We start from the raw sequence: 57105 nt of genomic DNA on the forward strand, positions 1-57105 counted from the left end.
CGGCTGCCGCAGGCGTCGCGCAGCCGCCGCTATACGGCGCGACCAGCACCGCGCCGGGTGCGACCGCCGCGACGATTCCGCCGCAGCCGCCCGCCGCCTCCAGCGACGCCGCGGCGGGCCCGAGCGCCGTGACATTTGCGTGGCCGGTGCGCGGTCCGCTGCTCAACACGTTTGACGATTCGAAAAACAAAGGTTTGAATATCGGCGGAAGCCTCGGCGAGCCAGTCAAGGCTTCCGCGGACGGCCGGGTCGTTTATGCCGGAAATGGGCTGCGCGGTTACGGCAATCTCATTATCATCAAGCATGACGCAACGTACCTTACCGCCTATGCACACAACAGTGCTTTGATGGTAAAAGAGGGTGACGCGGTGACGAAGGGGCAGAAGATCGCCGAGATGGGCAACAGCGATTCAGACCGTGTGATGTTGCATTTCGAAGTTCGCCGGCAGGGCAAACCTGTCGACCCAATGAAGTATTTGCCGCCGCAATAAGCGATTACGACCATGCCGAAATCGAAGCGCCGCCCGCCGCAAGCCGAGACTGAGACGATCAGCCGTGCCACGCAAGCATCGGTGGAGGAGGCTGGCGCTTCGGATGTCGACGACGACACCACCGACGATTTCGACAACACCGCGGCCGATTCCGACGATCGCCGCGCCGCCGACGATGGCGAAGGCAATGCGGAGGCGCGCGACGGCGCAAGCGAGGCCGCGCCGGATGCGGACGATTTCCGCGCGTTGCTGCAGGCCGAACTGACCGCGGACACGATCCAGCACTATCTGAACCGGATCAGCGTCAAGCCGCTGCTGACGGTCGAGGAAGAGCAGCGTTTTTCGCGGCTCGCGAAGGCGGGCGAGTTCGAGGCGCGCCAGGTGATGATCGAGCGCAACCTGCGGCTCGTGGTCAGCATCGCCAAGGGATACCTGAACCGCGGCGTGCCGCTGCTCGATCTGATCGAGGAAGGCAATCTCGGCCTGATGCACGCAATCGAGAAATTCGACCCGACGCGCGGCTTCCGTTTTTCGACCTACGCGACCTGGTGGATTCGCCAGAGCATTGAGCGCGCGATCATGAACCAGGCGCGCACGGTGCGGCTGCCGGTGCATGTGATCCGCGAACTGAATCAGGTGCTGCGCGCAAAGCGCCATCTGGAAAAGAATTCGATGAATTCGGGCGACGCGGCGGACCGTCGCGACGCCAGCATCGACGACATCGCCTACCTGACCGGCAAGACCAGCGACGAAGTCACCGACATCCTCGCGCTCAACGAACACACCGCCTCGCTCGACGCGCCGCTCGATCTGGATCCGGCGAGCAGCCTGCTCGACCTGCTGTCGGACGACCAGAGCCAGTCGCCGGATGCCGAAGTGCAGCATCGCGAACTGGAAACGCTGACGCGCGCGTGGCTCGCGCGCTTGTCCGACAAGCATCGCCATGTGATCGAACGGCGTTTCGGCCTGAACCATATCGAACCGGCCACGCTCGAGGAACTGGCCGACGAAATGGGCCTCACGCGCGAGCGGGTGCGGCAGATCCAGCAGGAGGCGCTGGTTCGTCTGAAGCGCTTTTTCGCATCCAATGGCGTGCGCAAGGACGCCGTTCTTTAATCTGATGACGCCGATTCTCGTATTCGACATCGAGACGATTCCCGATGTCGCCGGCATTCGCCGGCTTGAAGATTTGCCCGCCACGCTGTCCGATGCCGAAGTCGCCGAGTTCGCGTTCGCGGCGCGGCGCGAAAAGACCGGCGGCGATTTTCTGCCGCATCATTTGCAGCGCATCGCGGCCATCTCATGCGTGTTTCGCGACAACAACGGCTTTCGCGTGCGCTCGCTCGGCATGCCGGCCGACAGCGAAGCGGCGCTCGTCCAGTCGTTTTTTCGCGTGATCGAGAAGTACACGCCGCAACTGGTGTCGTGGAACGGCGGCGGCTTCGATTTGCCGGTACTGAACTACCGCGCGCTCGTCAACGGCGTGAGCGCAAGCCGCTACTGGGATCTCGGCGAGGACGACCGCGAATTCAAGTGGAACAACTACATCAGCCGCTATCATGCGCGCCACACGGACCTGATGGACGTGCTTGCGATGTATCAGGCGCGCGCGAACGCGCCGCTCGACGCGCTTGCGAAGCTGTGCGGCTTTCCGGGCAAGCTCGGCATGGACGGCGGCCAGGTGTGGCATGCGTTCCAGCAAGGGCGGATTGAAGAGATCCGCAACTATTGCGAAACGGACGTGGTCAATACCTATTTGCTGTATTGCCGGTTCCAGTTGATGCGCGGTGGTTTCTCGGCCGAAGAATATGCGGACGAAATCGCGTTCGTGAAGAACTCGCTCGTGCAGGATCCGGCGCCGCATTGGGCCGAGTATCTCGCGGCATTCGACAGCTAATCCCATCTTCCTGCCGCGCGTCGCTGCGGCTACCTGCACCGCAGCAACCGCGTGGCCTCTGCCGCTGGCATTGCATTCAATCGATCTCCAGCACGATCGGCTGATGATCCGACGCGCGCGTCGTGCCGTCGATCTCGCAACTGCGCAGCCGGCGGCGCAGATCGTCGGTGACGAACACGAAGTCGCAGGTGAGCGGCCCGTCCTGCCATTGCGCGGTGTCGTAGACGCCCGCGGTCGGCGGCGGCGCGGCGCCCGGATGCAGCGCCGTCCATGCGTCGATAAACGGCGGACTGCCGTCAAGCGGCGCGAGCATGCGCCGATAGGCATCGCTGTCATACGCACTGTTGAAATCGCCGCAGACAATCGCGGTTGCCGGGCGCGTGGTATCGACGAACGGCCCGATCGCGTTCTCAGCCGGCGCCGGGTTCGCCGCATGCGCGGCGGCTTCCTGCTGGATGCGGCGCAGCGCATCGACCTGGGCGAGCCGCTGCGGCTGCGAATAGAACTCGAGATGCGTGACGATCACGCGCAACGGCCCGCGAGGCGCGCGCAATACGGCCTCCAGCGCGACCCGCTGCATCGACGGCGCGTCCGCATCGGCGGGCCACGGCAGCGCATGACGGATCACGCGCTCGACCGGCAGCCGCGTCGCGAGCGCGTTACCGAACTGCCGGCGCGGCGCGCCCGGCCCGTCGAGCTTCAGCGGCGCGAGATCGGCGCCGATTGCGTCGAGCACCGTGAAGCCCGGCAGTTCGTCGGCCAGCTCGGCAAACTGGTCGTCGCCCGGGTGGCCGGCGAGCACGTTAAAGCCGCGCGTGACCTCCTGCAGGCAGAGCACGTCGAAGTCCGCGAGGCGCCGGGCCTCGCTCACCATGCGCGGCAAGCTCACCTCGCCGCTGGCGCCGCGTCCCCACTGGACATTCCAGCTGATCAGTCGCATCGTCAAATCTCCGTTCGAGGTTGCCGTTCGTCTACAATCTCGCCTTCACTTCACCGTCTGTCAGGAAGTTGCAGGTGTCTCAAACCGCTCCCCGCCAACCCGCGTCGCTCGCTGAAGCGCGGCCCCGGTCAAATCGCGCAGCGAAGCGCAAACCCGCTGCCCCGGGTGTGACCGCGCTGCCGGTGCCGTCCGCGCCGCTGCCGGTGCTCGACATCGAATCGCTCGATATGGAGGCGCGCGGCGTGGGCCGCACCGTCACCGAAGACGGCACGCCGGGCAAGGTCATCTTCGTCGAGGGTGCGCTGCCCGGCGAACGCGTCACCTATTCAAGTTATAGAAGGAAGCCGAGTTTCGAGCAGGCCATCGCTGTCGATATTTTGCGCGAAAGCGTGATTCGCACCCGGCCGCAGTGCCGCTTCTTCGGCACCTGCGGCGGTTGTTCGATGCAGCATCTGGATGTGCGCGCGCAGATTGCCGTCAAGCAGCGCGTGCTCGAAGACAATCTCGCGCATCTCGCGAAGCTGCGTGCCGAGACCATCTTCCGGCCCATCCACGGTCCATCGTGGGGTTACCGCTATCGTGCGCGTCTGACTGTGCGCCACGTCGTGAAAAAGGGCGGTGTGCTGGTCGGCTTCCATGAACGCAAGAGCAGCTATGTGGCCGACATGACGAGCTGCGAAGTGCTGCCGCCGCACGTGTCCGCGATGCTCGTGCCGCTGCGCCAGCTCGTCGATGGCCTGTCGATTCGCGATCGCATGCCGCAGATCGAGCTCGCGGTCGGCTCGACGGTGACCGCGCTGGTGCTGCGCGTGCTCGAACCGATCAACGCGGCGGATGAACAGCTGCTGCGCGACTTTGCCGATGCGCACAACGTGCAGTTCTGGCTGCAGCCGAAAGGGCCGGATTCGGTCGTGCCGTTCTATCCGCTCGACGCGCAGCTCGACTACACGCTGCCGGAGTTCGGCATCCGCATGCCGTTCCTGCCGACCGACTTCACGCAGGTGAATCACGCAATCAACCGCGTGCTGGTCGGCCGCGCGTTGCGGCTGCTCGCGCCGGCGAAGAGCGACCGGGTGCTCGACCTGTTCTGCGGCATCGGCAACTTCACGTTGCCGCTCGCGAGGCTCGCGCGCGAAGTGGTCGGCATCGAAGGCAGCGAAACGTTGACCGCGCGCGCATGGGCGAATGCGCAGGAAAACGGCGTCGACACGCATACGTCGTTTGCGTGCCGCAATCTGTTCGAAGTCACGGCCGACGACCTGCGCGCGCTAGGTCCGTTCGATAAATTCCTGATCGACCCGCCGCGCGAAGGCGCGCTCGCCCTGTCGAAGGCGCTCGCGGAGATCGCGCAAAGCGGCGCGGGACCGTTGCCGCAGCGGATCGTGTACGTGTCGTGCAATCCGGCGACGCTCGCACGCGATGCGGGGCTGCTGGTGCATGAAGCCGGTTATCGGTTGAAGGGCGCGGGGGTGGTGAACATGTTCCCGCATACGTCGCACGTCGAATCGATTGCGCTTTTCGAGCGCGACTGACGGATCGCGCGTCTCGCGCAGCGAGCTGCCATAACGAAAAACGCCACGGCATTGCCGTGGCGTTTTTCGTTGCAGCGACCGCATCAGCGGGGCTGGCTCAGAACTGCCACCACGATTTTTCCTTGCCGGGGCGCGCATGGCCCGTGATGTACGGGCTGTCCGGGAAGGTGCCGGCGAGCACGCGTTTCGTGTCGTCGGCGAGTTGCGGCTGGTCGAGCTTGTCGTACGACAGCCACATGATATGCAGCGCGTCCTCGATTGCCGGCGCGTTCTTGTACTCCTTGATCGCGAGCTGCGCGCGGTTGATGGCCGCCACATATGCGCCGCGACGGTAGTAATAGTCGGCCGCGTGCACCTCGTGCGACGCAAGCGCGTTCACGATATAGCGCATGCGCTGCGCGGCGTCCGGCGCGTATTTGCTCTGCGGATACTTGTCGACGACTACCTTGAACGCGTCATACGACTCGCGCAACGACTTCGGGTCGCGCTCGCTCATGTCCTGACCCGAGAAACGGCCGAACAGGCCGAGATCGTCGTTGAAGTGGATCATGCCCTTCAGGTAGTACGCGTACGCGATGTCGGGGTGATCCGGATGCAGCTGGATAAAGCGGTCGATCGCCTGATCGGCCGCGGCGGTTTCACTATCCTTCCAGTTGCAATACGCGACGTTGATCTGCGCCTGTTGCGCGAAGTGGCCGAACGGGTCGCGACCCTCGAGCGCTTCGAAATATTTCGCACACTTGCCCCAGTCGCCGCCGCTCAGGGCGTCTTGCGCCTCGTTATATAATTTATTGTTGGTCCACGTGGCCGTCTCATCGGTCTTCTCGGGCAGGCCGTGGCAGGCCGCGACCAGCGCAACGGCACACAGGCACGCGAGATATCGAACCGCACGCCGTGCAATGCGGTGCGCGGTGCTTGCTGCTGCGCTGTTGGCCCCGCTCTGGGCCGTTTGAGTAATCATATTCAAGGCTCGCATTGTCCAGTCAAGCTTCACGTCAAGCGCATTACGTCAGGTAACCAGTCTCGATGACCCGTTCTAAAACTCCGGGCGCCGCAACCGGCGCGCGGAATAGCGACAAAGATTATAGCCGATGCGAAGCACGCCCCGAAGCTGCGGCGTCCGAGTGTGCCGATGCGCTCGACGACGATCTCCCTGCGGATGACCTCCTCGATGCGGCAGCGGCGCCTCGCGCGCCTGAACCCGGCAGTGCGTCGGCCGGCGAAGCGCCGCGCGTCGTCAGCGTGCCGCCCGAGCTCGCGGGCGAGCGGCTCGACAAGGTGCTCGCGAAGCTATTTCCGGAATTCTCGCGCAGCCGGCTGCAAAGCTGGATCGAGGCGCAGCGCGTGCGGGTCGACGGACTGCCCGCGAAAGTGCGTCAACCGGTGCCGCTCGATGCGACCGTCGAGCTCGTGCCGGATCTGTTGCCCGAGCAGCTTGCGTTCACGCCTGAGCCGGTGCCGCTCGACATCGTCTATGAAGACGAGGCGATCGTCGTGATCAACAAGCCTGCCGGGCTTGTCGTGCATCCGGCAGCCGGCAACTGGAGCGGCACCGTGCTGAACGGCCTGTTGCATCGCTATGGCGCGGCGGCCGCCGGCCTGCCGCGCGCGGGTATCGTGCACCGGCTCGACAAGGAAACCTCGGGGCTGATGGTCGTCGCGCGTACGCTCGCTGCGCAGACCGACCTCGTGCGGCAGTTGCAGGCGCGCACGGTCAAGCGCCGCTATCTTGCGCTCGTGTGGGGCGGCATGCCGGAAGAAGGCACGATCGACGCGCCGATCGGGCGCGACCCGCGCGAGCGCACCCGGATGGCGGTCGTGACCGGCGCGTCGGGCAAGCCGGCGCGCACGCATTTCCGGCGCGTGGCGACGGTCGTGTGGGAGCGGCAGCCGGTGTCGGCCATTCACTGCGATCTCGAAACCGGGCGCACGCATCAGATTCGAGTGCATTGCGCGCATACCGGCCATCCGCTGCTCGGCGATCCGGTCTACGGGCGCGCGCGCGGCAAGCGATCGGTGACGCCGCTGCCCGGCGGCTTCGCACGCCAGGCGCTGCATGCATGGCGGCTGGGCCTGATTCATCCGCAGACGCGCCGCGCGATGCAATGGCGCGCCGACGCGCCCGACGATCTCTCGCAACTGTGCGCCGCGCTCGGCTTCGACCGCGAGGAAGAAGACGATTTCGACGATGCATACAGTGACGATGACGCGTACGATCCGCTTCCCGATGACGCCGCCGAGCCGGCGGACGACGGTGAGACGGACGACGGTGTCGACGGCGCGCACGCCGGCGATGACGACGAGTACGACGAAGACGACACGCAAGAGAACCGCGACGACGACCGTCGCGAAGACACGCTCGACACGCGCCACGAGAACAAGGACCGCCGCCGATGACGACCCATCCCGAGCTCACGCTTGCCGACGTGCTGCAACCCGACTGGCGCGTCTCGCCGCGCGTGCGCGCGTTCATCACGACCCGTAACGGCGGCGTGAGCCTGCCGCCGTACGGCCGTTGGCGCGATGGCAGCGATCAGCCGGGCGGCCTGAACCTCGGGCGGCGCGCGGGCGACGATCCGGCGCACGTCGACGCGAACCGCGCGCGCCTGCGCATGCTGGCGGGCATCGCGGAGCCGGCCTGGCTCGAACAGGTGCATGGCGCACAAGTCGTGAGTGCTGACGATGTGCTGGCGGGCGCGCGAGCGGGCGATGCGCCGGTGCGCGCCGATGCGAGCGTGACCGATCGGCCGGGCACGGTATCGGTCGTGATGATCGCGGACTGCATGCCGGTTCTGCTGTGCGACCCCGCCGGCCGCGCGGTCGGCGCCGCCCATGCGGGCTGGCGCGGCCTTGCGGCCGGTGTCGTCGAAAACACCGCGCGGCGTGTTGCCGCGTCGGCCGGTATTGAGCCCTCCGCGTTGCACGCGTATCTCGGCCCGTGCATCGGACCGTCCGCGTTCGAGGTGGGCGACGACGTGCGCGATGCATTTATCGACGCAGCCGGCGCCGCGCGACGCGACGCGCTCGCGCGCGCATTCGCGCCGCGCGCCGACACGCCGGGCAAATATCTCGCGGACCTGCCGGCGCTCGCGCGCGAGCGGCTCGTGCAGCAACTCGGCATCACGCAGATCACCGGCGGCGATCAGTGCACGTTCACGCAGCGCGAGCGGTATTACTCGTATCGGCGTGATCGCGTGACGGGGCGCATGGCCGCGCTGATCTGGCTTGCGCAATAAATGCCGGCAACGGCATGTGCTGTGCCGCCGTGTCATGTCGCGTCGTGTCGTGGGCGGCGTCGTCGGCCGTGTGGTCATACGGACCGTGCGGTCCAGCCGGAAAAGCGCCGTCCGGCGCGCGCGCCGCGGCTAGCCGCAACCCACATGACGATGCGCAAAATTGCTGCGCCGCGCAAACCCTTCAGTGCGACGCGCGAGTTGCCGGCGTCGTCCGGATGCGGCGCGTTGCATGACCCACGCCGCCCCCCTGAAAACCCTGATTCCATGGGCGCGTTGTCCGATTCGCGCAGCGCATGCAGCATGCCCGCGAAAGGGCATTCCCTTACATGGGGAAAACGATAATTAAAAAAATATCGCACTGCGGCAAAATCGGACTCAAGCATTGACATGCCTTGCAATGGGGCGCAAGAATGTTCCCCACCAATGGGACAGGGCGTAGGCGGCCGCGAGCATTTCGCCGCCCGCGCGTGAAGGCACCTGCCTCTCAACCGTCCGCGAGGACTCACCGGTCAAAAGCAGGTATGGTGGCAGCTCAACACTCCTCGACTTCCTCACGCACGCACACCTCATCCGATCGCACGCAACCGCAGGCGGGCGCGAATGCCGCCGGAGTTCAACAGTTATTCGACGCATGGTTGAACGCATGGCGTTCAATCGGCGCGCCGGCCGCGGTGCAGGGTAATCCGTTTACGGTGCCAGGCATGCCCGACTTCACTCAGGCATCGGCTGGCATGCCGCAATGGGCTGAACAGTTCGCCAAACAGATTGCTCAGCCTTTTACCCCATCCTTTGCGCCAGGCGCGCAAGCGCCATTCAATCCGGCGCTCGCCCAGCCGTTTGCGCAACCGTTCAACGCGTTCGCCGGCATGACGCTGCCGAGCGCGGCCATTCCGCCGGAACGTCTTCAGAAGCTGCAGTCCGATTATTCGCGCGACGCGATGCAGTTGTTCCAGCAGGCGACTCACGCGTCGTCGAGCGCGCCGGAACTGAAGGACCGGCGCTTCAGCGCGGACGCGTGGAAGACCACCCCGGTCTATGCGTATATGGCTGCGTGGTATCTGCTGAATGCGCGCTATCTGCAGGAACTGGTCGACGCGCTCGAAACCGATCCGAAGACCCGCGAGCGCATCCGTTTCGCGGTTCAGCAATGGACCGCGGCCGCCTCGCCCAGCAACTTCTTCGCGCTGAACCCCGAGGCGCAAAAGACGCTGCTCGACAGCCACGGCGAAAGCCTGCGCCAGGGGGTGATGAATCTGCTCGCCGACATGCAGCGCGGCAAGATCTCGCAGACCGATGAGTCGCGTTTCGTGGTCGGCAAGAATCTCGCAATGTCCGAAGGCTCGGTCGTGTTCGAGAACGAACTGATCCAGCTGATCCAGTACAAGCCGCGCGCCGCTTCGGTGCGCGAGCGGCCGCTGCTGATCGTGCCGCCGTGCATCAACAAGTTCTACATTCTCGATCTGCAGCCGGAGAACTCGCTCGTCGCGCATGCGCTCGAAGCGGGCCATCAGGTGTTTCTGATCTCCTGGCGCAATGCGGACGCATCGATTGCGCACAAGACGTGGGATGACTACGTCGATGAGGGCGTGCTCGACGCGATCGATACCGTGCGCCAGATCAGCGGACGCGAGCAGATCAATACGCTTGGCTTCTGCGTCGGCGGCACGATGCTCGCGACCGCGCTCGCGGTGGCCGCGGCGCGCGGCGAACACCCGGCTTCATCGATGACGCTGCTGACCGCGATGCTCGACTTCTGCGACACCGGCGTGCTCGACGTATTCGTCGACGAGGCGCATGTGCAGATGCGCGAGCAGACCATCGGCGGCAAGAACGGCACGCCGCCGGGGCTGATGCGCGGCCTCGAGTTCGCGAACACGTTCTCGTTTCTGCGGCCGAACGACCTCGTGTGGAACTACGTGGTCGACAACTATCTGAAGGGCCGCACGCCGGTGCCGTTCGATCTGCTGTACTGGAACAGCGATTCGACGAGCCTGCCGGGCCCGATGTACGTCTGGTATCTGCGCAACACCTACCTCGAGAACAGCCTGCGCGAGCCGGGCAAGCTGACCGTGTGCGGCGAGCCGGTGGACCTGTCGCGCATCGACGTGCCGACGTTTATCTACGGCTCGCGCGAAGACCATATCGTGCCGTGGCAGACCGCGTACGCGTCGGTGCCGCTGCTCACCGGTCCGTTGAAGTTCGTGCTCGGCGCGTCCGGTCATATCGCGGGCGTGATCAATCCGCCGGCGAAGAAAAAGCGCAGCTACTGGGTGGTGAATGGCGACGACAAGACCTTGCCCGCCGATGTCGACGAGTGGTTCGACCACGCGACCGAAACGCCGGGCAGCTGGTGGCCCGAATGGACCGCGTGGCTCGACCAGCACGCGGGCAAGAAAGTGAAGCCGCGCGCCGAGGCCGGTTCGGCCGAATTCCCGGTCATCGAACCGGCGCCGGGGCGCTACGTGCAGCAGCGCGAGTAGCGCAACGGGAGGGAATGCAGTAATGCCCGGACGCGTGCGCTGCGCGACGCCGGGCAACGGTAGCAGTGACGACTGAGCGGATCTTTAACTTGACGGGACAGCGTGGCGCAACCTGCCGCGGTACCGGAGGAAATCGAAATGACTGACGTAGTGATCGTATCGGCGGCCCGCACGGGCGTCGGCAAATTCGGCGGTTCGCTCGCCAGGATTCCCGCGCCTGAGCTCGGCGCCACGGTGATCCGCGCGGTGCTCGAACGCGCGGGCGTGAAGCCCGATCAGGTGAGCGAAGTCATCATGGGCCAGGTGCTCGCGGCCGGCTCCGGCCAGAACCCGGCGCGCCAGGCGTCGATCAAGGCCGGCCTGCCGGTCGCGGTGCCCGGCATGACGATCAACAAGGTGTGCGGCTCGGGCCTGAAGGCGGTGATGCTGGCGGCCAACGCGATCATCGCGGGCGACGCGGAGATCATCGTGGCGGGCGGCCAGGAGAACATGAGCGCGGCGCCGCATGTGCTGCCGAATTCGCGCGACGGTTTCCGTATGGGCGACGTGAAGCTGATCGACAGCATGATCTACGACGGCCTGTGGGACGTGTACAACCAGTACCACATGGGGATGACCGCCGAGAACGTTGCGAAGGAGTACGGCATTACGCGCGAGCAGCAGGACGCGTTTGCCGCGCTGTCGCAGAACAAGGCGGAAGCGGCCCAGAAGTCCGGCCGTTTCAACGACGAAATCGTGCCGATCCAGATTCCGCAGAAAAAGGGCGAGCCGCTGTCGTTCGCGACCGACGAGTTCGTGCGTCACGGCGTGACGGCTGAATCGCTCGCGGCGTTGAAGCCCGCATTCTCGAAGGAAGGCAGCGTGACGGCCGCGAACGCGTCCGGTATCAACGACGGCGCCGCGGCGGTTGTCGTGATGTCGGCGAAGAAGGCCGAAGCGCTCGGCCTCGCGCCGCTCGCGCGCATCAAGGCGTATGCGAATGCAGGCGTCGATCCGAAAGTGATGGGCATGGGCCCGGTGCCGGCCTCGCGCCGCTGCCTCGAGCGCGCGGGCTGGAGCGTGGGCGACCTCGACCTCGCGGAAATCAACGAGGCGTTTGCCGCGCAGGCGCTCGCCGTGCATAAGCAGATGGGCTGGGATACGTCGAAGATCAACGTGAACGGCGGTGCGATCGCGATCGGCCACCCGATCGGCGCATCCGGCTGCCGCGTGCTCGTCACGCTGCTGCATGAAATGATCAAGCGCGATGCGAAGCGCGGTCTTGCGTCGCTGTGCATCGGCGGCGGAATGGGTGTTGCGCTCGCGCTCGAGCGCCCGTGATGCAATGAGCGCCGGCGGCGCCACGCGATGCGTGGCCGCCGGCGCGGGTCGCCACCGGCTCTGGTCACCCGCGGGTCAGCCCGTTGGCATGCCGATGGCGAGCAGGGAGTGTGGCAATGAAGGAGGCGGCCGGCCGGCGCCTCCGCAAACGATAATGGAGTCAGATTTATGTCACAGCGAATTGCGTACGTAACAGGCGGCATGGGCGGCATCGGCACGGGAATCTGTCAGCGCCTCGTGAAGCAGGGCTTCAAGGTCATCGCAGGCTGTGGCCCGAACTCGCCGCGCCGCACGAAGTGGCTCGAAGACCAGAAGGCGCTCGGTTTCGAATTCGTTGCTTCGGAAGGCAACGTCGGCGACTGGGATTCGACGAAGGCCGCGTTCGACAAGGTCAAGGCCGAGTGCGGCGAGATCGACGTGCTGGTCAACAACGCGGGCATTACGCGCGACGTCGTGTTCCGCAAGATGACGCACGAAGACTGGACCGCCGTGATCGACACCAACCTGACGAGTCTCTTCAATGTCACGAAGCAGGTGATCGACGGGATGGTCGAGCGCGGCTGGGGCCGCATTATCAATATTTCGTCGGTGAATGGCCAGAAAGGTCAGTTCGGTCAAACGAACTATTCGACCGCCAAGGCCGGCATTCACGGCTTTACGATGTCGCTTGCGCAGGAAGTGGCCACCAAGGGCGTGACGGTGAATACCGTTTCGCCGGGCTACATCGGCACGGACATGGTGAAGTCGATTCGCCCCGACGTGCTGGAGAAGATCGTCGCGACGATTCCTGTGCGCCGGTTGGGCTCGCCGGATGAGATCGCGTCGATCGTCGCGTGGCTGGCTTCCGAAGAGTCTGGCTTCGCAACAGGCGCCGACTTCTCGTTGAACGGCGGCCTGCATATGGGCTGATCCACGCGGTCCGTCGCTCGCAGGAGCAGGGCCGCATGGTTCAGGTGTGTCCGGCGGCGTCTCGCGCTGGCAATCGGGCAGGCAATCTTGCGGGTATCCGCGCAGTAATGGGATTGCATGCCGAATTGCACTCGGGAGGCGCCGCGTCCGCGCTGCATTGGCGCTCAAAGGCGTTACATGACCACTACTACAAAGAAAACAGCCGAACGACTCATCAAGAAATATCCGAACCGTCGACTGTACGATACGGAGACCAGCACCTATATCACGCTGACTGACGTCAAGCAGCTGGTGCTGGACCAGGAGGAATTTAAGGTCATCGATGCCAAGAGCAACGAAGACCTGACGCGCAGCATTCTGTTGCAGATCATTCTCGAAGAGGAGAGCGGCGGCTTGCCGATGTTCTCGTCGCTGATGCTCTCGCAGATCATCCGCTTCTACGGCCACGCGATGCAGGGGATGATGGGCACGTATCTGGAAAAGAACATCCAGGCGTTCATCGACATCCAGAACAAGCTCGCGGATCAGTCGAAGGGTCTTTACGAAGGCAAGACGATGAACCCGGAGGTCTGGTCGCAGTTCATGAACATGCAGGCGCCGATGATGCAGGGCATGATGACGAGCTACATCGAGCAGTCGAAGAATATGTTCGTGCAGATGCAGGAGCAGATGCAGAACCAGGCGAAGACGATGTTCAGCACGTTTCCGTTCACGCAAGCCACGCCGAACCCGGAGCCGGAGAAGAAGTGATGGACCGTGGCCGCGTTGTGATGGACGAGGGCGCGGCCGCGCGTTGAGGGGTGCGCGGCGCCGGCATGGCTGCCGCGCGTCGTTCCTATGCGAACGAAATGATGAGCCGCTTGCCGCACGCGGCCGCGTACTTGCGCAGCGTCGCAAACGACGGCGAATGCTTTTCGCTGGTGAGCGACGCTTCGAGCCGCGACACAGCGGACGCGGTCGTGCCCATCCGTTCGGCGATTTGCGCCTGCGTGAGCCCTGCGTCCCGGCGCGCCGACAGCAGCACGCGCAGCGCCGAATATTCGTCGTCGAGCGCATCGTAGGCAGCCCGCACGCCGGGCTTCGCGAGCCGTTGCTCCGTGTCGGCCTTCGTGTGGGCGACGGGGGCGAACCCGTCGGCATTGCCGCTGCGCCGCGCGCTTGCGGCGGACGTGATCTTAGGCATTGCGTACCTCCTTCAAACGCTTGCGGGCCGTTTTCAGTTCGGCGTCGGGCGTTTCTTGCGTCTTCTTGACGAAAGAATGCAAAACGACGACCTGCCGGTCCCGATGCATGCAGTAAAACACGCGCCCGATGCCTTCCTGGCCACGCGGACGCAACTCGAACAGACCGTCGCCCATTGCACGCGAATGCGGCATGCGTAAATCCGCGCCGAACTCTTCCATGATGCCGACGAGCCGCAGATAACCTGCGAGGATGCCGTCAGGCAATTCGAAGACTTCACGTTTGACCCGGTCATTGAAATAAACGACGGTCCAGGTCATAGGCAGATATTAGCAAATTTGCTATCCCTATGCAAGCGGTCTTTTTCGCGCGAAAACGTGGGGCTGGTGAGAAAAGCAGACTGACTCATTTGAACTCTGTCCTTTCGCAGCGGCGGCTGCGGGTAAAATGCGGTCAGCCAGTCTATCTTCGGGGTGTTTTTTGCGCCCCTCGTCCGGAAGTACTAAGTTGAATACCACTTCACACCCCAGCAATAAGCCGTCGGCGTCGCCGAAGGTAGGATTCGTCTCACTCGGCTGTCCGAAAGCCCTGGTCGATTCCGAACAGATCATCACGCAGTTGCGCGCCGAAGGTTATGAGATCTCCGGCACCTATGACGGCGCCGACCTCGTGGTCGTCAACACCTGCGGTTTTATCGACGAAGCGGTGCAGGAAAGCCTCGATGCGATCGGCGAAGCGTTGACCGAAAACGGCAAGGTGATCGTCACCGGCTGTCTCGGCGCCAAGAAGAGCGCGAGCGGCTCCGGCCTCATCGAGGAAGTGCATCCGAAAGTGCTGGCGGTGACCGGTCCGCATGCGCTCGGCGAGGTGATGCAGGCGGTGCACAACCATTTGCCGAAGCCGCACGATCCATTCATCGATCTCGTGCCCGCCGCAGGCGTGAAGCTCACGCCGCGCCATTACGCGTACCTGAAGATCTCCGAGGGATGCAACCACCGCTGCACGTTCTGCATCATTCCGTCGATGCGCGGCGACCTCGTCTCGCGGCCGGTCGCGGAAGTGATGCTCGAAGCGGAGAATCTGTTCAAGTCCGGCGTCAAGGAACTGCTCGTCATTTCCCAGGACACGAGCGCGTACGGCGTCGACGTCAAATATCGCACCGGTTTCTGGAACGGCAAGCCGATCAAGACGCGCATGACCGACCTCGTCGCCGCGCTCGGCGAACTGGCCGCGCAGTACGGCGCCTGGGTGCGGCTGCACTACGTGTACCCGTACCCGAGCGTCGATGAAGTGATTCCGATGATGGCCGACGGTCCGTTCAAGGGCCACGTGCTGCCGTATCTCGATGTGCCGTTCCAGCACGCGCACCCCGACGTGCTCAAGCGGATGAAGCGGCCGGCCAATGCGGAGAAGGTGCTCGAGCGCGTGCGCGCATGGCGCGAAGTCTGCCCGGACCTGACCATCCGCAGCACCTTTATCGCGGGCTTTCCGGGCGAGACCGACGCGCAGTTCGAGACGCTGCTCGATTTCATCCGCGAGGCGGAGCTCGATCGCGTCGGCTGCTTCGCGTATTCGCCGGTCGAGGGCGCGAGTGCGAACGAACTCGACGGCGCGCTGCCCGACGAGGTGCGCGAAGCGCGCCGCGCGCGTTTCATGGAAGTGGCGGAAGCCGTGTCCGCGAAACGGATGGCACGCAAGGTCGGCAAGACACTGAAGGTGCTGGTCGACGAAATCAGCGCGGATGGCGGGGTCGGCCGCACCGCGGCGGATGCGCCGGAAATCGACGGCGTGGTGTATATCGCGCCGGCGACAAAAGCGTCGAAGCGCTACAAGGTCGGCGATTTCGTGTCGGTGAAGATCAGCGGCGCGGACGGTCACGACCTGTGGGGCGAGGTCTGAGGATGGCGAACCACGCGCACGCCGCCGCGCTGCCGGACATTCTCGCGCTCGGCGAGGCGATGGTCGAATTCAATCAGGCGCAGCCGGGTCAGCCGACCTGGCTGCAAGGCTTCGGCGGCGATACGTCGAACTTCTGCATTGCCGCCGCCCGCCAGCGCGCATCGGTCGGATTCGTGTCGGCGGTCGGCGGCGACCGGTTCGGCGAATGGCTGCTCGAATTGTGGCGGCGCGAGTGCGTCGATACGTCGTGCGTGCGGGTCGATGAACGTGCGCCGACTGGCGTGTATTTCGTGTCGCATGGGCCGGCGGGCCATCAGTTCGATTATTTGCGCGCGGCGTCGGCCGCGAGCCGCTATGCGCCGCACGACCTGCCGCTCGATGCGCTTGCCGCGGCCAAGGTCGTGCATCTGTCGGGCATCAGCCTCGCGATCAGCGTGACGGCCTGCGATGCCGCGTTTGCCGCGCTCGCGCATGCACGCGCGCATGGCGCGCGCGTCAGCTTCGATACGAACCTGCGCCTGAAGCTATGGCCGCTTGCACGGGCGCGCGCCGTGATGCTCGAAGCGATCCGTCAATGCGATATCTGCCTGCCGAGTTGGGACGACGTCACCGTGCTGACCGGCCTTGAGGAGCGCGATGCGATCGTCGATTTTCTGCTGGCGTTGGGGCCGCGTGTTGTCGCGCTGAAGCTCGGCCGCGAGGGCGCCTATGTGGCGACGCGCGACGAGCGGCGCGTCGTGCCCGCGCTCGACGTGAATGCGGTCGATGCGACCGGTGCGGGCGACTGTTTCGGCGGCGCCTTTATCGCGCGTCTGGTCGCCGGCGACGACCCGTTTGCCGCCGCGCGTTATGCGAACGCCGCAGCCGCGCTGTCGACGCTCGGCTACGGCGCGGTCGCACCGATTCCGGATCGCGCGGCGGTCGAGCAGCTGCTCGCCGGGTAGGCTGGGCGAGCATCGTCGCACGAGTGTGCGCGACGAAACCGCGACAAAAGGGAACAGCGGGACACTGCGGGAAACAGCGCGGCCGCGCGGAAGGGCGGTGCAGCGTCAGGCGTTGCAAAGGCATCACGGCCACGCGCAAACTACGCACAAATCAGGCACAAGCAAGGGAATCATCGAATGCAGCAAACCAAGCCGAACCGGCGCCGCGCACGAGCACGCGGCATGCTCCACGCGACGGCGGTCGCGCTGATGATGGCGGGCGCGTCCTTTTCGCTTGCCGCACACGCGCAAAGCGACGCGGTGAAGGCACTGGCGGCGCCGCCGCCGATCCAGTTGCCGCTGAAGCCGAGTCCCGAGTATGCGAAATTCCCGCGCTACGCGGGCATGCTCGGCACGCGCCAGATCGTGTTGCGGCTCGGACCGAAAACCGACGATCCGTCCGGCGTGCACGGCGAGTATCAGTTCACCGATACCGGCGAAGTGATCCTGATCGCCGGCGACCGCGCGGACGATACGCTCGAAGTCGAGGAATCGAACGACGGCACGCACATCACCGGCAACTGGGTCGGCAAGGTCGCAGCCGACGGCACGCTGTCGGGCGAGCGGATGAACGTCGACGATTCGAATCCTCTGGCGTTCGACCTGCGTCCGCTGGCGGCCGGGGCGCCTGTGCCGCCAGCGGGCGCACCGGCCACATTGCCGGACGACACGCCGCAGGCGGCTGCATCGGGACCCGGCGCCGGCCCGGCCGTACCGCCCGTACCGCCGCCTGCGGCCGCCGCACCTGCCGGTGAGCCGAACCATGCGCCATCCGGCGGCCAGTCGGTCAACGGTGTGAGCAACCTGCGCACCGGCGATTGACGATAGACCGCATCCGGGGGCCGCAGCGCGCTGCATGCGGTGCGGCAGCCCACACGCCATCTTTCAGGCTTTTCCGGACCGACAACAAAACGGGACAACCGATATGACCCAATCCCCTCCGAAACACGGTTTGCAGACGCGCATCGTTCATCCGCAGGACGACCTGACGCCCGGTTTCGAATCGTTCTCGGTGCCGGTCGCACGCGCGTCGACGGTGGTCTTTCCGGACCTCGCGACGATGCGCGCGCTCGACTGGCGCAACGACGCGCAATGGCGTTACGGCCTGCACGCGACGCCCACGCAGATCGTGCTCGCGCAGCGCCTCGCCGCGCTCGAAGGCGGTCATCACGCACTGCTGCAGCCGTCCGGACTGTCGTCCATTTCCAACGTGTTTTTCGGGTTCGCTAAATCAGGCGACGATGTGCTGATTCCGGACAACGTGTACTCGCCGACCCGCGATCACGGCGACTGGCTCGCCCGCGACTTCGGCGTGACCGCGCGCTACTACGACCCGATGATCGGCGCGCGGATCGCCGAACTGATCCAGCCGAATACGCGCCTGATCTGGCTCGAAGCACCCGGCTCGGTGACGATGGAAGTGTCCGACATTCCCGCGATCACCGCGGTGGCGCGCGCGCGCAATATCGTCACGGCGATCGACAACACATGGTCGGCGGGCATCGCGTTCCGGCCGTTCGAACACGGCGTGGATGTCTCGGTGCAGGCGCTGACCAAGTATCAATCGGGCGGCGCCGACGTGCTGATGGGTGCGACGATCACCGCCGAGCCCGCGATGCATCACAAGCTGAAACTCGCGCGAATGCGCATGGGGATCGGCGTATCGTCGGACGACTGCTCGCTGATCCTGCGCAGCCTGCCGTCGCTGCAGGTGCGCTTCCAGCAACATGACCGCACGGCGCTCGCGCTCGCGCGGTGGCTGAAGACGCGGCCTGAAATCGCCGCGGTGCTGCATCCGGCGCTGCCGGATTGCCCCGGGCATGCGATTTACGAGCGCGATTTCAGCGGCGCGGGCGGACTGTTCTCGGTCGTCTTCGATGAGCGCTACAGCGCCGCGCAGATCGATACGTTTTGCGAGTCGCTCGAACTCTTTGCGATCGGCTGGAGCTGGGGCGGCAGCGCGAGCCTCGTGATGCCGTACGACATCGCGTCGATGCGCAGCGCGTCCGACTGGCCGTATCGCGGCACGCTGGTGCGCTTCTATATGGGGCTCGAGGAAGAGGCGGATTTGCGCGCGGATCTCGAGCGCTGTCTCGTGGCGCTTGCGGGCTGACGCGATCCGTTACGCGACGCGCGTGTGGTGGCGTGTCGCTTATCGCCGCCGGCTAAACGTGCGTTGCCACCTTTTTGTCCAGCGAACCCGTGCCGCTTCGCGCGCTTACGCCGCAAAGAGCCGCAGCAAGCCGTCCAGCCCGACGTAATTGAACGCGACGCTCGCCGTTTCGCGCACCACCGGTTTCGCGCGGAACGCGACTGAGAGCCCGGCGGCGTCCATCATCTTCAGATCGTTCGAACCGTCGCCGAGCGCGATGGCGCGGCGCGGTTCGATGCCAAGCGTGGCGCACGCTTCGCGCAGCATCCGCGCCTTCACATCCGCATTGACGATCTCGCCGAGCACGCGTCCGGTCAGCTTGCCGTCGGCAATTTCAAGCGTGTTCGCGCGCGTGAAATCGAGGCTCAGGCGCGCCTGCAGCCTGTCGGTGAAAAACGTGAAGCCGCCCGACACCAGCAGCGTCTTGAGTCCGGCGGCCTTTACGCCGGCGAGCATGCGTTCGGCGCCCGGCGACAGCTGCAGGCGCTCTTCGTAGACCCGTTCGAGCGCGCTCGCGTCGAGACCCTTCAACAGCGCGACGCGGCGCGTGAGGCTTTCGTCGAAGTCCTTGATTTCGCCGCGCATCGATGCTTCGGTAATGGCGGCCACTTCCGCCTTGAGCCCGCAGAAGTCCGCGACTTCGTCGATGCATTCGATCGTGATCAGCGTCGAATCCATGTCCATCGCGACGAGGCCGAAATCGGTCAGGCGCAAGCCGGGTTCGACGAACGCGTAATCGAGCTCGTGCGTGCCGCAATACACATCGAGGTCCGCGCGCTGCGCCGGATTCGCGTTTTCGATGCGGACCGCGTGTTCATCGACGACGATGGCGGGTGAGCCGTGCGCGAGCGCGGTGAGTGGTTTGCGATGATCGGCGGAGAGCGGCGCGGGGCTTTGAATAACGAGGTTCATGTCGACGCGGAAAGGGCGCTAAAAGGGCGTGGTCCGGCAGGCGATGCGGCGCGTGGGCGCCGCGGAAAATCCGCCTATTGTAACGGGTCCGCCATGCTCGCCGAAGCCGGCCGTCATACGGGGGCCGATACAAACAAGGGGCGCCTGCTTCGTGAGACTCGCCGTGCGAGGCCAATACACAGCATCGCATGGCACAGGCACAGCGACCGGCGCTCGATCGATCCGATCGGCTACAAGCAGCTCGACAAGCGCACCGGCAAGGAGGTGGCGCGCGAGAACATCGCGCGCAGTTATCCGGATCGGCTACGAACTCGCGCTAAAAAGAAGTGGGTCATGGCAAGACTGGCTACACGCTTACGATTGAACCGGAAAATCAAGCGTATTGAATGCGGCCGCGGCGTGATTGATCGTGGTCGGGCGCGTGGGCGGTTCGATCGGCAACGCATGCGGGCAGGGGTGAATGTCCTCAGCCTTGCGCGGCTGACTGAGCGTGAGTAACGACGCGAAATCCGTAGCGTTCGCGAATCGCGGTGTGTCGAGCAATGGCGGATTCGAGCGTTGCACGATCAGCGACAACGTCTTCGCCATCGACAGATGATCGTGAAACGAATGATCGATGGTGCCCTGCTTGACGTATGGCGATACGACGATGGCCGGGACTCTGAAGCCATACCGGTCAAAGCGGAAGTCGCGTTTGGTCAGTGCAGTAGGCTTCTGCGGCTCGAGCGCCGGCATGCCGGAGACGACGGACGGGTCGGGAATGACGTGGTCGAAAAAGCCGCCATGCTCGTCGAACACAATCAACAGCAGGCTCTCCTCCCAGTACGGCGAATTCCTGATCGCGTTGTACATCTGCTCGACGAGCGCTTCGCCGCGGCGGACATCGCCGGTCGGATGCATCGATTCGCCGTTGCGGAAACCGCCGATCGGATCGTAGGTTGGCTCGATGAAAATGAAACTCGCATCCACGTTGCCGCTCGCGAGGCTCGCGATCAGGTCGGCATGTTTGACGAAGCGTGTGGGATGCGCGTCGGCGCCTTTCAAAGACCACGATTGCGGAATATCGCCGTGAGCGACCAACCATTCTTGCGGAGTCAGCCGGGTGAGCAGCGAATCGCTGCCATTGCCGAACTTGGCGCCGTCGAACAGGCTCGAGACGACCGTATCCAGGCTGCTCGGCGAATGGTCGAGTCCCCAGGACGTGCCGGCCAGTGCGAAGAACCGGTTCGGCCATGTCGGCCCCGGCATCGACGAAAACCAGCGGTCGCAGACCGCGAACTGATGCGCGAGAAAGTTCAATACCGGCAGTTGGTCCGGCGAATAACCGCGCAGCCCGGTCGCGACGTCATAGCCGTGCGCGCCAAGATCGCATGCAAACCCGTAGCCATTCGCATCGCTCGCCAGCGCGGGATATTTCCCGTTGCTCAGCGTGGCGGAATCCTTCGGCGCGTCGGGGATGAAGGCGCGAGCGTTAGCGGGGCCGCACAGTTGCACGAGCGTATCGGTGAACTCGTGGCCCGGATCGAATGAAAAGCGATATGGCGCACCTTGCGCGACCTGAAAAGAAACACCGTTGACGTCGGTATTCTGAAAAGGGGGTTTTCCAATCAGCCCATCTGCCTGGGTCGGCGTTCCGTCCGTTGTCCAGCCACGCAGATCGGACCAGCCGAACACGTTGTCGTAGGAGCGGTTTTCCAGCATTAAGACGAACATCTTCTTGATCTTGCTGATAGCGGACATCAGTTGCTCTCTCGTGGCGTTATTTGATCTGGAATGCACTCGACAGTTTGTTCGCGCCATACGGCAGGAACAAGGTAGCGCCCGATGCGAAAAAGCCCCAGGCCGCGTTCGCTTTATCGATGGGTTGGCCAGAATACAGTTGCAAGACAACGTAAAAGCCGACCGCAATAAAAAAAGTGCCCAGCACGATCATACCGATCAGCGCAATGAGCCGTGACGAACTGGCGACCATCGGCGGCGCCTGTCCGGCACCTGGCGTTGGCGTGCCTTCCGGGAGGCTGGCCTCCTCGGACAACGCCGTTGCAAGACTCCATTTCTGAACGCGCAATGTCTTGATCACGATCAGCAGGCCAATGAACATGACGACCGCCATGCCGATCACGATACCGTCTTTCAACACACCATCCACCGCAACGCCTGATGCGCCGCCGACCGACGCGGGCAGCGCAGCCGTCTGTCCGAATGCGAATCGCGACGCGGACATGGCGCATCCGATAAACGCCGCGTACAGGTAGCGCAGGTGTCGCGCGCCCGCCGCTGCTTTACGCATCATCAGCACAGTTTCAGTTTCTGTCCGATTCATATCCACTCCAGCTTCGCTTGTTGTTTGCGCGGCCCGCCCAAGCCTGTATGACATGGATTCAATATGCACGAGCATGTCGTCGTGTTGCATGACGAGCTAAGCGTAACGACGGGGTATGCGAGTGCAAAGCGGTGAACGAAGCCGTGTCGTGGAGGAGCGAAGCCGACACGCAATATCGGCTGTTCAGGAATATCGCGGATCGCTCGGTGTTGTATTGGTAATCGACACCGCCGACGCGTATGTCGTGATGACCTGCGTAGACAGCGGCGTTCACTCAATCTCAACGAGCGTTCCACATGAGATGGCCCGACCTCGCCGATACGATTGCCCAGCATGCGCCTTTGCTGGGCTCCGCACTGCGCTCGCACGACGCGAACACAGGACCCGTGCACGCGATCGTTGCGTCGATCACCGGAACCGCCGCTGACGATCCTGCTGCTGCAGCGGCGGCGATCGCAGCCGACCCGGCGCTGCTCGAGACGCTCCGTTCCGCTGAAGCGCAAAGCCGCGCGGACCTCGTTGCTTACGTACTGCGCACAGGGGGGAGCAGGGCGGCCGGACCTGCTGTCGACGCGGTGCGCGCGCAGCGTGGCCTGTGGGGAAGTCTGGGTGTCGTACGGAACGTCACGTATTCGCGTAATGACGAAAGGCAGCGTGGCAAGTACGTTTTCATGCGCCCATTGCTTACAGCCGCGGTGGTGTTAGCGACTATTCTTGTCGTGTTCGCCGTGCTGCTTGGCTTCGCGGATCACGCGCTGCACGATCCGTCGGTCGCCGCAACCGCCGGCTGCGTGTTGATGTATTTCATGAGCGAGGCGCGCCTTGTGACGGCGTACTGGTTCGGTGCGACGCACGACTCGAAGAATGCCGATGCATCGGCGCAATTGCGCGAGGTGCAGGAGCGCCACGAACGCATTGAGGGCAGAGAGGCGGTGGCCCGGGAAACGGAGGGAGGCGTCGACGAGCGTGAGAGGGATCAGAAACGGATAGGGCGTTCTGCACTCGTCGTCGAATCGCCGCCAGCGGAGCGCAGCGCTACCGGGCTCTTCGAACAGCGTGGGCCGCGATCCTGAGTGGCCTGACCCAGCGTGGCCTGACCCCGCGCGACCCCTTTACTGGCATCAAGTCGGCCTAGTTAAATTGAGGCCATTGCGCTTTCAACTGATCCAGGTTGCCGACGAAGCAACTGCGATCATATTTTCCCTTTGCGGTTTGCGTCGGCTGAGGCCCATCTGAACCGTCGGTATACTGCCAAAGTGTAAATTTGGTCCAAAGCTTCGGTAAATCGATGGGTTCGTTGTTATAGCGCGCAAACCAGAGCGGGCAATTGGCGGCGGCACAGTTGGGAGCGGCAGTTGCTGCCTTTTCCACCAGAAGTGCGCCACCGTAAATCATCGGCCATCGGCCGGTCTTTTCCTGTATTTTTTCCACGAATTCACATACGCCGTCGAACGGCATGTCGGGACCGCTATGGCTTGCCTCAAAGTCAAGGCAAAGTAAGGTCTGTTTATCAAATTCTGAATCGACACCCCACTGTATCGCTTTGAGGAAGTTATCGACCTGGTCCTGGACCGGCGCCCCGCTGGCGAAATGATAGGCACCCCAAAGAAGCCCCGCGGCTCGAGCCTCGTGTCGACGGTTCGAATACATCGGGTCCTGTACCGTCGAGCCCTCGCTTGCCTTGTGAATTAAGGCCACGATACCGTCGGCCTTCGCTTCCGAAAGAGACGACAGCTCGTTTCCGTGGTACAGGTCAAGCACGACGTCGATAGAACCATTCAATGTTCGTGGCATAGTGTCCTCTATAGCGGAGTGGCTTGTCCGGCTGCCGGGATGGCATACGAACCGACAATGTTTATTTTTAGCGCACTCGCATTTGGCAGCGGTGCTGAGCCCGAAAAAAACAGTGTGTGGCCGAACTGAATCGCACTGGAAATAACGGAGTCTTCAAGGGTGGGGTGTCAGAGAGATTGGAGGTCGGGAAAGTGAAAACAGGGTAAGGAAGCTGATCGGGGACACAGTGTTCCGGGCAGGCTCGAAAAGCGTGCGATGCAAGTGGTGTTCGAGCATCGGCACGAGTACGAAACGCAGTGAGCGGCGATCCGTTCAATTGCGTCGAAGATGGAGAAGACGCGCGAGACGCTGCGCAACGAGGTCAATCAGGCGGAGCGGGATCACGGTCAGCGGGCGGGCGCGACGAACGAGCCCGTCAGATTTTTAGTGTGGCGAGATCACCGTATCTTTTGCCGCCGCTCGCGCAAGACTTACAGGCAGCCCACGCGCAACAGCATGCCTGCTCATGCGCACGGACGCGCGCGGCGCGCGTGCGGCTGCATGGCATGCTTGCTGCTTCTTTCGAAGTCTGAACCTTCGGGAGCGCGCGATGGCACATATGATCTGGAAAGGCGCGATCAGCTTTGGCCTGGTGCATGTACCAGTGCAGTTGTACCCGGCGACCCAGTCGGAGAAGGTCGGCTTCAATCTGCTCGACCGGCGCTCGATCGACCCGATCGGCTACAAGCAGGTCAATAAGCGCACCGGCAAGGAAGTGACGCGCGAGAACATCGCGCGCGGCTTCGAATACGAAAAAGGCAAATACGTGGTGATGTCCGACGCGGAGATACGCGCGGCCAATCCGGAGTCGACGCAGACAGTCGATATCCTCGCGTTTGTCGAAGCACCCGAAATCTCGTTCCTGTACCTCGATACGCCGTATTACCTCGCGCCCGACCGCAAGGGCGAAAAGGTCTATGCACTGTTGCGCGATGCGCTGAAAGACAGTGGCAAAGTCGGCATTGCGAACGTCGTGATGCACAACAAGCAGCATCTTGCGGTGCTGATTCCGCTCGGGCCGGTGCTTGCGCTGAACACGCTGCGCTGGGCGACCGAGGTCCGTTCGTATGACGAACTGAAGTTGCCCGATGAAAGCCGGAAGAAGTCCGGCGTCACCGCGCGCGAACTCGGCATGGCGAAAAAGCTGATCGACGACATGACCGACACGTGGAATCCGTCCGCTTATCACGACACGTTCCACGACGACATCATGACGCTCGTCGAACGCAAGGTGCGAGCGGGCAAGACCGAGGACATCGGCGAAGTCGACGAACCGCGCGAAACGCGGCCGAGCGCCGAGATCCTGGACCTGTCGGATCTGCTCAAGCGCAGCCTCGGGCGTGGCAAGGGAAAAGCGGGGAAGCCGGCGGCGAAGGCCGCGGCCGCGCGCGCGAGCGACGCGGGGGAAGACGCGCAGGAGGAGGCTGATACCAGTGCCGGCGCACGTACCGCATCGCGGCGCACGAAGAGCAAGACGCCGGCGCGTCGCAGCGCGAGCGGTACGGCCGCGCGCAAACGCCGCGCGGCGTGAGCACGCGATCGGATACCCGCGTCAATGCATGAGAGGCGGAAAGTATGAGTCTTGGAGAACGCTATGCGTGGATCTATGCAAATGTCCGGATCAACGCGCCCACCCAGGCTCGCCCAGGAACGCTCACCGCAACGAAGCTAACCGTCACGTTGAACCATGGCCGACAAACTCGAGACCTATCACCGCAAACGACGCTTCGATAAAACGCCAGAGCCGTCCGGTGCCGAGTCGCGCCGGCGTCCTGCCGGCCGCACTGCTGCACGCAAGTCCGCACATGCGCTCGCCTACGTGATCCAGGAGCATGACGCGCGGAATCTTCACTATGATTTCCGGCTCGAACTCGACGGCACGTTGAAATCGTGGGCCGTGCCGAAGGGACCGAGTCTCGATCCGTCGGTCAGGCGGCTCGCGGTGCACGTTGAAGATCATCCGCTCGAATACGGATCGTTCGAAGGCACGATTCCGGAAGGTCACTATGGCGCGGGCTCGGTAATCGTCTGGGACCGCGGCACGTGGGAGCCCGCGGGCGGCGAAAACGAGGCGCGCGCCGCGTACGCAGCCGGCAAGCTCAAGTTCAAACTGCATGGCGACAAGCTGCACGGCGGCTGGACGCTCGTGCGCAGCCATATGCGCGGCAGCGGCGACAAGGAGCAATGGTTGCTGATCAAGGAGCGCGATATCGACGCACATAGCGAAAGCGAATTCGATGTGCTCGATGCGTTGCCGGGCAGCGTGTTGTCCGACGCCGGCGGCGCGCGCGGGGGTGCGAACGGCGCGCATGGCGCCACCGGCGCAAGCGGCGCGCGGGGCGACGGCAAAGACGGGCGTGCCGGCGCTCAGCGCACGGCGGCTCGCAATGCGCGTAAGCAGAACGGCCAGGCCAGTGCCGCGTCATCGACGCGCAGCGAGGCCGCAACGCCTGCGAAGCCCACGCCCAAGCCGACACGCCACCGCGTCGGCCGCGCGACGCACGGCGAGCATCCGGACATCGTCGCGACCCGTAACAGCGAGTCGTTGCGCGAGCTTGCCGCCACTCCGGCAATCGAGGGCGCGGCGAAGGCCGCACTGGCCGCGACGCTCAAGCCTCAACTCGCGACGCTCGTCGACACGCCGCCGGCCGGCGATGCGTGGATCTACGAGATCAAGTTCGACGGCTATCGCGTACTCGCACGCATCGACCATCGCAAAGCGAAAGACCCGGTGCGCATCTATACGCGCGCGGGCAACGACTGGACCGACAGGTTCAGCAAGCAGGCGCACACGCTCGCGGCGATCGGGCTCGACACCGCGTGGCTCGACGGCGAAGCGGTCGTGCTCGACGCGCACGGCGTACCGAGTTTCCAGGCGCTGCAAAACGCGTTCGATACGCATCGCGAGCGCGACATCACGCTGTATCTGTTCGACGTGCCGTATCTGAACGGCTACGACCTGCGCAATGTGCCGCTCGAACAGCGCCGCGCATTGCTGCGCGCGCTGCTCGAGCCGCTCGACGACGACGCATTGCGTTACTCGGCCGATTTCGGCACGGACGCTGACGCGCTGCTGAAGAGCGCATGCGAGATGTCGCTCGAAGGGATCATCGGCAAGCGGCGCGACGGCCGCTATACGTCGGGCCGCACCTCGGCGTGGATCAAACTCAAGTGCCGGCGCCGCCAGGAGTTTGTGATCGGCGGCTATACGGAGCCGGGCGGCAGTCGCACTGACTTTGGCGCGCTGCTGCTCGGCGTCTACGACGCGCACGGCAAGCTGCGCTATGCGGGGCGTGTCGGCACCGGCTTCGATGCGGCGCGGCTGCGCTCGCTGAAAAAGGAGCTCGACGCGCGCGAGACGTCACGCATGCCATTCGCGAGCGCGCCAGGCGAGCGCAGCCGCACGCCGGTGCACTGGGTGAAGCCCGACCTGGTCGCCGAATGCAATTTCGCGGAGTGGACCGATGAAGGCATCGTCCGCCAGGCGTCGTTTGTCAGCCTGCGCCGCGACAAACCCGCGCGGCAGATCGTCATCGAAGCGCCACGCAAAGGAGCTGACGTGCAACAGATGCCCGACGAAGAACCCGCAGCACCTGCTGCGTCACCGCGCACGCGGGCGCGCGCGGTGAAAAAGGATGAACCGGCGGCTGCCGCGAAGCGCGCCGGTAAAACGTCGTCGCGTCAGGCGACGGCAGCCAAAGACGATAACGCCGCGCCATCCGCCTCTGCCGCCGCCACGCGGACATCGAAAGCAAAGGGCGGAACCGAGACCGTAGCCGGCGTACGCATCTCGCACCCGGACCGCGTGATCGACAAGCACACCGATACACGCAAGATCGATCTGGTGCGCTACTACGAGTCGGTGGCCGACTGGATCCTGCCGCATCTGCGCGGGCGGCCGGTGTCGCTCGTGCGCGCGCCCGCGGACATCGGCGGCGAACTGTTTTTCCAGAAGCACGCGGAGAAGCTGACCATCCCGGGCGTCACGCAACATCCGGGACTCGACCCGGGGCACGCGGCGCTGATCACCATCGATGACATAAAGGCGCTCGCCGGCGCCGCGCAGATGGGCACGATCGAACTGCACACGTGGAATGCGTTGGCTTCGAACATTGAAAAGCCCGATCGCGTCGTGTTCGATCTCGATCCGGACCCAGCGCTCGGCTGGGCGCGGATGATCGAAGCCGCCCAACTGACGCGCACACTGCTCGAAGAGCTTGGTCTCACGTCGTTCTGCAAGACGAGCGGCGGTAAAGGCTTGCATGTCGTGGTGCCGCTCGCGAAGCACGCCGGGTGGGACGACGTGAAGGATTTCTCGCAGGCTGTCGCGCAGCATATGGCGACGACGCTGCCGAAGTATTTCGCGGCGAAGATGGGCGCGCAGAATCGCAAGGGCAAAATTTTTGTCGACTACCTGCGCAATAACCGCGGCTCGAGCACGGTGGCCGCGTACTCGGTACGCGCACGGCCCGGCATGGGCGTGTCGGTGCCGATCGCATGGAATGAACTCGGCGACACGACCGCCGGCGATCAATGGACGCTTGCCAATCTGCACGAGCGGCTGCAGTCGTTGCGCGAAGACCCGTGGGCCGCGTATGCGAAAACCCGGCAGCGCATCACGGCGAACATGCGCAAACGGCTCGCGGGCGAACGCGCATAGCGGTATCTGTCGGCTGAAACCCGATGCACACCCGATGCACACCCGATGCGAAACCAGATGGAGAACTGACGATGAAAACTTCCACCGAACGTGCCACCGGCGACCAGAAGCCGCCGGCACAGCGCGACCAGCAACCCGCCGGCAAGCAGCACGCGTCGAACGAGGCGTCGGCGCCCTTGCCGCACGAAACCGATCAGAGCCCTGAATCGCAGCACGAGCATGGACCGCGCGGCGTCGGCAAGCAGGCGCATCGCGATGTCGAGCGCGGTCTCGAAGATACCGACCGGCGCGGCGGCGACGAGTATCAGGAACGCACGCAGAATGACGGGCATGCAAACCGCAATTCGCAGCAGAAGGGCGGCGCCGGCCGGCGTTAGCGGGCGCCGGCGCGGCGCGCGTCTGGAAAGCGGGTAGCAAACGGATAGCAAGCGGTTGCAAGCGGGGTAATACCCGATGGAGACGCTATACGCATACGCCGCACACCGCGTTAGACTGGCTGGCAGGGCGCTTGCTCAAGTCTTGTGAAAGCCTTCGCCATGCCGCCCGCCAGCACAATAACGAGGTGACATATGAGCCAAAGCATGCGTAACCGCTTGCGTCTGTCTGCCGTTTCCGTTGCTGCCTGCCTGGCCTGTGCGCTCGCCGCGCCGCCCGCCGCGAGCTTCGCCGCGACGCCGATCACGGTGACGTCGAAAGCCGCCACCGACGGGCCGATCCGTTACACGGTGAAGGTCACGTCGAAGCAGTTCGGCAATGCGCAGGAGACGCGCACGATCCGTTCCGGCGAGTCCGATGATTTCACATGGAAGACCGTGCCGCCCGGCGGCGCCGTGGCCGTGGCGAGCGAATGCCCCGATTATGCGTCGTTGCCGATCGATGCGAATGGCGCGATGATCCGTCAAACGCAGATCCGCTTTGCGCCGGTCGTCGCGAAGGACGGGACGGCGACCGTCCAGTTGAGTTTCCACGCGCAAACACCGCACGGCACGAAGGACGTGACGAACGAAGGCAAAACCGTTAAATGTCCGGATTACACCTTGGTGACTCAGGTGGTGCGCTTCACGATGCCGACCAACGGCAGTACCAAAACCGTCACGCTGAGTGATGGATCGCAGGTGGCGGTAACGGCGAAGCGTTGAAGGCGCCCCTGCCGCTGGGACACGCGTGCCGCGTGCATGCCGTGCGCAAAGTGCGCGAGCGTGTGTGTTGCCGTGAAGCGATGGGTGACGCGTGCCGCATGCATGCAATGCGCACGGTGCGCAAGCAGTCCGGACTGCGCAAGAAGCAATGCGTGATGTGTGCCACCACGCGTGCCCGATGCGTGGCCTGCGCCGCGCGCCCGCCATGCCGGGCCTGTCGAGTGGGCACGTGTGGCCTGCGCCTGCTCATTGCGCGGCACGCGTGCGCGCCGTTCGCTCAATTAACCGCGCCGCAAGAAACCGGTGCTCGGCCGAAAAGAGCCGGCGATAAGTCAACAGCACCGCGCCGACGGTGCCGAGCGCCGACGCGGCCGCAATCAGAAACATGATCACGATCTGATAGCGGACCGCCTGCAGCGGCGACTGACCCGCGAGCACCTGGCCGGTCATCATGCCGGGCAGACTGACGACGCCCACCACTGTCATCTGATTAAGCGTGGGGATCATGCCGGCGCGCACCGCTTCGCGGGCGGGTCCTTGCGCGGCTTCCCAGCGTGTCGCGCCAAGCGCGAGCGCCATCTCGACGCGGTCGCGCCGCGCGGTGAGTTCCTCGGTCATCCGCTCGATGCCAAGCGATACGCCGGTCAGCGTATTGCCGAGGACCATGCCGAGAATCGGAATCGCGTACTGCGGCTCGTACCACGGGTGAATGCGGATCACGACGAACAGCCCCACCGCGGCGACGAGCCATGAGCCGGCCCAGATCGATAGTATGCTGTCCACGCGCTGTCCCGCGTAGGTGCGCGTGCCGCGCCCCGCGCCCGCGAAACCGGCGATCAGCGTCATCACGATCATCAGCGGCAACACGATATACGCGTGCGCGTGGCTGAAGACCCAGCCGAGCACGTAGCCGACCGCAAGCAACTGGACGATCGTGCGCAGCGCGGCCCACGCGAGCTTGCGTTCGAGATCGAGCTTGAGCAGCACCGACAGCACGCCGTTGACGACGATCAGCAATGCGGCGATGCCGACTTCCCACAGTTCCAGATTTCGCAGTGTCATTGGGCGGATTCCTTGCTGATGGGAACGGCCGTGAGCGATTCGGACGCCGCTGCGCTCAGCACGCCCGCGCGCATCGTCAGTTGACGCTTGCCGACGCGCGCCGCCTGGGCCGCATCGTGCGACACCCACACCCATGCGCGCGCTGCCGCGCCGTCGTCGAACCATGCGGTGATCAGCGCTTCGCTGGCAAGCGCCGACTCGGGGTCGAGCGATGCGGTCGGTTCGTCGAGCAGCAGCACCTGCGGTGCGAGTTGCAGCACGCGGATCAGCGCGACGATTTGCGCTTCGCCGCCCGACAGCTCGCTCGCGTGACGCTCGAGGAACCCCGCATCGCGGCCGGCGTGCGCGGCGAGCATTTCGACCGCCGCGCGGTTGAATTGCAGGTCGCGATAGACGCGCAGCGAGAACGGATAGCGCAGATTGTCTTCGACCGTGCCGTCGATCAGCGCCGGACGCTGCCGGATATACGCAATCTCGCGCCGGTAGCGCGGTATCGCCGCGCGGCGCACCGCGCGGCCGTGCCAGCGCAGGCGCCCGTCATCCAGCGGGTCGAGCAGCGCGAGTGCGCGCAGCAGCACGCTCTTGCCCGAGCCCGAAGGCCCGGTGATCGCGACGCGGTCGCCGCCCGCGAGTGCGAAATCGGTTGGCTGCAGCAGCGTCTTGCCGTGCCGCGTGTCGCGCCGCACGATGCGCTCGGCCTGCACGATCGGAGTAGCCGTCATCATCTTCTGTCTGTGGGGTGGCCGCCGCGTCATTGCAACAGGGTGCGCAGACGCGTCGCGCCGGTGGCCGATGGCCTCGTTTTCGGGCCTGCTGTTCGCTTGCCGACATCGCGGCGCCGTGCGCGCGAGGCACGACGCGCTGCCCGCACGCGAGCGCTTCGATGCAGCGCGCAACGCGCGGCGCGGCTGCCATGGTAAGCCGCGCCGCGCGTTCGGGCAAACCGGGCACGGCATCTGCTGGCCGAACAGCAATAATGCAGGGAACAGCACGGAGACTTCATGAACGTCTCGCAGAAGACTCACCCTTCGGCCGGGCGGCGCATCGGCAAGATCGTCGCATGGTGCATCGCCGTCCTGGCGATCCTGATTGCCGTGCTCGCGGTCTTCATTCTGACGTTCGACTGGAATCGCGCGCGTCCCTATGTCAATGAAAAGGTAAGCGAAGCAATCGGGCGCCCGTTTGCGATCGAGGGCGATCTGAAGGTCGGCTGGCGGCATCCGGTCGGCGAGGCCGGCTGGCGGGCATGGGTGCCATGGCCGCGCTTTTCCGCGGCCAACATCACGATTGCCAATCCCGATTGGACCCGACAGCCGCACTTCGCGACGCTCGACGAGATCGACTTCCAGGTGAAGGTGCTGCCGCTGCTCGCGCACGACATCGTGATCCCGGCGATTCATCTCGTGAACCCGTCGATCGATGCCGAACGGCTCCTGGATGGGCGCAATAACTGGACGTTCAGGTTCCAATCGTCCGCGGGGCCGTCGCAGTGGAAGCTCGATCTGCATGACATCGAATTCGACAAAGGACATATCGCGGTCAGCGACGAGCAGAAGAAAGTCGAGATGCAAGTAGTCGTCGATACGCTCGGCAAGCCGATTCCGATCGGCGAAGCGCTGCAGCAGCAGGAAGCGAAGTCGCGCAGCGAGTCCGCGCAGGAGGTCGGCAAGGCGGGCGCAAGCCAGTTGACGAAGCAGGCGAAGACCGCCGAGGCGTCGGCTGCGTCGAGCGCGTCGGGCACCAGCGCCGCGTTGCAGTCGCCCGCGCAGGGCGGTGCGGGCGTCGCGGCATCGGGCGCCTCGACGGTCGTGGTCGCGCCGGGTCATGCTGGCGACGCGAGCGGGGCGGCCTCGAACGACGCGAGCGCGGCGCAGGCCGGCAGTGCGGCGCTCGCCGCAAGCGGCGCGAGCGGGACGGCGGTCGCGGGGCCGCGGCGTCAGGTGATTGCGCCATATGCGATCGGCTGGACCGTGAAGGGCACCTACAACCGGATGCCGGTATCGGGCAGCGGCAAGGTCGGCGGCGTGCTGGCGTTGCAGGACGCGGATCGCCCGTTCCCCGTGCAGGCGGACGTGCAGTTGGGCGACCTGCATGTCGCGCTGGTCGGCACGCTGACCGACCCCGCGCATCTGGCAGCGGTCGATTTGCGGCTGTGGCTGCGCGGCACGAGCCTTGATCATCTGTACGGACTGACCGGCGTGACGTTGCCGGAGACGCCGCCGTATGCGACCGAAGGCCATCTGATCGGTCAGTTCAAAGCCAGTGGAAACGTGTTCACGTATGAAAATTTTACAGGCCGGGTTGGCGGCAGCGACCTGAACGGCACGTTGACCTATGTCGGCCGCGAGCCGCGTCCGTTGCTGCAGGGCGAACTGGTGTCGAACCTGCTGCGTTTCGCGGATCTCGCGCCGATCATCGGCGCGGACAGCAACGCCAGCAAGGCCAAACGCGGCGAAGCCGTGAAGCAGCCGTCGGACAAGGTCTTGCCGGTCGAACCGTTCCGTACCGACCGCTGGAAAGCGATCGACGCGGATGTGAAGCTGACCGGCCGCCGCATCGTGAAGGATCCGAGTCTGCCTATCACAGACCTTTACACGCATGTCGTGATGAAGGACGGCGTGCTGACGCTCGAGCCGCTGAAGTTCGGCGTCGCAAACGGTTCGCTTGCGTCGAATATCGTGCTCGACGGCAGCGGCACGCCGCTCAAGGGACGTTTCTCGACGTCCGCGCGGCATGTGAAGCTCAAACAGCTGTTCCCGAAGGCGCAGTCGATGCAAAGCGCGCTGGGCGAGGTCAACGGCGATGCCGCGTTGTCGGCCACCGGCAATTCACCGGCGGCGCTTGCGGCGACTTCGAATGGCGAGGTGAAGATGCTGGTCACCGACGGCACCGTGAGCCGTTTGCTGATGGAGGCGGCGGGGCTGAACGTCGCGAATGTGATCTACGAGAAGCTGTTCGGCAATCGCGACGTGCAGATCAACTGTGCGGCCGCGGACTTCGTCGTGACCGACGGCGTGCTGGACTCGCGCGTGTTCGCGCTCGATACCAGCGATGCGGTGATCAACATCGACGGCCAGGTGAACCTGCGCGACGAGACGTTCGATCTCGGCGTGCATCCGCATACGAAGGGTTTCCGCATCTTCACGCTGCGCTCGCCGTTGTACGCGAAAGGGACCTTCAAGGACCCGCACGTCGGTGTGAACGCGGGCGCGCTCGCGCTGCGCGGCGGCGCGATGGTCGGTCTTGGCCTGATCAATCCGTTTGCCGCGCTGATACCGCTGATCGCACCGAGCAACAACAAGCCGTTGCCTTGCGACGAATTGCTTGCGGAGGTCAGCAAGAAGCCGGTCGCGCCGCCGCCCGGCACGAAGCAGCAGGCGAAGGGACCGTTGCTGACGCCGGACAATACGCCGGCCGCGGCGGCCGCCGCGTCTTCATCGAGCAAGGGCAAGCCGCCTGCTGCGCCGGCACCGCAGTCGCCAGGGCAATCGCGCGACAAGGCGGCGGAATATAAAGGCAGCTAACGGACGAGACCCTTCGAAGCGGGACACGTGTGTTGTACGCGCGCCGCACTGCCGCATGCAACGAAGCGCGCAAGATTCAAATATTGATGAGGTTTGCCGTGACGCATTCACGTGCTCGTTCGCGCGCGCACTCACGTGCTCATTTGCGTAGATAGATCGGCCGTGAAGACGCAGGCTGCCAAAGCGCGGCCGCAAGCAAGCCGAACCTATCGGGCATCTAATGACAAAGGCCGCGCAACGGCGCGGCCTTTCTGTTTCGTGCGTGCTAACGCGGTAAGCGGTGGTGAGGACGGTGACCGGTGGTGAGCCGGCGGTCTTCGCCGCGCCGCACCTCAAGCCTTGGCTAACGCAGCGAGCGCGGCGTCGTGTCGCCCGCATCCTGCCGGCGCATGCGTCGCGCACCCGCGGCCGAACGCGTCGCGCCGAACTCCGGCAAAATCCGCGCACGCGCGCGGCTGGCGAATACGAGGAAGCCGAAGCCGTCGGCCTCGTACCAGTAGCCGCCGTTTTCGAGGCCGTCGAGCGGCTGTTCCAGTGCGTTCGCAATCGATTCGATGCAGCGGCGGCGCAACTCGGCCGTGGCCGGATACGGCGGCTGGGCGCCGCGCACGCAGCAGAGCAGCACGTCGAGTCCCGGCAGCACATGCGCGTACAGCACCGGCTCGTCTTGTGCACGGGCACGCGCGATCTTCGTATCGAGCTGACCGAATGCCTTGAAATGCCGTAGTACCGCGAGGAACGACTCGTCGCCGTCCGCCTTCGCGCGCCTACGCTTTTTCGGGAAGGACATAAAAATTCGCCTGAAAAAGAATTGCAAGAAACGCAGCGTCCTCATGCGACCACTCCCGGCTTCGCGCGCCGCACGTCGATCTTTTATAGCATACGAAAATGCCGGATTCACGGTGATTCGACATGGTGTCCGTCTCACACCGGCCCGTGCGGAACATGCCGAATCGCGTTCGCCGTGCGCTTTCGCATCCAGTGCATCTGTCTCCATCATAGACGCATGGGCCGCGCGATTGATTCCGACACCGATAAAAAAGGCATTTTTGTGTGCGCCAGCACTTCTCCCGCATCATTTCGCCACGCATCACGCCGCATCGCTTCGCATGCGACGTGATGCGCGGCCGGGGGCGCGTTGAAATCTGGCCGATTCGCGTCGATAATGCCTTGATTCCAGCCGCGCAGCGAGCGTCGCGCCCGTGCCACCCGGTCTTCAGGCTACCCGAGGTTGCTGAGGTTGCCTACCCGTGCATCTCCTGATGCTTCATCTTTGCGCGTCGTTCGCTGTTCATCGTCGCGGCCGGAACGTTTGCCAGGCGAATATGAAACTATTCACAAAGGGGCTGCTGCTGATCGCATTGCCGAGCGTGGTCGAGCTCGCGCTGCTCGCGGTAGTGTTCGACACGCAGGAGCAGACTGCGCGTGCGGTGCAATCGGCCGCCGACAGCAAGCAGATTCTCTATCAGGCCGCCGCGCTCGAAGACCCGCTATTGCGCCAGGCGGCGCGCGTGCGCACCGGCCTGATCGTCAGCGACGCGGCCTTTATCGATCGCCATGCGGCTTGGGTCGACCTGTCGGACCGTCTGATGCATCTCGATCAACTGGTGGCCGACACGCCGCAGCAGGCCGGGCGCGTGCGCACGATGCGCGATGCGATCAACCGTTATCACGCACAGGCGCTCGATGCCGTGCAGTCGCTGCGCGACGGGCACAGCGTGAAGTCTTATATGGCGCTCGAAGCGAATCCGATGCCCGCGCAAATCAGCATCGTGCGCAATGAACTCGCTGCGTTTATCGCGGAAGCATCGCGCCTCGATGCCGAGCGCAGCACGTCGGTGATGCAGACACGCGCGCGCCAGCAATATGCGCTGATTGCCGCGGTGGTCGGCTCGATGCTGATCTGGGCGGTCACCGCGCTCGTCTTTGCGCGCAATATCGGCCGGCGTCTCGAGGTGTTGACCGATCATGCGGAGCGGCTCGGCCACGGCCAGCCGCTTTCCGCGCCGCTTGCCGGCAACGACGAAATCGCCGCGCTCGACGCGGCGCTGCACCAGACAAGTGCCCGTTTGCGGATTGCCGAGCAGGAACAGGTGACGCTGCAAAAGCGCTTGCAGGCGCGCGCGGCGGAGCTGGCCGGCGTCAACGAGGCGCTGCGTCAGGAGACGCAGGACAACGAGATGTTCATCTATAGCGTGTCGCACGATCTTCGCTCGCCGCTTGTGAACCTGCAGGGCTTTTCGAAGGAGCTGCAGGTGTCGTGCGACGACGTGCGCTCGACCATCGACGAGGCCCACCTGCCAGACCCGGAACAGCGGCGTCTCGCGCGCGTGCTCGATGGCGACATGCGCGAATCGCTGCAGTTTCTGCGCTCGTCGGTGACGCGCGCGGCGGCCATCATCGACGCGCTGTTGCGCATCTCGCGCGCGGGGCGGCTCGAGTATCAATGGCAGCGCGTGAGCGTCGGCCGCGTGGTCGCGCGGGCGGTCGACGGATTGCAGGCGCCGATCCGCGAACGCTTCGCGACGGTCACGGTGCGCGAGCTGCCGTCCGCATGGGGCGACCCGGCCGCGATCGAGCAGGTGTTCAGCAATCTGATCAGCAATGCGCTGAACTTCCTCGACCCGAGCCGGCCGGGTCGCATCGAAGTCGGCGCGCTCGCCGCCGAACCCGAAGAGGACGCCCAGCCGCCGGCCCAGCCGCAGGCGCCGACGACGCGAACGTACTATGTGCGAGACAATGGGCTCGGCATTCCGGCCGCGTATATGCCGAAGATGTTTCGCGCCTTCCAGCGGCTGCACGGCGACATCTCGAAGGGCGACGGCATCGGCCTTGCGCTCGTGCGGCGCACGGTCGAACGGCACGGCGGGCGGGTCTGGGTCGAATCGGCCGAAGGCGCGGGCTCGACGTTTTTCGTCGTGCTGCCGGACCAGCCGGCGCGGCCGGTCTGAGCGGCGCGCACGATATACAACATGCGACAACATGCGGTGATGGATGGAGAGAACATGACAGGTCTGGAAGCGGTCGGCAAGACGGTGGGCATCGTGCTCGTCGAGGACGACGATGGCCACGCGACGCTCGTCGAGCGCAACCTGCGCCGGGCCGGCATATCCAACGGTTTCGTAAGGTTCGCGGACGGCCAGCAGGCGCTCGATTATTTCTTCGGCGACCGGCCGCCGCTCGGCGAGAACGCCGGCAAATATCCGCCGCGCGACGATCTGACGAACTACGTCGTGCTGCTCGACCTGAAGATGCCGCGGGTCGACGGTTTCGAGGTGCTGCGCCGTCTGAAGGAGTCGCCGGCAACAGCAGCGATGCCGGTCATTGTGCTGACCACAACCGACGATCCGCGGGAAATCGAGCGGTGCTACGAACTCGGCTGCAACGTCTACATCACGAAGCCGGTCGAGTACGATGCATTTATCGAAGCGGTGCGGCGGCTCGGCTTCTTTCTGCAAGTGGTCAAACTGCCGCCCGGGCACCGTATGATCGTCGCGTGACAGACCGCACCTGCGCCGCGGCTCGAGGCCGTACGCGAGCGGCCACGCGGTGCGATGCTGGAGCGTTCGGATGCGCGACCGGAACGTGAGACGCAAGACGTGAGACGCAAGACGTGAGACCCGTCACCTACAGCAGAGATAACGAAGAATCAGCATGACACCAGACGCTTCCACGCTGCCCGCAGCCCACGTGCTCGTCGTGGACGACGACGAGGGCATTCTGCGGCTTGCGCGCAAGTCGCTCGAACGCGCGGGCTGCAAGGTCGCGCTGTGCGCGGGTGTCGGCGCGGCGCGCGCGCGGATTGCCGAGAGCGCGCCGGACCTGCTCGTGCTCGACTATCAACTGAGCGGCGCGGAGACGGGGCTCGACTTTTTCCGCAGGCTGCGCAGCGAAGGCGTGCGCGTGCCGGCCATTCTTGTCACCGGCTTTACCGATGAGTCGCGTGTGATCGAAGCGCTGCGCTCAGGCGTGTCCGATGTCGTGCCGAAGGCCGGCGACTATCTCGACTATCTGCCTGAAGCGGTCGAGCGCGTGCTGTCGCAGGTGCGGCTGCAACGCGCCTCCGCCGAAGCGCTGATGCTGCGCGATCGCGAAGAGCATTACCGGACGCTCTCCGAAGCGCTGCCGCACCTCGTGCTCACCTGCAGCGCGAGCGGCGCATGCGACTTCGTCTCGAAGCAGTGGCTCGAATACACGGGGCTGGACCGTGCCGCCTCGCTGGGTCTCGCCTGGCTCGACGCGGTGCATCCGGACGATCGCGAGGAAGTGCGCCGCACGTGGCTGAAGACGGTGCGCAGCGGCGCGTCCGAATACCGCCATGAGCTGCGGATTCGCCGGCACGACGGCGCGTGGCGCTGGTTCGACACGCGCATCGTCGCAATGCGCGATGCGGACGGCACGGTCAGCAAATGGTTCGGTAGTTGCACGGACATCCATTCGCAGCGCGAGGCGATCGACGAGCGCGAGCGGCTGCTCGAATCGGAGCAGACCGCGCGCCAGGCGGCGGAAGAAGCGAACCGCGCGAAGGACCGTTTTCTGGCGATGCTGTCGCACGAGCTGCGCACGCCGCTCACGCCGGTGCTGGCCGGCGCGCGCATGGTCGAGATGATTCCGGGGCTGCCCGAGGCGGCGCGCTCGGGCATCGCGATGATCCGCCGCAACGTCGAACTCGAAGCGCGGCTGATCGACGATCTGCTCGATCTGACGCGGGTGGCGAACGGCAAGCTGCGGCTGTCGCACGAAACCGTCGACTTGCACGAGGTGATCGACAGCGTGCTCGAGCTTTTCCGCAGCGAGATTCAGGTCAAGCAGCAGGACGTGCATGTCGACAAGGCCGCGCAGCATCACTATGTGCTCGGCGATCGCGCGCGGCTGCAGCAGATGCTGTGGAATCTGATCCGCAATGCGGCGAAGTTTACGCCGGACGGCGGTCATATCTATGTGCGCACCCGCGATGAGCGCATGCACGTGCAGGTGTCGGTCGAGGACACGGGCGTCGGCATCGAGCCCGCACAGATCGGCAAGCTCTTCAATGCGTTCGAGCAGGGCAGCCAGAATATGTCGCGTCAGTTCGGCGGCCTCGGGCTCGGTCTGGCGATTACAAAGGCGCTCACCGATGCGCATGGCGGCGCCGTTACCGCGTTCAGCCCGGGCGCGCATTGCGGCGCGACCTTTACCATCACGCTGCCGACCGCCGAGCCGCCGGCGGCCAAGCCGGTCGTTGCGGATGCAACGACCGGTCACCCCGGCGGCGCGCTGGCGATCCTGATGGTCGAGGATCACGAAGATACCGCCGAAGTCATGGCGCAACTGATACGCATGCTCGGGCATGAAGTGACGGTGGTCGGACGCGTGGCCGATGCGCTGGCGGCGACGCAGACGGCATCGTTCGATCTGATCGTGAGCGACGTCGGCTTGCCGGATGGCACCGGCATCGATTTCATCCGCGCGTTTCGCGAGCGTTCCGATGTGCCGGCCGTCGCGCTGACGGGCTTCGGCACCGATGAAGACATCCGGCGTTGCCTCGATGCGGGCTTTAACGCGCACCTGACGAAGCCCGTCAACTTCGCGCAGCTCGAGCGGGCGATCGAAAGTGCGGGCGAGGCGAAGGTGCGCAGGTCGGCCGTGCAGAGCGCGGGCAGCGGCGCGGCCTAGCCGGCGCGCGCTGCGCGAGGCGGTGTGCGTGTCAGCGGTTCTTCAGCGAATCTCGAATCTCACGCAACAGCACCGTGTCTTCGGGCGTCGCGGCGGGCGGCGCGTCAGCCGGCTTGCGCAGGTTGTTGATGAACTTCACCATCAGAAAGATGATGAACGCGAGAATGGCGAAGTTGATCACGGCCGTGATGAATGCGCCGTAACCGAACACCGCGACGCCTGCGGTTTGCAGGTCTTTATACGAGCCGGGATTGCCCTTGAAATTCTCGGGAATGTGCCCGAGCAGAACGAACAGATTGGAGAAGTCGAGTCCGCCGGTCGCCACGCCGACGACCGGCATGATCAGGTCTTTCACCACTGAGGTGACGATAGTGGAAAACGCGCCGCCGATAATCACGCCGACGGCCAGATCCATCACGTTGCCCTTGAGGGCGAATTCCTTGAATTCCTTGATCATGCTCATAAGGCATCTCTCCTGGTGGTCAATGCACGCATGATAGCGAACGATCAGGCAAGCCGGGTAGAGGCTTTTGACGCGGCTCCTAGGTTTGCGCCGAGCGCGCGCGCTCGATATGCGTCGCGAACGTGAGCGTATCGGTGTTGGTGCCGCATAGCAGCACGCCGACGCGCTTGCCCTGCAGCGTTTCGCGCAGCGGGCCGAGCAGCGCCGCGGTGGCCGCCGCGCAGGCGGGTTCGACGGCCAGCTTCAGTTGCGAGAACAACGTGAGCATCGCCGCGCGCAGTTGATCATCGGTGACGGTGACGAGCCGGTCGATATGCCGGCGGCACAACTCGTAGCTGTATTGTTCGGTATGCGGCGACATCAGCGAGTCGGCGATCGAATGCATATGGCCCATCTTCACCGTATGGTTGGCCGCGAAGCTGCGGCTCATCACATCCGCGCCTTCAGGCTCGACACCGAACACATGCACGCGCGGATTCGCCAGCCGCAGCGCGGTCGATACGCCCGCCGCGAGCCCGCCGCCGCCGATCGGCACGATCACCGCGTCGAGATCCGGCGTTTGCGTGGCCCATTCGTAGCCGAGCGTTGCGCTGCCGAGCACCGTCCGGTAGCCGTTGAACGGGTGCACGAAGTAGCGGCCTTCCTCCGCTTCGATGCGCCGCACGATCTCGAAGGCTTCGACCGGATTCCCCGCGATCACGACTTCCGCGCGAAACTGCCGGCATAGCGCGATGCGCGCCGGATTCGCGGAGCGGAACACGACCACCTTCGCGCTGATGCCAAGCCGCATCGCCGCATACGCAACTGCAATCGCATGATTGCCGCCCGACACGCACGTGACGCCCGCGCTGCGTTGCGGTTCGTCGAGCGCCAGCAGATTGGTGAACGCGCCGCGCGCCTTGAAGCTGCCGCCCGCCTGCAGCAGTTCGAACTTGAAGTTGACCAGCGTGCCTTCCAGTGTCGGGAAATCCATCCGGTCGAACACCGGCGTTCGCACGACCCACGGCGTCAACGCGAAATGCTGCGAGGCAATCGCGTCGAGTGTCGGGATCGGTTCGCCGTCGATCGTGTGGTCGGTGTGCTGCTGGATGGCGGTGGACATGGCGTGAGCGTACGTGGGTTGCGTTCGTGGGGCAGGTTGAACCGGAGTCAGTGTGCGGCGCGCCGGTCAGTGGGCGTGCGCGTCGACCGACATGCTATGAATGAACTTGCCGAGAAAGCGCTCGCATTGCACGAGTTGTTCGAGCGCGACAAATTCGTTGGCCTTGTGCGCCTGCTGGATATCGCCCGGTCCGCACACGATGCTCGGTATGCCGGCGCGCGAAAAGAGTCCAGCCTCGGTGCCGTAAGCGACTTTCTGCTTGTCGCGATTCGCGGTGAGCGCGCGCACGAGCTGCGTGATCGCGGCTTCTTCGGCGGCATCGAGCCCGGGCGCCGACGAGAGCTTCGTGAATTCGATTGCCGCCGACTCATGCTCGAGCTTCATTTTCGGCAGCAGTGTCTCGCGTGCGTACTGCTCGATGCGCGTGAAGATTGTCTGCGGGTCGAGCGTCGGCAGATTGCGGAACTCGAACGCGAAGCGGCATTCGGCCGGCACCGTGTTGACCGCGTTGCCGCCTTCGATCGTACTGGTTTGCGAGGTCGTAAACGGCACGTCGTAGAACTCGTCGAACGGGCCTTGCGCGCGGAACTGATCGGCCATGTCGCGGATGTAGCAGATCAGGCGCGCCGCATATTCGATTGCATTCAACCCCTTCGGCGTCAGCGACGAATGCGCGGCGTGGCCGCGCACACAGCATTGATAGACGTTGATGCCTTTATGTGCGATGACCGGCCGCATGCTGGTCGGTTCGCCGACGATGCAGCCTTCCGGCTTGATGCCGCGCTTGAGCAGATCTTCGATCATCAGCGGCGCGCCGATGCAACCGATTTCCTCGCCGAACGAGAGCGCGAGATGAATCGGCCGTGCGAGTTGCGTGCGCTGCATCTGCGGCACGAGCGTGAGCGCCGCGCCGATAAAACCCTTCATATCGCAGGTGCCGCGGCCGTATAGCTTGCCGTCGCGCAGTTCCGGCCTGAATGGATCGCTGTCCCATTTCTGGCCATCGACCGGCACGACGTCGGTATGCCCGGATAAAACGATGCCGCCATTCGTTGCACCGTTATGGGCGGGAATCGTCGCGAACAGATTCGCCCATGTGCCGCCGTCGCCATGCGTGAGGGTCGCTTCGATGCCTTGTTCGCGCAATGCGTCGCGCACCGTTTCGATCAGGTTCAGATTCGGATTGCGGCTGACCGTGTCGAATGCAACGAGGCGCTCGATCCACGGAAGAGAAAGCGGCGTACTGCTGGAGATGGCTTGAGAAGAAATGTCGGAACTGGCGGAAGCGGAAGCAGAGGCGGATGAAGACGACATGCGTGCGGGCTGAGCTGTTTCAGCGACCTGAGACATGGTGGGGCTCCAGCTTGTGGGTCTGCCCGATCATACCGAAAAACCCTTAATAAGCCAAAAGCCTGCATCTTGCGCGCTTGCGTTGCGCAATGCAGCATGGATCGCGCGCGCGTTGGCTAATGGCGCAATAACGCGAGCATCGTGTCTTCGTAGATCTGGTAGACGGGCGCGAGTGTCGACAGTTGAATGCGCTCGTCGGTGGCGTGCAACTGTTCGCCGCGCGGACCATAGCCGCACAGCGCGGGGACAGACAGCGACGCGAGATAGTTGCCGATATTCGAAGGGCCGGCCACCGCGCACGGCGGTTTTGCACCGAGCCTGTGCTGTGCGGCTGCGCACAACGCGGCGACCATCGGATGCGTGTCCGGCACACGATACGCGGGCCAACCGTCGATCCATTCGATGTCCGTCAATAGAGTATTGGCAGGACTGCGGTGATACGTGAGGTCGTGTGCGCGGATCGCGTCGGTAAGCAGGGCGCGCGCTTGCTGCGCATCGAAGCGCGGCGTGAGCCGGATATCCACGGTGAGTTCGCAGCGGTCCGGAACGGCGGTGAAGCCGCCATCGCCCGCGTGAATGCCGGTGACGGTCAATTGTGCCGGGCGCTCAAAAGTCGCGTCATCGTCGACGGGGAGCGGGAGCCCGGCGAGCGCGCCGGCAAGCGCGGCGCCGCGCAGCGCCGCGTTGAGCCCGCGTGTGCTGCCGCTGCCTGAGTGCGCGGCAACTCCATGCACGACGAGCCGCGCGCGCAGAAAGCCGCGCGCGCCGACCATCAGGCGCTCGTGTCCCGGGTAGCCGATCAGCACGCCATCCGGACGCGGGTGCGACGCTGCGCCTGGCGTTCGATTGTCAGACTTGTCAAGGTTGACGCTGTTGTCGATGGTTTTATCAACGGGATTGTCAACGGGGTTGCTAACGGGGTTGCCAAAAAAAGCACGCGCGCCGCCGAAACGGCCAGTGTGTTCATCGAGGTCGAGCAGCAGGCCGGCGCGTCCGGCGAATTCCGCACGGCGTTGTGAAAGCGCTACCAGCAGATGCGCAAACAGCGCGGCTCCCGCTTTGCTGTCGGCTGCACCGCGGCCGTAGAGCCAGCCGTCGGCGACGTGCGCGGCAAGCGGCGGATGGGTCCAGACCTGTTCGTCGCCGAACCCCGCGGTGTCGAGCGTCGCGTTCAGTACGTAGTAGGGTGTTTTATCTTCGCGTGTGGCGGAAGATCGGCCGGAAGCAGCGGCCGTGCCGCGCACTTCCACATATAGTCCAAGCGGCTCGTCATCGGCCGACAGCACGCGCCGGCGCGGCAAGAGCGGCGCGTGCTGCGCAAACCATTGCTCGATGCATTCGAGTATCGGAGCCGTCGGATCGATGCCGCCGCGGCTGGGAATGCGCACGAGGCGCGTCAGCAGCGCGACGATCGACGCGCTGTGCGGATCGATCGTCGCGTCGGTGGATGCGCTTCCAGTCGCGGATAGGCGGGCGTCGGTCCCGGCATCGTTGCCGCCTTCGTTGCTGCCGCCGTGCGCGAATGTGCCGGTCATCGCCGTTTCACTGCGCGGTCACGCGCTGACCCGCGGCGCCTTTTGCCGGCGCACCGAGCGCGCGCAGCGTTTCCTTGACGGTCGCGACGCGCACCGCGAGATCGGGACTGCGCGTTTCGATGCGCAGCTTGTCCTGGCCCGCCAGTCTGATGTGCTTGTGCTTCTGCACCATCTCGATGATGCGCATTGCGTCGACCGGCGGATTCGGAATGAATTGCAGCGCGATCACCGCTTCACCCGCATCGATCTTCGAAATGCCGAGCGGCCGCGCGGCGAGCCGCAACCGGTGCGTTTCGACGAGCGCATGCGCTTGCGGCGGCAGCTTGCCGAAGCGATCGATCAGTTCTTCCTGAATGCCGTCGATCGAATCGGCGTGTTCGCAATTGGCAAGACGCTTGTATAGCGACAGCCGCTCCTGCACGTCGCCGCAGTAATCGGCGGGCAAGATCGCGGGCGCGTGCAGATTGATCTCGGTGGTCGCCGCGAGCGGCGCGGTGAGATCGGGCTCCTTGCCCTCTTTCAGTGCTTTCACCGCATCGTTCAGCATATCGGTGTACAGCTGGAAGCCGATTTCGTGGATCTCGCCGGACTGCTTGTCGCCGAGCACTTCGCCGGTGCCGCGAATTTCGAGGTCGTGCATCGCGAGGTAGAAGCCTGCGCCGAGTTCTTCCATCTGCTGAATCGCTTCGAGCCGACGCTGCGCCTGTTTCGTGAGTCCTTGCGGGTCGTGCACGAGCAGGTACGCGTAAGCCTGATGGTGCGAACGGCCGACGCGGCCGCGCAACTGGTGCAATTGCGCGAGGCCGAACTTGTCGGCGCGGTGCATCAGAATGGTGTTCGCGCTCGGCACATCGATGCCGGTTTCGATGATGGTCGTGCACAGCAGCACGTTCGCGCGCTGCGCGACGAAATCGCGCATCACGCGTTCGAGTTCGCGTTCGTGCATCTGTCCGTGCGCGACCGCGATGCGCGCTTCCGGCACGAGCGCTTCGAGCATTGCGCGGCGATTCTCGATGGTCTCCACTTCGTTGTGCAGGAAGTACACCTGGCCGCCGCGCTTCAGTTCGCGCAGCATCGCCTCGCGTATCACGCTGTCTTCCTCGCGCCGGACGAAGGTTTTGATCGCGAGGCGTTTTTGCGGCGCGGTGGCGATTACCGAGAAGTCGCGCAGACCCTCGAGCGCCATGCCGAGCGTGCGCGGAATCGGCGTCGCGGTGAGCGTGAGCACGTCCACTTCGGCGCGCAGCGCCTTGAGCGCTTCCTTTTGCCGAACGCCGAAACGATGCTCTTCATCGATAATCACAAGGCCGAGCCGCTTGAACTGCACTTCCGACGACAGCAGCTTATGCGTGCCGATCACGATGTCGACGCTGCCTTCGTTGATCTGCTGGATCGCCGCGTTCACTTCCTTCGCGGACTTGAAGCGCGACAGTTCGGCCACCCGCACCGGCCAGTCGGAGAAGCGGTCCGTGAAGGTTTGCGTGTGCTGCTCGGCGAGCAGCGTGGTCGGCGCGAGCAGCGCGACCTGCTTGCCGCCCATCATCGCGATAAACGCCGCGCGCAGCGCCACCTCGGTCTTGCCGAAGCCGACGTCGCCGCACACGAGCCGGTCCATCGGGCGGCCGGCTGTCATGTCGCCGATCACCGCCGCGATCGCCGCCGCCTGGTCCGGCGTTTCCTCGAAGCCGAAGCTTTCCGCGAACTTCACGTAGTCGCGCGGCTCGAGCGTGAAGGCATGACCTTCGCGCGCGGCACGCCGCGCATACAGATTGAGCAGTTCGGCGGCGGTGTCGCGGATCTGCTGCGCGGCCTTGCGCTTGGCCTTTTCCCATTGACCGGAGCCGAGCGAATGCAGCGGCGCGCTTTCCGGGTCCGCGCCGCTGTAACGCGAGATCACGTGCAACTGCGCGACCGGCACGTAGAGCTTGCTGTCGCCCGCGTATTCGAGGTGCAGGAACTCGGTTTCGCCTTCACCGAGATCCATCGTCACGAGACCCATATAGCGGCCGATGCCGTGCTGCGAATGCACGACCGGATCGCCGACCTTGAGCTCGGACAGGTCGCGCACCATCGAGTCGACATTGCTCGCCTGTTCCTGGCGGCGGCGTCCCGCGCGCCGCGCGAGCGGCCCGTACAGCTCGGTTTCGCTGATGATCGCGATACCTTCGCCCGGCAGCGCGAAGCCGTTCGCCAGCGGCGCGACGCCGAGCGCAAAGCGCGCGTCCGACGCGAGCCATGCATCGAAACTGTCGGCGGAGCCGGCGCGCAGGTCGTTTTCCGCGAGCAGTTGCGCGATCGTCTCGCGGCGGCCCGCCGACTCGACCGCGAACAGCACGCGGTTGGGTGTGGTATCCAGATACGCGCGCAACGCGGTGACCGGGTCGTCCGCGTGACGGTCGAGCGCGAGGTTCGGCAGCGGCGCGGCCCAGCCGCCTTCCGGTTTGGCGGGCAGAGCAAGGCGCGCGAACGGCTTGGCGAACGTGAAGAAATCTTCGTCGGACAGAAAGAGCCGCTCGGGCGCGAGAATCGGCCGGTCGCGATCGTGCGACATGAAGTTGTAGCGTTGCTTCGTATCGGCGGTGAAGCGCTTGATCGCGGTGTCGAGGTCGCCCGCGAACACCAGATGCGTGCCGTCGGGCAGATAGTGGAAGAGGGTGGCCGTTTCTTCGAAAAAGAGCGGCAGGTAGTACTCGATGCCCGCCGACGGGACGCCGTTGCCGATGTCCTTGTAGATCGACGCGCGGCTCGGATCGCCTTCGAACTCCTCGCGCCAGCGGCTGCGAAACGCGGTGCGCGATGCTTCGTCGAACGGAAACTCGCGGCCGGGCAACAGACGCACGTCGCGCACCGGGTACAGGCTGCGCTGCGTGTCCGGGTCGAACGCGCGGATCGAATCGACCTGATCGTCGAACAGGTCGAGCCGGTACGGCAGCGGCGAGCCCATCGGGAACAGGTCGATCAGCGAGCCGCGCACGCAGTATTCGCCGGGCCGCACGACCTGGCTGACATGCTCGTAGCCGGCGAGCGTCAGCTGCGACTTCAGCTTGGCTTCGTCGAGCCGCTCGCCCTGCGCGAACGCGAACGTGTACGCGGCCATAAACGACGCGGGCGGCATCCGGTACAGCGCGGTGGTGGCCGGCACCAGCAGGATGTCGCAGCGGCCTTCACCCAGGTCGTGCAGCGTCGCGAGCCGTTCCGAGACCAGGTCCTGGTGCGGCGAGAAGGTGTCGTACGGCAGCGTCTCCCAGTCCGGCAGCAGCCGCACGCGCGCCTCGGGCGCAAAGTAGGGGATTTCCTGCGTCAGGCGCTGCGCATCGACCGCGCTCGCACACAGTACGGCGACAAGCGGCAACCGGTCCTTGTAAGCGAGGTGGTAGCGGGCGACCAGCAACGCGTCGGCGGAGCCGTGCGCGCCGTCGAACGCGAAACGCTGGCCGGCCTTGACGGGCGCCACAGGGGGATTCAGCTGCGGGGTTGCTGCGGTGTCGGTCATAACAGGAGAAAAAGGACGGCCTTGATTTCGAAACGGCAAGTTTACGCGTGTCGGGACGTGCGGGCGAAGGACCTATTATAAAATCCGACCTTCACTTTGACTTTGCAGCATTCGCTCCGTGACTCCCCGCCTTTTTGCCCTGATACCCGGTGCCGGCACCGGCAGCCGCTCCGGCGCGCCGATGCCGAAGCAATACCGAGCCGTCGCCGGACGCGAAATGCTGTACTACTCGCTCGCCGCGTTCGACGCATGCAGCGAGTTCACGCAGACGCTTGTCGTGATTGCGCCGCACGACCCGTACTTCGACGCGCGCCGCTTCGCGGGCCTGCGCTTCGCGGTGCGGCGCTGCGGCGGTGCGTCGCGCCAGGCGTCGGTCCTGAACGGTCTGCATGCGCTTGCCGAGTTCGGCGCGCACGACAACGACTGGGCGCTCGTGCATGACGCCGCGCGGCCGGGCATTACGCCCGCGCTGATCCGCTCGCTCGTCGATGCGCTGAAAGACGATGCGGTCGGCGGCATTATGGCGCTGCCGGTTGCGGATACGCTCAAACGCATCGCGCCGGACACCGATACCCGCATCGCGCGCACCGAGGGCCGCGACGGGCTCTGGCAGGCGCAGACGCCGCAGATGTTCCGCATCGGCATGCTGCGCGAGGCGATTCTGCGCGCGCAGCAGGACGGCCACGATCTGACCGACGAGGCGAGCGCGATCGAGTGGATCGGGCATGCGCCGCGGCTCGTGCAGGGCAGCCTGCGCAACTTCAAGGTCACGTATCCGGAAGACTTCGATCTGGCCGACGCGATCCTGAGCCGGCCGGCCGCGTCGCTCAATGCGGCGTCATCGTGACGGTTTTTTCGTGATCATCTGACGACATGGCGCGCGATCGTTGCTGCCGCGCGCCGCGTCCCGCCATACCTACAACAACGGACCCACTGCTATGGATTTCAGAATCGGACAAGGCTACGACGTGCACGCGCTGGCGCCGGGCCGCCCGCTCATCATCGGCGGCGTGACGATACCTTATGAGCGCGGCCTGCTGGGCCACTCGGATGCCGACGTGCTGCTGCACGCGCTTACCGATGCGTTGTTCGGCGCCGCGGCGCTTGGCGACATCGGCCGTCACTTTCCCGACACCGACAAGGAATTCGCCGGCGCCGACAGCCGCGTGCTGTTGCGCGAATGCGCGGCGCGCATCGCGCGCGCGGGCTTTTCGATCGCGAATGTCGACAGTACGGTGATCGCGCAGGCGCCCAAGCTCGCGCCGCATATCGACGCGATGCGCGCGAATATCGCCGCGGATCTGCAATTGCCGCTCGAGCGCGTCAACGTGAAGGCGAAAACCAACGAAAAGCTTGGCTATCTGGGGCGAGGCGAGGGGATCGAGGCGCAGGCGGCGGTATTGCTGACGCGCTGACGCGTGCGATTGGCGCGGCGCCGTGCGTCATGCGCCATACGCGGTGCGCCGTGCGCGGTGCGTCATGCGCCGCAAAGCAGAACGCCACGCAGATCGTGCGTGGCGTTTTTGCATGAGCGCGGCGGTATTGTGTACCGCTGCGCGCAACCCGGCGTTATCTGTTTTCAGCAGCGATCACGAGCGCGGCGGCGTTGATCACCGCGGCGATGCGGCCGACGTCGCGGAGTTGCGTCGAGCTCATGCCTTCCTTGAGCAACGTATCGAAGTGCGACTTCACGCAGAAGTGGCACTTGCCGATGATCGACGACGCGAGCGCGTACATTTCGAAGCGGCGCTTGTCGACGCCGCCGTGCGACGCATACGCATTCATCCGCAAGCCGGCCGGCTGCGACTTCAGGTCTTCGTTGTCCGCCATCTCGATGTACGGATACCAGACGTTGTTCATGCCCATCAGCGCGGCCGCGGTCAGCGCGCCGTTGGTTTCTTCCGGCGACAGCACGCCGGCGTCGCGGATCGCGGCGACGAGCGCCGCGCTCTTCGAGGCGAACGCGGCAGCCAGCGCCACGCCAACCGCATCGTTGCCTTCGAGCGACGAGCGCGCAATCGTGCCGTCCAAGTTCAGGCGAATGTCCTTCGCGTAGTCAGGAACAAGTTCTTTGATCGCGGACAAGAATTCCATAGATATCTCCTATCGAGTTGCCGATAAAAAAGCCCGCCGGCTTTTTCAAGCTTAGCGGGCTTTCAGCTGCACTGGCTTACAGCGTTGCGCCGCCGACTGCGCGGTTGCACGGGCACAGTTCGTCCGTTTGCAGACCGTCGAGAATACGCAGCACTTCTTCCGGGTTGCGGCCGACGTTCAGGTTGTTGACCGACACGTGCTGGATGACGTTGTCCGGATCGACGATGAACGTGGCGCGCAGTGCAACGCCGGCTTCCTGGTCGCGCACGCCGAGCTGGTCGATCAGCTCGCCCTTCACGTCGCCGAACGAATAGTGGTTCAGCTTGTTGAGGTCTTTGTGCTCACGGCGCCATGCGAGCTTGACGAACTCGTTGTCCGAGCTGCCGCCGAGCAGAACGGCGTCACGCTCTTCGAAGTCTTTCGTGAGCTTGCCGAATTCGACGATTTCCGTCGGGCAGACGAACGTGAAGTCCTTCGGATAGAAATAAATGATCTTCCACTTGCCCGGGAACGACTGTTCGGTGATTTGTTCGAACGCCGACACGCCGTTCTCTTCGTGGTGGTTGAAGCCAGGCTTGGCAGCGGTGACGGTGAAAGCTTCGAGTTTATCGCCGACGGTTTTCATGCGGACACTCCTATGTAAAAAGTAAGTGGCAAACGGGTTGATTCGGGTTGAGTCGAACAGCGGTTGCGCAAACAGCGGCAACCACCGGGGCAATCTGATCAGGCACTTGCTTTTTTGGGGCGCGCTGGAATGCTGCGCTGCGTCCCACAAGCGAAACTATAACTCTATTGCTATTTATGGGCAATAGTTTTTCACTAACGGTGCGGATAGATTTCCTGCAAGGCGTCGATAGTGTGCAGCCGGGCGATTGTTTCGGATTCGTCCGAAGTAATCTCGTCCTTAAACGGGGACGCAGCAGATCTTCTGCGATGCGTCGAACCCCCGGGGCTGCAACCCGGCGTCAGCTGCTCTTGGCGAGCGGGAATTCGATCGTGACCTCGAGGCCCGGTCCCGGTGACCGGTTGCGCAGCCGCAATGCGCCGCGATAACGGCCGACGAGGCGCAACACGATCGCCATGCCGAGGCCGGTGCCGTTCGCTTGCGTGCGTGCCGAATTGACACGGTAAAACGGCCGTGTGACAAGCGCGAGTTGATCTTCCGGAATGCCCGGACCTTCATCGACCACCGACAGCTCGACGCGCGAATGCGATACCCGCGTCTCCAGCATCACATGCGGAATCCCGTCGGCCTCGCTCAGACCGTATTTGCGTGCGTTCTCGATCAGATTGCCGACCACGCGCCGGATATCGGTTTCGTCCGCCTCGATGACCGCGGACGGTGCGAGGCGCGTGATCAGCCGGATGCCGTCCTCGTTCGACATGCGCGCGGCGAGCTCGCCCGCAATCACGGACAGGTCGACCGGTTCGGGCATGCGTTGAACCGGGCGCGCGTAGTCGAGGAAGCGCCCGATGATCATATCCATCTGCTCGATGTCGTCGATCATCGCGTCTTTCGTCGTCTGATCGGACGGGCTCATTTCCGTCTCGAGCCTCAAGCGCGCAAGCGGCGTGCGCAGGTCGTGCGAGATGCCGGCCAGCATCAGCGCGCGGTCCGCTTCGAGTTGCTCGAGGTCGCGCACCATCTGATTGAAGCTTCGATTGGTTTCGGCGGCGACACCGAGGCCGCGTTCGGGCAGCGACTCCGGCGATTGCCCGGAGCCGACCCGGCGCGCGGCCATCGCGAGCCGCGCGAACGGCCGGTTCACGAGACTCGTGATGAACGCCGCGCCGAATAGCGATAGCGCGAGCGCGAACACGCCCCAGCCGGCCCATTGCAAGCCGGTCACGTTGTCGAGCTGATCGCGATCGAGGGCGACCCAGTAGTCGTCGTCGTCGATCTTGAAGCTGATCCAGACGCCCGGAATATCGTTCACCGATTGCGCGATGATCGTATCGTCGCCGAGGCGCCCGCGGATGTCGTGCTCGATCAGCCGGTTCAGCGATTCGTCGGGCTGCAGCTTGTATTTGTCGGTGGTTTCGCGCGGATACACGCGCACCCCTTCATTGCTCTCGAGATCCTGCAGCAGCGCGCGCCGCAAGTCGGGATCGGAGTAGAGCAGCGCGGTGCGCGTGAGCTTCACGATCGCGACGAGCTGCAGCGCGACGCGCTGTGCGCGCGGCTCGCGCTCGATCACCCGGAAGCTCTGGAACCATGCGGCGAGACTGACCGCGATCAGCAGCGCGATCAGCAGGAACGTTCGCCAGAAGAGGCCGCCGAACGCGAGCGTCAGGAGGCGCCGGTCGATCCGCATGCGGCCTTCTTATCGAAGAACAGACTCCACGCGGCGCGCCAAGTCAGGCTGCGCCGTCAGGGATGAACACGTATCCGAGACCCCAGACGGTCTGGATAAAGCGGGGGCTGCCCGGATCGGGTTCGATCAGTTTGCGCAGACGCGAAATCTGCACGTCGAGACTGCGATCGAAGACTTCGTATTCGCGGCCACGCGCGAGCTCCATCAGCTTTTCTCGCGACAGCGGCTGGCGCGGATGGCGCGCGAACACCTTCAGCACCGAAAACTCGCCGGTGGTGAGCGGAATTTCCTGGCCGGCCTTGGTGAGCGTGCGGGTGGCCAGATTCAGCGCGAACTCGCCGAACTCGAACACTTCGGACGTCTCGGACGGCGCGCCCGGCAATTCGGACGGCGACTGGCGGCGCAGCACCGCATGAATGCGTGCGACCAGTTCGCGTGGGTTGAAGGGTTTCGGCAGATAATCGTCGGCGCCCATCTCGAGGCCGACGATGCGGTCGACGTCTTCGCCTTTGGCCGTCAACATGATGATCGGCGTGCGGTCGTTGCTGCCGCGCAGGCGGCGGCAAATGGAGAGCCCGTCCTCGCCCGGCAGCATCAGGTCGAGCACCAGCAGATCGAAGCGCTCGCGAACCCAAAGCTTGTTCATCGACGGCGCGTTTTCGGCGACATATACATTGAAGCCTTGCTCGCCGAGGTAGCGGCGCAGCAAATCGCGCAGGCGCGGATCGTCGTCGACGACGAGGATTTTCGAAGGGTTTTTGGTTTCCATGGTCGGCATCTTAGCGCGATTACAAAGGGGAACGCGGTTGCAGCATTTCTCGCGTAACAGTCAGTTACAAAATTTACCCGGGCTGTGGCACGGCGTAAAGCGGGCGCGCTTACACTCCTTTACTGTTTGCGCCAGTTCGGTAGATACTTCACTAGACCAACACTCTCGCGCCCGGTTTTTGCCGGAATCACCATACGCATTTGAGGTAGCCGGTTGCAGCGTCACGAAGGGAACAAGATGAAGGGAGGGGTATGGCCGAACGTGCGCCTGAGCGTGATTGCGCTGGCAGCAGCGAGCACGTTCGCGGGCACGCTGAGCCCGCCTGCGCTGGCCGACCCTCCGCCTCCCGCCGATCGCGCCGTTCCTCCTCATCCCGCTTCGCATCCCCGCACCCGTGCGCCTCGCCTGCCGCACAAACCGCCTGTCGACGACACACCGGCTTCCGAGTCGATCGTCCGTACCGCCGTGCCGCCCGATCTCGATCAGCGCCGCCGCGACGGCCATATGACGCCTGAAGAGCGGCGGTTGTTGCGGCAGCATATCGAAGATGCGGTGCGTGAGTTGTACAAGCGGTAGACGTGCCGTGAAGCGGGCTCGTGCGGTCGGTGGCTCGCGACGGATTGCAACCGGTGGCCGGCGATTTCCTGCGCGTTTGGACGCGCGTGCATCGAAGCACGCAGCAACAGTGCGTTGGGTGTGAGCGCAACGATGCTTCGAACGGCCGCGCCCTGTGGCGCGGTTGCGCCTGTCGACTGCGCATCGACAACGGAGCGAGACACGGCATGAAGCGACGCGAGTTCCTGTCGACCGCGGCCGCCGCGGGCGCGGCGCTTTCGCTGCCGCGTGTGTCGTGCGGCGCGGCGTCGGCGTCGGCCGCCTCGACTGCCCGGCGCGACTTCGGTTTCGCGCATCGCGTTTCGCCGGCTGCGTCGCCCAGTCCGTCCGGCATACGGTTGCTGATTCTCATCGAACTCAAAGGCGGCAATGACGGCCTGAACACCGTCGTTCCATTCGCGGACCCGCTGTACTTCCGGCTGCGTCCGGGCCTTGCGATGCGCCGCGACGCGGTGTTGCCGCTCGATGAACGCAGCGCGCTCCATCCCGCATTGCAACCTTTGATGCCGCTGTGGCAAAGCGGCCAGCTGGCGATCGTGCAAGGCCTCGGCTATCCGCAATTCAACCTGTCGCATTTTCGCGCGATGGAGATCTGGGACACCGCGTCGGACGCGCAGCAGTATCTGCGTGAAGGGTGGATCGCACGCGCATCGGCGGCGGCGCCGCAAGGCGGTGCGATGAACGGCGCGGCCGGCGGCGCAAATCTCATGTTCAGCCACGCCGGGCGAGGACCGCTCGCGGGCGCTGCGTGCCGTGCGTTGACATCGATGCCGCCGGCGCATGATGCAGCATCGGTCGAGCTCGCCGCCCGGCCATTGAACACGCTGTTTCCATCCGATGCGTTCGGTTCGTCGCTGCGTCTGGCGACGCAGGCAATCGCGGCGGCGTCGCGGGCTGAACGATGCGCAGCCGCGGGCGGGAACCCAGCCGTGGTTCGCGTCACGTTGAACGGCTTCGATACGCATGCGAATCAGCGGCAGCGGCACGCGATGCTGCTCGCGCAGTTCGCGCATGGGGTCGTCGCTTTGCGGGCTGCGTTGCGCGAACTCGGTCGATGGGACGACGCGCTTGTTCTCACCTGTTCGGAGTTCGGGCGCCGGCCGCGTGAAAACGATTCCGGCGGCACCGAACACGGCACGAGCGCACCGCACTTCGTGATGGGCGGCAGGGTGCGCGGCGGCCTCTACGGCGCGCCACCGGCGTTGTCGCAACTCGATGGCAACGGCAATCTGCCGATGTCCGTCGACTTCAGATGTCTGTACGCGAGCGTGCTTGCGCATGGGTGGCGGTGCGATGCGGCGGCCGTGCTCGGGCGTCGATTCGACACGTTGCCGTTATGGCGCGTATGAGTGTGCGAGCATGCGCGTTATTGCGCGCGCTGGTTTGCTTTTCTGTTGGCTGTTGGTGCGGCAGCGGTTGCAGTCGCAGCAGCGGTTGCAGTCGCTGCTGCGGGGTATTCGACTGAATCGCGTGCGCGTCAAGCGCGGCGCGCGGCGCGCCACGCGACCCACAGCTTGCGAATCGGCGTAAGCGCGATACGCTGATGCAGCACGTGATAACCGTCGCGTTCGATCTCGTCGAGCAGCGCGAGCGCCAGGGCGGCGAGCGCCCGCAACGTGCGCTGCGTGCGGCGTTCCGGGCCCGGTAGCGCGGCGAGCGCCGTATCGATTGCATCGCGTGCGCGCGTCGTCTGGAAGCGCATCAGGTCGGCGAACGCATCGCTGTAGCGGCGGTTGATCAGATCCGCGGCGGTCACGTTGAAGCGCTGCATTTCGTCGATCGGAATATAGATGCGGCCATGACGCGCATCGTTGCCCAGTTCGACGACGAACTGCGCGAGCATCAACGCCTGGCCGAGCGGCGCCGCCCAGTTCGCGGCCGCCCGCGGGTCTTTTGCGGTCGCGCGTGCGACCACCGCCGCGAACGTGCCGCCTACGCTGTCGACATAGCGGCGCAGATTCGGATAGTCGAGATAGCGCGCCTGGTCGAGATCCATCTCGAAGCCGGCAAGCAAAGTCTGCAGCGCCGGATACTCGGTGCGCACATCCGGCCAGTGCGCAACCAGCGCTTTCGAGACCGGGTGCGACGGCTCGCCCGCCGCCAGCGCCGCGGCTTCCTTTTGCCACCAGGCGAGCTTGGTGCGGCCGATGGTCGGATCGCTGGTGTCCTTCACCGTTTCCTCGAACTCGCGGCGCAGCGCGAACAGCGCGGTGAGCAGCGGCTGTCGCGCCACCGGCGCCTGCCGCAGCGCATAGTAAATGCTCGACCCGGGCGGCGCCGCTTTTTGCTGGCAATAGTCGTCGAAATTCACGGAATGGGGCGTGGCGTATTGGAGTGGTGTGGGCGAAGCGTTCGCGAAGTCAGACGCAGACGAACGTCAGACGCGGCATGACATCGCCTTGCGGCGAGTCAAAAATTGTAGCATCGCATTCGTCCATCAGTTGCAGACAAGCGCGTGCCGATCGGGTAGAATCTCGCGCTCACGCTTTCGACCATGCTGTGTGAAAACACAGCGGCCGCGTCGCTATGCGGCGAAGTGCGCTTAAGAACGGACAAATAATGCGCGCACCTCGCACATGGCAATCAGACATCGGGCGTATGCGCCCGGCGGCGAGGATGGCGAAATTGGTAGACGCACCAGGTTTAGGTCCTGACGCCCGCAAGGGTGTGCGGGTTCGAGTCCCGCTCCTCGCACCATCGAAGCGCTGTCCATCACACAAGCCCTGCATGGCGCACACGCGCTGCAGGGCTTTTTTCTTTGCCCGGCACGCTGCCCGTTCGAAGACGTGCGATGAGCAAAACAAAAAAAAACCCCGCATGACGCGGGGCTGCATCGCGCGCTACATCCACGATTAATGGTGGCAGCGACGCTCCCAATGGTGATGCACGAGCACCTTGTGGCACACGAGATGATGGTCGTACGCGAATGCGGACGACATGCTGCCCAGTCCAGCCGCGACGGCAACCAGTGCCAGTAAAACCTTCTTCATCCTGAAATCCTCGAAGTCTAAAAACGAAAAGGGGCTGTCATGTTAGCAACGCCGCATTACGATTTCCTGAAAAACGGAAGCCGCGCAGTGCGTTGCCGCAGTGAATTATGCCCATTCGTTGCGGATGCAACTAAGTTGTCCTATGCTGCGCGGACGCGGATCGATCCGTCATACAAGGAGTGATTGAGTCATGAGTGTGGATGCGCAGCCAGACCGGACGCCGCGCACGGCTGTCGTGGGCGCCGGCGCG

50 protein-coding genes and 1 tRNA gene (1 of these 51 only partly in view) are annotated in these 57105 nt (G+C 64.6%); 29 read left to right on the forward strand and 22 right to left on the reverse strand.

The genetic code is table 11. The annotated features are described in order from the left end of the window. The 3 genes from HV675_RS13535 to HV675_RS13545 all read left to right on the forward strand — a co-directional run. The coding region (locus HV675_RS13535) for a murein hydrolase activator EnvC family protein (RefSeq protein ID WP_175111429.1) at nucleotides 1-491 on the forward strand (491 nt) is incomplete at its 5' end. 12 nt (nucleotides 492-503) lie between these two features. Then, nucleotides 504-1607 (forward strand): RNA polymerase sigma factor RpoS, encoded by a 1104-nt coding sequence (rpoS, locus tag HV675_RS13540; RefSeq protein WP_175111430.1) that lies wholly within the window; start codon nucleotides 504-506, stop codon nucleotides 1605-1607. Nucleotides 1608-1611: 4 nt separating this feature from the next. After that, the gene (locus tag HV675_RS13545) at nucleotides 1612-2388 is read left to right on the forward strand and encodes a 3'-5' exonuclease (RefSeq protein WP_175111431.1); all 777 of its coding nucleotides are present in this window, start codon (nucleotides 1612-1614) and stop codon (nucleotides 2386-2388) included. 76 nt (nucleotides 2389-2464) lie between these two features. On the opposite strand, the gene HV675_RS13550 is transcribed toward HV675_RS13545, so the two are convergent. Then, nucleotides 2465-3328, reverse strand: coding sequence for an endonuclease/exonuclease/phosphatase family protein (locus tag HV675_RS13550; protein WP_175111432.1), 864 nt, complete (start codon nucleotides 3326-3328; stop codon nucleotides 2465-2467). A gap of 68 nt (nucleotides 3329-3396) precedes the next feature. Between HV675_RS13550 and rlmD the strand changes: the two genes are divergently transcribed. Further along, the gene (rlmD, locus tag HV675_RS13555; RefSeq protein ID WP_175111433.1) at nucleotides 3397-4860 is read left to right on the forward strand and encodes a 23S rRNA (uracil(1939)-C(5))-methyltransferase RlmD; all 1464 of its coding nucleotides are present in this window, start codon (nucleotides 3397-3399) and stop codon (nucleotides 4858-4860) included. 97 nt (nucleotides 4861-4957) lie between these two features. On the opposite strand, the gene HV675_RS13560 is transcribed toward rlmD, so the two are convergent. Beyond that, the gene (locus HV675_RS13560) at nucleotides 4958-5836 is read right to left on the reverse strand and encodes an outer membrane protein assembly factor BamD (protein WP_175111434.1); all 879 of its coding nucleotides are present in this window, start codon (nucleotides 5834-5836) and stop codon (nucleotides 4958-4960) included. A 50-nt stretch (nucleotides 5837-5886) separates the two neighbouring features. Here HV675_RS13560 and HV675_RS13565 point away from each other — a divergent pair, with 50 nt between their 5' ends. The 6 genes from HV675_RS13565 to phaR all read left to right on the forward strand — a co-directional run bounded on the left by HV675_RS13565 (nucleotide 5887) and on the right by phaR (nucleotide 13555). Then, nucleotides 5887-7257: an RluA family pseudouridine synthase gene (locus tag HV675_RS13565; RefSeq protein ID WP_175111435.1), complete on the forward strand. Its 1371-nt coding sequence runs from the start codon at nucleotides 5887-5889 to the stop codon at nucleotides 7255-7257. Then, complete coding sequence (pgeF, locus tag HV675_RS13570; protein WP_175111436.1) at nucleotides 7254-8096, forward strand: peptidoglycan editing factor PgeF; 843 nt, start codon at nucleotides 7254-7256, stop codon at nucleotides 8094-8096. Before HV675_RS13565 ends, pgeF begins: the two co-directional genes overlap by 4 nt. 521 nt (nucleotides 8097-8617) lie before the next feature. After that, the gene (gene phaC / locus HV675_RS13575; protein WP_175111437.1) at nucleotides 8618-10576 is read left to right on the forward strand and encodes a class I poly(R)-hydroxyalkanoic acid synthase; all 1959 of its coding nucleotides are present in this window, start codon (nucleotides 8618-8620) and stop codon (nucleotides 10574-10576) included. Nucleotides 10577-10714: 138 nt separating this feature from the next. Next, entirely contained in the window at nucleotides 10715-11896 is a 1182-nt protein-coding gene (locus tag HV675_RS13580; protein WP_175111438.1) for an acetyl-CoA C-acetyltransferase, read from the forward strand. A 168-nt stretch (nucleotides 11897-12064) separates the two neighbouring features. After that, a complete protein-coding gene (locus HV675_RS13585; protein WP_175111439.1) occupies nucleotides 12065-12805 on the forward strand; it encodes a 3-ketoacyl-ACP reductase in 741 nt (246 codons plus the stop codon). Between the two features lie 177 nt (nucleotides 12806-12982). Next, nucleotides 12983-13555 carry a polyhydroxyalkanoate synthesis repressor PhaR gene (gene phaR / locus HV675_RS13590; RefSeq protein WP_175111440.1) on the forward strand — a complete coding sequence of 191 codons (573 nt, stop codon included), beginning with the start codon at nucleotides 12983-12985 and terminating at the stop codon, nucleotides 13553-13555. 85 nt (nucleotides 13556-13640) lie between these two features. Here the strand turns inward: phaR and HV675_RS13595 are convergent, their stop codons facing one another. Then, complete coding sequence (locus tag HV675_RS13595; protein ID WP_175111441.1) at nucleotides 13641-13988, reverse strand: helix-turn-helix domain-containing protein; 348 nt, start codon at nucleotides 13986-13988, stop codon at nucleotides 13641-13643. After that, nucleotides 13981-14307 carry a type II toxin-antitoxin system RelE/ParE family toxin gene (locus tag HV675_RS13600; RefSeq protein ID WP_175111442.1) on the reverse strand — a complete coding sequence of 109 codons (327 nt, stop codon included), beginning with the start codon at nucleotides 14305-14307 and terminating at the stop codon, nucleotides 13981-13983. The genes HV675_RS13595 and HV675_RS13600 overlap by 8 nt, the downstream gene beginning before the upstream one ends. A 187-nt stretch (nucleotides 14308-14494) precedes the next feature. Between HV675_RS13600 and rimO the strand changes: the two genes are divergently transcribed. The 4 genes from rimO (at nucleotide 14495) to HV675_RS13620 (ending at nucleotide 18982) form a co-directional block, all read left to right on the forward strand. Next, complete coding sequence (rimO, locus tag HV675_RS13605; RefSeq protein WP_175111443.1) at nucleotides 14495-15886, forward strand: 30S ribosomal protein S12 methylthiotransferase RimO; 1392 nt, start codon at nucleotides 14495-14497, stop codon at nucleotides 15884-15886. Nucleotides 15887-15888: 2 nt separating this feature from the next. Continuing rightward, nucleotides 15889-16830, forward strand: a complete 942-nt coding sequence (locus tag HV675_RS13610) for a sugar kinase (RefSeq protein ID WP_175111444.1) — start codon at nucleotides 15889-15891, stop codon at nucleotides 16828-16830. A 177-nt stretch (nucleotides 16831-17007) separates the two neighbouring features. After that, on the forward strand, nucleotides 17008-17691 hold the full coding sequence (locus tag HV675_RS13615) for a hypothetical protein (protein WP_175111445.1): 684 nt from the start codon (nucleotides 17008-17010) through the stop codon (nucleotides 17689-17691). Between the two features lie 103 nt (nucleotides 17692-17794). Beyond that, a complete protein-coding gene (locus HV675_RS13620) occupies nucleotides 17795-18982 on the forward strand; it encodes a cystathionine beta-lyase (RefSeq protein WP_175111446.1) in 1188 nt (395 codons plus the stop codon). Between the two features lie 105 nt (nucleotides 18983-19087). Here HV675_RS13620 and serB read toward each other — a convergent pair whose 3' ends face one another. From serB to HV675_RS13635, 3 genes are all read right to left on the reverse strand, one after another. After that, nucleotides 19088-19933, reverse strand: a complete 846-nt coding sequence (serB, locus tag HV675_RS13625; protein ID WP_175111447.1) for a phosphoserine phosphatase SerB — start codon at nucleotides 19931-19933, stop codon at nucleotides 19088-19090. Between the two features lie 354 nt (nucleotides 19934-20287). Next, on the reverse strand, nucleotides 20288-21673 hold the full coding sequence (locus HV675_RS13630; RefSeq protein WP_246270246.1) for an alkaline phosphatase family protein: 1386 nt from the start codon (nucleotides 21671-21673) through the stop codon (nucleotides 20288-20290). Nucleotides 21674-21692: 19 nt separating this feature from the next. After that, nucleotides 21693-22346 carry a hypothetical protein gene (locus HV675_RS13635; RefSeq protein ID WP_246270248.1) on the reverse strand — a complete coding sequence of 218 codons (654 nt, stop codon included), beginning with the start codon at nucleotides 22344-22346 and terminating at the stop codon, nucleotides 21693-21695. 296 nt (nucleotides 22347-22642) lie between these two features. Here HV675_RS13635 and HV675_RS13640 point away from each other — a divergent pair, with 296 nt between their 5' ends. Then, complete coding sequence (locus HV675_RS13640; RefSeq protein WP_175111448.1) at nucleotides 22643-23329, forward strand: hypothetical protein; 687 nt, start codon at nucleotides 22643-22645, stop codon at nucleotides 23327-23329. A gap of 58 nt (nucleotides 23330-23387) precedes the next feature. Here the strand turns inward: HV675_RS13640 and HV675_RS13645 are convergent, their stop codons facing one another. Continuing rightward, on the reverse strand, nucleotides 23388-24050 hold the full coding sequence (locus HV675_RS13645; RefSeq protein WP_175111449.1) for a glycoside hydrolase family 25 protein: 663 nt from the start codon (nucleotides 24048-24050) through the stop codon (nucleotides 23388-23390). 589 nt (nucleotides 24051-24639) lie between these two features. On the opposite strand from HV675_RS13645, the gene ku reads away from it, so the two are divergent. The 4 genes from ku to HV675_RS13665 all read left to right on the forward strand — a co-directional run bounded on the left by ku (nucleotide 24640) and on the right by HV675_RS13665 (nucleotide 29888). Next, nucleotides 24640-25620 carry a non-homologous end joining protein Ku gene (gene ku / locus HV675_RS13650; RefSeq protein ID WP_175111450.1) on the forward strand — a complete coding sequence of 327 codons (981 nt, stop codon included), beginning with the start codon at nucleotides 24640-24642 and terminating at the stop codon, nucleotides 25618-25620. Between the two features lie 156 nt (nucleotides 25621-25776). Then, complete coding sequence (gene ligD / locus HV675_RS13655) at nucleotides 25777-28749, forward strand: DNA ligase D (RefSeq protein WP_175111451.1); 2973 nt, start codon at nucleotides 25777-25779, stop codon at nucleotides 28747-28749. Between the two features lie 71 nt (nucleotides 28750-28820). After that, on the forward strand, nucleotides 28821-29126 hold the full coding sequence (locus tag HV675_RS13660) for a hypothetical protein (protein ID WP_175111452.1): 306 nt from the start codon (nucleotides 28821-28823) through the stop codon (nucleotides 29124-29126). Nucleotides 29127-29318: 192 nt separating this feature from the next. Next, nucleotides 29319-29888: a DUF6013 family protein gene (locus tag HV675_RS13665; RefSeq protein WP_377700722.1), complete on the forward strand. Its 570-nt coding sequence runs from the start codon at nucleotides 29319-29321 to the stop codon at nucleotides 29886-29888. 246 nt (nucleotides 29889-30134) lie between these two features. On the opposite strand, the gene HV675_RS13670 is transcribed toward HV675_RS13665, so the two are convergent. Together HV675_RS13670 and HV675_RS13675 are read right to left on the reverse strand one after the other, a co-directional pair. Next, nucleotides 30135-30950 (reverse strand): ABC transporter permease, encoded by an 816-nt coding sequence (locus tag HV675_RS13670; protein ID WP_175111453.1) that lies wholly within the window; start codon nucleotides 30948-30950, stop codon nucleotides 30135-30137. Beyond that, nucleotides 30947-31672 carry an ABC transporter ATP-binding protein gene (locus HV675_RS13675; protein ID WP_175111521.1) on the reverse strand — a complete coding sequence of 242 codons (726 nt, stop codon included), beginning with the start codon at nucleotides 31670-31672 and terminating at the stop codon, nucleotides 30947-30949. Before HV675_RS13675 ends, HV675_RS13670 begins: the two co-directional genes overlap by 4 nt. 279 nt (nucleotides 31673-31951) lie before the next feature. Between HV675_RS13675 and HV675_RS13680 the strand changes: the two genes are divergently transcribed. After that, on the forward strand, nucleotides 31952-34474 hold the full coding sequence (locus tag HV675_RS13680; protein ID WP_175111454.1) for an AsmA family protein: 2523 nt from the start codon (nucleotides 31952-31954) through the stop codon (nucleotides 34472-34474). A gap of 343 nt (nucleotides 34475-34817) precedes the next feature. Here the strand turns inward: HV675_RS13680 and HV675_RS13685 are convergent, their stop codons facing one another. Then, nucleotides 34818-35309 carry a hypothetical protein gene (locus tag HV675_RS13685; protein ID WP_175111455.1) on the reverse strand — a complete coding sequence of 164 codons (492 nt, stop codon included), beginning with the start codon at nucleotides 35307-35309 and terminating at the stop codon, nucleotides 34818-34820. Nucleotides 35310-35799: 490 nt separating this feature from the next. Here HV675_RS13685 and HV675_RS13690 point away from each other — a divergent pair, with 490 nt between their 5' ends. The 3 genes from HV675_RS13690 to HV675_RS13700 all read left to right on the forward strand — a co-directional run bounded on the left by HV675_RS13690 (nucleotide 35800) and on the right by HV675_RS13700 (nucleotide 40129). After that, entirely contained in the window at nucleotides 35800-37425 is a 1626-nt protein-coding gene (locus HV675_RS13690; RefSeq protein ID WP_175111456.1) for a sensor histidine kinase, read from the forward strand. A gap of 54 nt (nucleotides 37426-37479) precedes the next feature. Continuing rightward, on the forward strand, nucleotides 37480-37974 hold the full coding sequence (locus HV675_RS13695) for a response regulator (protein ID WP_175111457.1): 495 nt from the start codon (nucleotides 37480-37482) through the stop codon (nucleotides 37972-37974). 154 nt (nucleotides 37975-38128) lie between these two features. Beyond that, the gene (locus HV675_RS13700) at nucleotides 38129-40129 is read left to right on the forward strand and encodes a hybrid sensor histidine kinase/response regulator (protein ID WP_175111458.1); all 2001 of its coding nucleotides are present in this window, start codon (nucleotides 38129-38131) and stop codon (nucleotides 40127-40129) included. A gap of 31 nt (nucleotides 40130-40160) precedes the next feature. On the opposite strand, the gene mscL is transcribed toward HV675_RS13700, so the two are convergent. The 5 genes from mscL to mfd all read right to left on the reverse strand — a co-directional run bounded on the left by mscL (nucleotide 40161) and on the right by mfd (nucleotide 48072). Continuing rightward, nucleotides 40161-40592 carry a large conductance mechanosensitive channel protein MscL gene (gene mscL, locus HV675_RS13705; RefSeq protein WP_175111459.1) on the reverse strand — a complete coding sequence of 144 codons (432 nt, stop codon included), beginning with the start codon at nucleotides 40590-40592 and terminating at the stop codon, nucleotides 40161-40163. Nucleotides 40593-40671: 79 nt separating this feature from the next. Then, nucleotides 40672-41694: a threonine/serine dehydratase family protein gene (locus HV675_RS13710; RefSeq protein WP_175111460.1), complete on the reverse strand. Its 1023-nt coding sequence runs from the start codon at nucleotides 41692-41694 to the stop codon at nucleotides 40672-40674. 66 nt (nucleotides 41695-41760) lie between these two features. Continuing rightward, nucleotides 41761-43044, reverse strand: a complete 1284-nt coding sequence (gene argE, locus HV675_RS13715) for an acetylornithine deacetylase (protein ID WP_175111461.1) — start codon at nucleotides 43042-43044, stop codon at nucleotides 41761-41763. 116 nt (nucleotides 43045-43160) lie between these two features. Then, nucleotides 43161-44579 (reverse strand): M20 family metallopeptidase, encoded by a 1419-nt coding sequence (locus tag HV675_RS13720; protein WP_175111462.1) that lies wholly within the window; start codon nucleotides 44577-44579, stop codon nucleotides 43161-43163. 7 nt (nucleotides 44580-44586) lie between these two features. Further along, nucleotides 44587-48072, reverse strand: coding sequence for a transcription-repair coupling factor (gene mfd, locus HV675_RS13725; protein WP_175111463.1), 3486 nt, complete (start codon nucleotides 48070-48072; stop codon nucleotides 44587-44589). Between the two features lie 118 nt (nucleotides 48073-48190). Between mfd and ispD the strand changes: the two genes are divergently transcribed. Both ispD and ispF read left to right on the forward strand, forming a co-directional pair. After that, a complete protein-coding gene (gene ispD, locus HV675_RS13730) occupies nucleotides 48191-48919 on the forward strand; it encodes a 2-C-methyl-D-erythritol 4-phosphate cytidylyltransferase (RefSeq protein WP_175111464.1) in 729 nt (242 codons plus the stop codon). Between the two features lie 91 nt (nucleotides 48920-49010). Further along, a complete protein-coding gene (ispF, locus tag HV675_RS13735) occupies nucleotides 49011-49487 on the forward strand; it encodes a 2-C-methyl-D-erythritol 2,4-cyclodiphosphate synthase (RefSeq protein ID WP_175111465.1) in 477 nt (158 codons plus the stop codon). Nucleotides 49488-49641: 154 nt separating this feature from the next. Here the strand turns inward: ispF and HV675_RS13740 are convergent, their stop codons facing one another. From HV675_RS13740 to ompR, 4 genes are all read right to left on the reverse strand, one after another. Further along, entirely contained in the window at nucleotides 49642-50166 is a 525-nt protein-coding gene (locus HV675_RS13740; protein WP_175111466.1) for a carboxymuconolactone decarboxylase family protein, read from the reverse strand. 76 nt (nucleotides 50167-50242) lie between these two features. Then, nucleotides 50243-50791 (reverse strand): peroxiredoxin, encoded by a 549-nt coding sequence (locus HV675_RS13745; protein WP_175111467.1) that lies wholly within the window; start codon nucleotides 50789-50791, stop codon nucleotides 50243-50245. A gap of 340 nt (nucleotides 50792-51131) precedes the next feature. Continuing rightward, a complete protein-coding gene (locus HV675_RS13750) occupies nucleotides 51132-52481 on the reverse strand; it encodes an ATP-binding protein (RefSeq protein ID WP_175111468.1) in 1350 nt (449 codons plus the stop codon). 43 nt (nucleotides 52482-52524) lie between these two features. Continuing rightward, nucleotides 52525-53259 carry an osmolarity response regulator transcription factor OmpR gene (gene ompR / locus HV675_RS13755; RefSeq protein WP_007585880.1) on the reverse strand — a complete coding sequence of 245 codons (735 nt, stop codon included), beginning with the start codon at nucleotides 53257-53259 and terminating at the stop codon, nucleotides 52525-52527. Nucleotides 53260-53487: 228 nt separating this feature from the next. Here ompR and HV675_RS13760 point away from each other — a divergent pair, with 228 nt between their 5' ends. Together HV675_RS13760 and HV675_RS13765 are read left to right on the forward strand one after the other, a co-directional pair. Then, nucleotides 53488-53826 (forward strand): hypothetical protein, encoded by a 339-nt coding sequence (locus HV675_RS13760; RefSeq protein ID WP_175111469.1) that lies wholly within the window; start codon nucleotides 53488-53490, stop codon nucleotides 53824-53826. Between the two features lie 206 nt (nucleotides 53827-54032). Continuing rightward, a complete protein-coding gene (locus HV675_RS13765) occupies nucleotides 54033-55214 on the forward strand; it encodes a DUF1501 domain-containing protein (protein WP_175111470.1) in 1182 nt (393 codons plus the stop codon). Nucleotides 55215-55342: 128 nt separating this feature from the next. On the opposite strand, the gene HV675_RS13770 is transcribed toward HV675_RS13765, so the two are convergent. Further along, nucleotides 55343-56176 carry a squalene/phytoene synthase family protein gene (locus tag HV675_RS13770; protein WP_175111471.1) on the reverse strand — a complete coding sequence of 278 codons (834 nt, stop codon included), beginning with the start codon at nucleotides 56174-56176 and terminating at the stop codon, nucleotides 55343-55345. A gap of 299 nt (nucleotides 56177-56475) precedes the next feature. Here HV675_RS13770 and HV675_RS13775 point away from each other — a divergent pair. Next, a tRNA-Leu gene (locus tag HV675_RS13775) sits at nucleotides 56476-56562 on the forward strand. 155 nt (nucleotides 56563-56717) lie between these two features. Here the strand turns inward: HV675_RS13775 and HV675_RS13780 are convergent. Further along, nucleotides 56718-56855 (reverse strand): hypothetical protein, encoded by a 138-nt coding sequence (locus tag HV675_RS13780; protein WP_175111472.1) that lies wholly within the window; start codon nucleotides 56853-56855, stop codon nucleotides 56718-56720. Nucleotides 56856-57045: 190 nt separating this feature from the next. Between HV675_RS13780 and HV675_RS13785 the strand changes: the two genes are divergently transcribed. Beyond that, nucleotides 57046-57105, forward strand: the 5' end (the start) of a protein-coding gene (locus HV675_RS13785) for a 2-dehydropantoate 2-reductase (RefSeq protein WP_175111473.1). The gene runs 942 nt beyond the window's last position; 60 of the gene's 1002 nt are visible here — the first part of the coding sequence; its start codon is at nucleotides 57046-57048; its stop codon lies off the right edge, out of view.

Source organism: Paraburkholderia solisilvae (genome assembly GCF_902859875.1).
Lineage (GTDB): Bacteria > Pseudomonadota > Gammaproteobacteria > Burkholderiales > Burkholderiaceae > Paraburkholderia > Paraburkholderia solisilvae.

What these genes read in the sequence shown, in the direction of transcription:
- rpoS (WP_175111430.1), top strand. Translation starts at nt 504, where the DNA reads ATGCCGAAATCGAAGCGCCGCCCGCCGCAAGCCGAGACTGAGACGATC.
- HV675_RS13545 (WP_175111431.1), top strand. Translation starts at nt 1,612, where the DNA reads ATGACGCCGATTCTCGTATTCGACATCGAGACGATTCCCGATGTCGCC.
- HV675_RS13550 (WP_175111432.1), bottom strand. Translation starts at nt 3,328, where the DNA reads ATGCGACTGATCAGCTGGAATGTCCAGTGGGGACGCGGCGCCAGCGGC.
- HV675_RS13560 (WP_175111434.1), bottom strand. Translation starts at nt 5,836, where the DNA reads ATGCGAGCCTTGAATATGATTACTCAAACGGCCCAGAGCGGGGCCAAC.
- HV675_RS13565 (WP_175111435.1), top strand. Translation starts at nt 5,887, where the DNA reads ATGACCCGTTCTAAAACTCCGGGCGCCGCAACCGGCGCGCGGAATAGC.
- pgeF (WP_175111436.1), top strand. Translation starts at nt 7,254, where the DNA reads ATGACGACCCATCCCGAGCTCACGCTTGCCGACGTGCTGCAACCCGAC.
- phaC (WP_175111437.1), top strand. Translation starts at nt 8,618, where the DNA reads ATGGTGGCAGCTCAACACTCCTCGACTTCCTCACGCACGCACACCTCA.
- HV675_RS13580 (WP_175111438.1), top strand. Translation starts at nt 10,715, where the DNA reads ATGACTGACGTAGTGATCGTATCGGCGGCCCGCACGGGCGTCGGCAAA.
- HV675_RS13585 (WP_175111439.1), top strand. Translation starts at nt 12,065, where the DNA reads ATGTCACAGCGAATTGCGTACGTAACAGGCGGCATGGGCGGCATCGGC.
- phaR (WP_175111440.1), top strand. Translation starts at nt 12,983, where the DNA reads ATGACCACTACTACAAAGAAAACAGCCGAACGACTCATCAAGAAATAT.
- HV675_RS13595 (WP_175111441.1), bottom strand. Translation starts at nt 13,988, where the DNA reads ATGCCTAAGATCACGTCCGCCGCAAGCGCGCGGCGCAGCGGCAATGCC.
- HV675_RS13600 (WP_175111442.1), bottom strand. Translation starts at nt 14,307, where the DNA reads ATGACCTGGACCGTCGTTTATTTCAATGACCGGGTCAAACGTGAAGTC.
- HV675_RS13610 (WP_175111444.1), top strand. Translation starts at nt 15,889, where the DNA reads ATGGCGAACCACGCGCACGCCGCCGCGCTGCCGGACATTCTCGCGCTC.
- HV675_RS13615 (WP_175111445.1), top strand. Translation starts at nt 17,008, where the DNA reads ATGCAGCAAACCAAGCCGAACCGGCGCCGCGCACGAGCACGCGGCATG.
- HV675_RS13620 (WP_175111446.1), top strand. Translation starts at nt 17,795, where the DNA reads ATGACCCAATCCCCTCCGAAACACGGTTTGCAGACGCGCATCGTTCAT.
- serB (WP_175111447.1), bottom strand. Translation starts at nt 19,933, where the DNA reads ATGAACCTCGTTATTCAAAGCCCCGCGCCGCTCTCCGCCGATCATCGC.
- HV675_RS13630 (WP_246270246.1), bottom strand. Translation starts at nt 21,673, where the DNA reads ATGTCCGCTATCAGCAAGATCAAGAAGATGTTCGTCTTAATGCTGGAA.
- HV675_RS13635 (WP_246270248.1), bottom strand. Translation starts at nt 22,346, where the DNA reads ATGCAACACGACGACATGCTCGTGCATATTGAATCCATGTCATACAGG.
- HV675_RS13645 (WP_175111449.1), bottom strand. Translation starts at nt 24,050, where the DNA reads ATGCCACGAACATTGAATGGTTCTATCGACGTCGTGCTTGACCTGTAC.
- ku (WP_175111450.1), top strand. Translation starts at nt 24,640, where the DNA reads ATGGCACATATGATCTGGAAAGGCGCGATCAGCTTTGGCCTGGTGCAT.
- ligD (WP_175111451.1), top strand. Translation starts at nt 25,777, where the DNA reads ATGGCCGACAAACTCGAGACCTATCACCGCAAACGACGCTTCGATAAA.
- HV675_RS13660 (WP_175111452.1), top strand. Translation starts at nt 28,821, where the DNA reads ATGAAAACTTCCACCGAACGTGCCACCGGCGACCAGAAGCCGCCGGCA.
- HV675_RS13665 (WP_377700722.1), top strand. Translation starts at nt 29,319, where the DNA reads ATGAGCCAAAGCATGCGTAACCGCTTGCGTCTGTCTGCCGTTTCCGTT.
- HV675_RS13670 (WP_175111453.1), bottom strand. Translation starts at nt 30,950, where the DNA reads ATGACACTGCGAAATCTGGAACTGTGGGAAGTCGGCATCGCCGCATTG.
- HV675_RS13675 (WP_175111521.1), bottom strand. Translation starts at nt 31,672, where the DNA reads ATGACGGCTACTCCGATCGTGCAGGCCGAGCGCATCGTGCGGCGCGAC.
- HV675_RS13680 (WP_175111454.1), top strand. Translation starts at nt 31,952, where the DNA reads ATGAACGTCTCGCAGAAGACTCACCCTTCGGCCGGGCGGCGCATCGGC.
- HV675_RS13685 (WP_175111455.1), bottom strand. Translation starts at nt 35,309, where the DNA reads ATGAGGACGCTGCGTTTCTTGCAATTCTTTTTCAGGCGAATTTTTATG.
- HV675_RS13690 (WP_175111456.1), top strand. Translation starts at nt 35,800, where the DNA reads ATGAAACTATTCACAAAGGGGCTGCTGCTGATCGCATTGCCGAGCGTG.
- HV675_RS13695 (WP_175111457.1), top strand. Translation starts at nt 37,480, where the DNA reads ATGACAGGTCTGGAAGCGGTCGGCAAGACGGTGGGCATCGTGCTCGTC.
- HV675_RS13700 (WP_175111458.1), top strand. Translation starts at nt 38,129, where the DNA reads ATGACACCAGACGCTTCCACGCTGCCCGCAGCCCACGTGCTCGTCGTG.
- mscL (WP_175111459.1), bottom strand. Translation starts at nt 40,592, where the DNA reads ATGAGCATGATCAAGGAATTCAAGGAATTCGCCCTCAAGGGCAACGTG.
- HV675_RS13710 (WP_175111460.1), bottom strand. Translation starts at nt 41,694, where the DNA reads ATGTCCACCGCCATCCAGCAGCACACCGACCACACGATCGACGGCGAA.
- argE (WP_175111461.1), bottom strand. Translation starts at nt 43,044, where the DNA reads ATGTCTCAGGTCGCTGAAACAGCTCAGCCCGCACGCATGTCGTCTTCA.
- HV675_RS13720 (WP_175111462.1), bottom strand. Translation starts at nt 44,579, where the DNA reads ATGACCGGCACATTCGCGCACGGCGGCAGCAACGAAGGCGGCAACGAT.
- mfd (WP_175111463.1), bottom strand. Translation starts at nt 48,072, where the DNA reads ATGACCGACACCGCAGCAACCCCGCAGCTGAATCCCCCTGTGGCGCCC.
- ispF (WP_175111465.1), top strand. Translation starts at nt 49,011, where the DNA reads ATGGATTTCAGAATCGGACAAGGCTACGACGTGCACGCGCTGGCGCCG.
- HV675_RS13740 (WP_175111466.1), bottom strand. Translation starts at nt 50,166, where the DNA reads ATGGAATTCTTGTCCGCGATCAAAGAACTTGTTCCTGACTACGCGAAG.
- HV675_RS13745 (WP_175111467.1), bottom strand. Translation starts at nt 50,791, where the DNA reads ATGAAAACCGTCGGCGATAAACTCGAAGCTTTCACCGTCACCGCTGCC.
- HV675_RS13750 (WP_175111468.1), bottom strand. Translation starts at nt 52,481, where the DNA reads ATGCGGATCGACCGGCGCCTCCTGACGCTCGCGTTCGGCGGCCTCTTC.
- ompR (WP_007585880.1), bottom strand. Translation starts at nt 53,259, where the DNA reads ATGCCGACCATGGAAACCAAAAACCCTTCGAAAATCCTCGTCGTCGAC.
- HV675_RS13760 (WP_175111469.1), top strand. Translation starts at nt 53,488, where the DNA reads ATGAAGGGAGGGGTATGGCCGAACGTGCGCCTGAGCGTGATTGCGCTG.
- HV675_RS13765 (WP_175111470.1), top strand. Translation starts at nt 54,033, where the DNA reads ATGAAGCGACGCGAGTTCCTGTCGACCGCGGCCGCCGCGGGCGCGGCG.
- HV675_RS13780 (WP_175111472.1), bottom strand. Translation starts at nt 56,855, where the DNA reads ATGAAGAAGGTTTTACTGGCACTGGTTGCCGTCGCGGCTGGACTGGGC.